Annotated in this window: 57 protein-coding genes (1 of these 57 running past the window's edge); 24 read left to right on the top strand and 33 right to left on the bottom strand. The window is 64.7% G+C overall.

Going from position 1 to position 55519, the window contains the following annotated elements; genetic code table 11:
• Together CBI38_RS25405 and CBI38_RS25400 are read left to right on the top strand one after the other, a co-directional pair.
• Nucleotides 1–924, top strand: partial view of a beta-ketoacyl-ACP synthase III gene (locus CBI38_RS25405; protein WP_109333248.1) — the 3' portion only. 96 nt of this gene lie to the left of the window's left edge; 924 of the gene's 1020 nt are visible here — the last part of the coding sequence; its start codon lies off the left edge, out of view; the stop codon is at nt 922–924.
• 139 nt (nt 925–1063) lie between these two features.
• Nucleotides 1064–1711, top strand: coding sequence for a DUF3060 domain-containing protein (locus tag CBI38_RS25400; RefSeq protein WP_109333246.1), 648 nt, complete (start codon nt 1064–1066; stop codon nt 1709–1711).
• On the opposite strand, the gene CBI38_RS25395 is transcribed toward CBI38_RS25400, so the two are convergent.
• From CBI38_RS25395 to CBI38_RS25385, 3 genes are all read right to left on the bottom strand, one after another.
• Nucleotides 1712–2473 (bottom strand): HNH endonuclease family protein, encoded by a 762-nt coding sequence (locus CBI38_RS25395; protein WP_109333244.1) that lies wholly within the window; start codon nt 2471–2473, stop codon nt 1712–1714.
• A gap of 74 nt (nt 2474–2547) precedes the next feature.
• Nucleotides 2548–3705 carry an alkaline phosphatase family protein gene (locus CBI38_RS25390; protein WP_109333242.1) on the bottom strand — a complete coding sequence of 386 codons (1158 nt, stop codon included), beginning with the start codon at nt 3703–3705 and terminating at the stop codon, nt 2548–2550.
• A 36-nt stretch (nt 3706–3741) separates the two neighbouring features.
• Nucleotides 3742–5097 (bottom strand): cytochrome P450, encoded by a 1356-nt coding sequence (locus CBI38_RS25385; RefSeq protein ID WP_109333240.1) that lies wholly within the window; start codon nt 5095–5097, stop codon nt 3742–3744.
• 86 nt (nt 5098–5183) lie between these two features.
• Between CBI38_RS25385 and CBI38_RS25380 the strand changes: the two genes are divergently transcribed.
• Nucleotides 5184–5798, top strand: coding sequence for a TetR/AcrR family transcriptional regulator (locus CBI38_RS25380; RefSeq protein WP_109333238.1), 615 nt, complete (start codon nt 5184–5186; stop codon nt 5796–5798).
• 49 nt (nt 5799–5847) lie between these two features.
• Nucleotides 5848–6771 carry an alpha/beta fold hydrolase gene (locus CBI38_RS25375; protein WP_109335349.1) on the top strand — a complete coding sequence of 308 codons (924 nt, stop codon included), beginning with the start codon at nt 5848–5850 and terminating at the stop codon, nt 6769–6771.
• Between the two features lie 3 nt (nt 6772–6774).
• Here the strand turns inward: CBI38_RS25375 and CBI38_RS25370 are convergent, their stop codons facing one another.
• On the bottom strand, nt 6775–7548 hold the full coding sequence (locus tag CBI38_RS25370; protein ID WP_109333237.1) for a VOC family protein: 774 nt from the start codon (nt 7546–7548) through the stop codon (nt 6775–6777).
• Nucleotides 7549–7683: 135 nt separating this feature from the next.
• Between CBI38_RS25370 and CBI38_RS25365 the strand changes: the two genes are divergently transcribed.
• Nucleotides 7684–8970, top strand: coding sequence for a lactate 2-monooxygenase (locus tag CBI38_RS25365; RefSeq protein ID WP_109333235.1), 1287 nt, complete (start codon nt 7684–7686; stop codon nt 8968–8970).
• A 3-nt stretch (nt 8971–8973) separates the two neighbouring features.
• Here CBI38_RS25365 and CBI38_RS25360 read toward each other — a convergent pair whose 3' ends face one another.
• Complete coding sequence (locus tag CBI38_RS25360; RefSeq protein ID WP_201453408.1) at nt 8974–9261, bottom strand: LuxR C-terminal-related transcriptional regulator; 288 nt, start codon at nt 9259–9261, stop codon at nt 8974–8976.
• 126 nt (nt 9262–9387) lie between these two features.
• Nucleotides 9388–10452, bottom strand: a complete 1065-nt coding sequence (locus CBI38_RS25355; RefSeq protein ID WP_109333233.1) for a GmrSD restriction endonuclease domain-containing protein — start codon at nt 10450–10452, stop codon at nt 9388–9390.
• Nucleotides 10453–10589: 137 nt separating this feature from the next.
• On the opposite strand from CBI38_RS25355, the gene arfB reads away from it, so the two are divergent.
• Together arfB and CBI38_RS25345 are read left to right on the top strand one after the other, a co-directional pair.
• Nucleotides 10590–11051, top strand: coding sequence for an alternative ribosome rescue aminoacyl-tRNA hydrolase ArfB (gene arfB / locus CBI38_RS25350; protein WP_109335347.1), 462 nt, complete (start codon nt 10590–10592; stop codon nt 11049–11051).
• Between the two features lie 71 nt (nt 11052–11122).
• Nucleotides 11123–11602, top strand: a complete 480-nt coding sequence (locus CBI38_RS25345; protein ID WP_109333231.1) for a sigma factor-like helix-turn-helix DNA-binding protein — start codon at nt 11123–11125, stop codon at nt 11600–11602.
• 7 nt (nt 11603–11609) lie between these two features.
• Here CBI38_RS25345 and CBI38_RS25340 read toward each other — a convergent pair whose 3' ends face one another.
• The 7 genes from CBI38_RS25340 to CBI38_RS25310 form a co-directional block, all read right to left on the bottom strand.
• Nucleotides 11610–11957 carry a VOC family protein gene (locus CBI38_RS25340; RefSeq protein ID WP_109335346.1) on the bottom strand — a complete coding sequence of 116 codons (348 nt, stop codon included), beginning with the start codon at nt 11955–11957 and terminating at the stop codon, nt 11610–11612.
• Nucleotides 11958–11997: 40 nt separating this feature from the next.
• Entirely contained in the window at nt 11998–12561 is a 564-nt protein-coding gene (locus CBI38_RS25335; RefSeq protein WP_109333229.1) for an SRPBCC family protein, read from the bottom strand.
• Nucleotides 12558–12875 carry an ArsR/SmtB family transcription factor gene (locus CBI38_RS25330; protein ID WP_109333227.1) on the bottom strand — a complete coding sequence of 106 codons (318 nt, stop codon included), beginning with the start codon at nt 12873–12875 and terminating at the stop codon, nt 12558–12560. The genes CBI38_RS25335 and CBI38_RS25330 overlap by 4 nt, the downstream gene beginning before the upstream one ends.
• Nucleotides 12876–12965: 90 nt before the next feature.
• Entirely contained in the window at nt 12966–13937 is a 972-nt protein-coding gene (gene ligD, locus CBI38_RS25325; protein ID WP_109333225.1) for a non-homologous end-joining DNA ligase, read from the bottom strand.
• Nucleotides 13938–13983: 46 nt separating this feature from the next.
• Complete coding sequence (locus tag CBI38_RS25320) at nt 13984–14379, bottom strand: DUF1801 domain-containing protein (protein WP_109335345.1); 396 nt, start codon at nt 14377–14379, stop codon at nt 13984–13986.
• Nucleotides 14380–14438: 59 nt separating this feature from the next.
• Nucleotides 14439–15863 (bottom strand): amidohydrolase family protein, encoded by a 1425-nt coding sequence (locus tag CBI38_RS25315; RefSeq protein ID WP_109333223.1) that lies wholly within the window; start codon nt 15861–15863, stop codon nt 14439–14441.
• Nucleotides 15860–17110, bottom strand: coding sequence for a CoA transferase (locus CBI38_RS25310; RefSeq protein ID WP_230989958.1), 1251 nt, complete (start codon nt 17108–17110; stop codon nt 15860–15862). The genes CBI38_RS25315 and CBI38_RS25310 overlap by 4 nt, the downstream gene beginning before the upstream one ends.
• 69 nt (nt 17111–17179) lie before the next feature.
• Between CBI38_RS25310 and CBI38_RS25305 the strand changes: the two genes are divergently transcribed.
• Nucleotides 17180–18244 carry an enoyl-CoA hydratase/isomerase family protein gene (locus CBI38_RS25305; protein WP_109333219.1) on the top strand — a complete coding sequence of 355 codons (1065 nt, stop codon included), beginning with the start codon at nt 17180–17182 and terminating at the stop codon, nt 18242–18244.
• Nucleotides 18245–18259: 15 nt separating this feature from the next.
• On the opposite strand, the gene CBI38_RS25300 is transcribed toward CBI38_RS25305, so the two are convergent.
• Both CBI38_RS25300 and CBI38_RS25295 read right to left on the bottom strand, forming a co-directional pair.
• Nucleotides 18260–19117 carry an ABC transporter permease gene (locus tag CBI38_RS25300; RefSeq protein WP_109333217.1) on the bottom strand — a complete coding sequence of 286 codons (858 nt, stop codon included), beginning with the start codon at nt 19115–19117 and terminating at the stop codon, nt 18260–18262.
• The gene (locus CBI38_RS25295) at nt 19114–20100 is read right to left on the bottom strand and encodes an ATP-binding cassette domain-containing protein (RefSeq protein ID WP_109333215.1); all 987 of its coding nucleotides are present in this window, start codon (nt 20098–20100) and stop codon (nt 19114–19116) included. The genes CBI38_RS25300 and CBI38_RS25295 overlap by 4 nt, the downstream gene beginning before the upstream one ends.
• 376 nt (nt 20101–20476) lie before the next feature.
• Here CBI38_RS25295 and CBI38_RS25290 point away from each other — a divergent pair, with 376 nt between their 5' ends.
• Nucleotides 20477–21154 (top strand): formylglycine-generating enzyme family protein, encoded by a 678-nt coding sequence (locus CBI38_RS25290; RefSeq protein ID WP_109333213.1) that lies wholly within the window; start codon nt 20477–20479, stop codon nt 21152–21154.
• A gap of 165 nt (nt 21155–21319) precedes the next feature.
• Nucleotides 21320–22480 (top strand): glycerate kinase, encoded by a 1161-nt coding sequence (locus tag CBI38_RS25285; protein ID WP_109333211.1) that lies wholly within the window; start codon nt 21320–21322, stop codon nt 22478–22480.
• 25 nt (nt 22481–22505) lie between these two features.
• Here CBI38_RS25285 and CBI38_RS25280 read toward each other — a convergent pair whose 3' ends face one another.
• From CBI38_RS25280 to CBI38_RS25270, 3 genes are all read right to left on the bottom strand, one after another.
• The gene (locus CBI38_RS25280; protein WP_109333209.1) at nt 22506–23285 is read right to left on the bottom strand and encodes an enoyl-CoA hydratase/isomerase family protein; all 780 of its coding nucleotides are present in this window, start codon (nt 23283–23285) and stop codon (nt 22506–22508) included.
• Between the two features lie 63 nt (nt 23286–23348).
• A complete protein-coding gene (locus CBI38_RS25275) occupies nt 23349–24377 on the bottom strand; it encodes an acyl-CoA dehydrogenase family protein (protein ID WP_109333207.1) in 1029 nt (342 codons plus the stop codon).
• Nucleotides 24377–25528 (bottom strand): acyl-CoA dehydrogenase family protein, encoded by a 1152-nt coding sequence (locus tag CBI38_RS25270; RefSeq protein ID WP_109333205.1) that lies wholly within the window; start codon nt 25526–25528, stop codon nt 24377–24379. The genes CBI38_RS25275 and CBI38_RS25270 overlap by 1 nt, the downstream gene beginning before the upstream one ends.
• A gap of 163 nt (nt 25529–25691) precedes the next feature.
• Between CBI38_RS25270 and CBI38_RS25265 the strand changes: the two genes are divergently transcribed.
• Entirely contained in the window at nt 25692–26450 is a 759-nt protein-coding gene (locus tag CBI38_RS25265) for an IclR family transcriptional regulator (RefSeq protein ID WP_230989957.1), read from the top strand.
• A gap of 122 nt (nt 26451–26572) precedes the next feature.
• Here the strand turns inward: CBI38_RS25265 and CBI38_RS25260 are convergent, their stop codons facing one another.
• The 8 genes from CBI38_RS25260 to CBI38_RS25230 all read right to left on the bottom strand — a co-directional run bounded on the left by CBI38_RS25260 (nt 26573) and on the right by CBI38_RS25230 (nt 34675).
• A complete protein-coding gene (locus CBI38_RS25260; RefSeq protein WP_109333203.1) occupies nt 26573–27676 on the bottom strand; it encodes an SDR family NAD(P)-dependent oxidoreductase in 1104 nt (367 codons plus the stop codon).
• Between the two features lie 51 nt (nt 27677–27727).
• The gene (locus CBI38_RS25255) at nt 27728–28996 is read right to left on the bottom strand and encodes an FAD-binding oxidoreductase (protein WP_204164818.1); all 1269 of its coding nucleotides are present in this window, start codon (nt 28994–28996) and stop codon (nt 27728–27730) included.
• On the bottom strand, nt 28996–29136 hold the full coding sequence (locus tag CBI38_RS38525) for a hypothetical protein (protein ID WP_204164817.1): 141 nt from the start codon (nt 29134–29136) through the stop codon (nt 28996–28998). The genes CBI38_RS25255 and CBI38_RS38525 overlap by 1 nt, the downstream gene beginning before the upstream one ends.
• A 464-nt stretch (nt 29137–29600) precedes the next feature.
• A complete protein-coding gene (locus CBI38_RS25250) occupies nt 29601–30701 on the bottom strand; it encodes a cupin domain-containing protein (RefSeq protein WP_109333201.1) in 1101 nt (366 codons plus the stop codon).
• Nucleotides 30698–32068 carry an MFS transporter gene (locus CBI38_RS25245; RefSeq protein ID WP_162603286.1) on the bottom strand — a complete coding sequence of 457 codons (1371 nt, stop codon included), beginning with the start codon at nt 32066–32068 and terminating at the stop codon, nt 30698–30700. The genes CBI38_RS25250 and CBI38_RS25245 overlap by 4 nt, the downstream gene beginning before the upstream one ends.
• A gap of 13 nt (nt 32069–32081) precedes the next feature.
• Nucleotides 32082–33281 (bottom strand): NAD(P)/FAD-dependent oxidoreductase, encoded by a 1200-nt coding sequence (locus CBI38_RS25240; RefSeq protein ID WP_109333197.1) that lies wholly within the window; start codon nt 33279–33281, stop codon nt 32082–32084.
• A 2-nt stretch (nt 33282–33283) separates the two neighbouring features.
• Nucleotides 33284–33487, bottom strand: coding sequence for a ferredoxin (locus CBI38_RS25235; RefSeq protein WP_109333195.1), 204 nt, complete (start codon nt 33485–33487; stop codon nt 33284–33286).
• Between the two features lie 6 nt (nt 33488–33493).
• Nucleotides 33494–34675 (bottom strand): cytochrome P450, encoded by a 1182-nt coding sequence (locus CBI38_RS25230; protein ID WP_109333193.1) that lies wholly within the window; start codon nt 34673–34675, stop codon nt 33494–33496.
• Nucleotides 34676–34951: 276 nt separating this feature from the next.
• Between CBI38_RS25230 and CBI38_RS25225 the strand changes: the two genes are divergently transcribed.
• Nucleotides 34952–36097 carry an LLM class flavin-dependent oxidoreductase gene (locus CBI38_RS25225; protein WP_109333191.1) on the top strand — a complete coding sequence of 382 codons (1146 nt, stop codon included), beginning with the start codon at nt 34952–34954 and terminating at the stop codon, nt 36095–36097.
• A gap of 16 nt (nt 36098–36113) precedes the next feature.
• Here CBI38_RS25225 and CBI38_RS25220 read toward each other — a convergent pair whose 3' ends face one another.
• A complete protein-coding gene (locus tag CBI38_RS25220; RefSeq protein ID WP_109333189.1) occupies nt 36114–37025 on the bottom strand; it encodes a LysR family transcriptional regulator in 912 nt (303 codons plus the stop codon).
• 201 nt (nt 37026–37226) lie between these two features.
• Between CBI38_RS25220 and CBI38_RS25215 the strand changes: the two genes are divergently transcribed.
• The 7 genes from CBI38_RS25215 to CBI38_RS25185 all read left to right on the top strand — a co-directional run bounded on the left by CBI38_RS25215 (nt 37227) and on the right by CBI38_RS25185 (nt 44240).
• Complete coding sequence (locus CBI38_RS25215) at nt 37227–38162, top strand: ornithine cyclodeaminase family protein (RefSeq protein ID WP_109333187.1); 936 nt, start codon at nt 37227–37229, stop codon at nt 38160–38162.
• On the top strand, nt 38159–39118 hold the full coding sequence (gene dapA, locus CBI38_RS25210; protein WP_109333185.1) for a 4-hydroxy-tetrahydrodipicolinate synthase: 960 nt from the start codon (nt 38159–38161) through the stop codon (nt 39116–39118). Before CBI38_RS25215 ends, dapA begins: the two co-directional genes overlap by 4 nt.
• Complete coding sequence (locus tag CBI38_RS25205) at nt 39118–39954, top strand: fumarylacetoacetate hydrolase family protein (protein WP_109333183.1); 837 nt, start codon at nt 39118–39120, stop codon at nt 39952–39954. The genes dapA and CBI38_RS25205 overlap by 1 nt, the downstream gene beginning before the upstream one ends.
• A 19-nt stretch (nt 39955–39973) precedes the next feature.
• Entirely contained in the window at nt 39974–40486 is a 513-nt protein-coding gene (locus tag CBI38_RS25200) for a flavin reductase family protein (RefSeq protein WP_109333181.1), read from the top strand.
• Nucleotides 40483–41742, top strand: coding sequence for a bifunctional 3,4-dihydroxy-2-butanone-4-phosphate synthase/GTP cyclohydrolase II (locus CBI38_RS25195; protein ID WP_230989956.1), 1260 nt, complete (start codon nt 40483–40485; stop codon nt 41740–41742). Before CBI38_RS25200 ends, CBI38_RS25195 begins: the two co-directional genes overlap by 4 nt.
• Nucleotides 41739–43313 (top strand): AMP-binding protein, encoded by a 1575-nt coding sequence (locus tag CBI38_RS25190; RefSeq protein ID WP_109333179.1) that lies wholly within the window; start codon nt 41739–41741, stop codon nt 43311–43313. The genes CBI38_RS25195 and CBI38_RS25190 overlap by 4 nt, the downstream gene beginning before the upstream one ends.
• A 228-nt stretch (nt 43314–43541) precedes the next feature.
• Nucleotides 43542–44240, top strand: a complete 699-nt coding sequence (locus CBI38_RS25185) for a type 1 glutamine amidotransferase domain-containing protein (protein ID WP_109333177.1) — start codon at nt 43542–43544, stop codon at nt 44238–44240.
• A 114-nt stretch (nt 44241–44354) separates the two neighbouring features.
• On the opposite strand, the gene CBI38_RS25180 is transcribed toward CBI38_RS25185, so the two are convergent.
• Complete coding sequence (locus CBI38_RS25180) at nt 44355–45194, bottom strand: alpha/beta fold hydrolase (protein ID WP_109333175.1); 840 nt, start codon at nt 45192–45194, stop codon at nt 44355–44357.
• A gap of 102 nt (nt 45195–45296) precedes the next feature.
• Between CBI38_RS25180 and CBI38_RS25175 the strand changes: the two genes are divergently transcribed.
• Nucleotides 45297–45854 carry a TetR/AcrR family transcriptional regulator gene (locus tag CBI38_RS25175; protein WP_109333174.1) on the top strand — a complete coding sequence of 186 codons (558 nt, stop codon included), beginning with the start codon at nt 45297–45299 and terminating at the stop codon, nt 45852–45854.
• A 42-nt stretch (nt 45855–45896) separates the two neighbouring features.
• On the opposite strand, the gene CBI38_RS25170 is transcribed toward CBI38_RS25175, so the two are convergent.
• From CBI38_RS25170 to CBI38_RS25150, 4 genes are all read right to left on the bottom strand, one after another.
• Nucleotides 45897–47087, bottom strand: coding sequence for a lipase family protein (locus CBI38_RS25170; RefSeq protein ID WP_418328287.1), 1191 nt, complete (start codon nt 47085–47087; stop codon nt 45897–45899).
• 211 nt (nt 47088–47298) lie between these two features.
• Nucleotides 47299–47805 (bottom strand): hypothetical protein, encoded by a 507-nt coding sequence (locus tag CBI38_RS25165; RefSeq protein WP_109333170.1) that lies wholly within the window; start codon nt 47803–47805, stop codon nt 47299–47301.
• A 550-nt stretch (nt 47806–48355) separates the two neighbouring features.
• On the bottom strand, nt 48356–49330 hold the full coding sequence (locus tag CBI38_RS25155; protein WP_109333168.1) for a PDR/VanB family oxidoreductase: 975 nt from the start codon (nt 49328–49330) through the stop codon (nt 48356–48358).
• A gap of 1 nt (nt 49331) precedes the next feature.
• Nucleotides 49332–50453, bottom strand: coding sequence for an aromatic ring-hydroxylating dioxygenase subunit alpha (locus tag CBI38_RS25150; RefSeq protein ID WP_109333167.1), 1122 nt, complete (start codon nt 50451–50453; stop codon nt 49332–49334).
• A 127-nt stretch (nt 50454–50580) separates the two neighbouring features.
• On the opposite strand from CBI38_RS25150, the gene CBI38_RS25145 reads away from it, so the two are divergent.
• A complete protein-coding gene (locus CBI38_RS25145; RefSeq protein ID WP_109333165.1) occupies nt 50581–51228 on the top strand; it encodes a PadR family transcriptional regulator in 648 nt (215 codons plus the stop codon).
• 47 nt (nt 51229–51275) lie between these two features.
• Here the strand turns inward: CBI38_RS25145 and CBI38_RS25140 are convergent, their stop codons facing one another.
• Nucleotides 51276–52094, bottom strand: a complete 819-nt coding sequence (locus CBI38_RS25140) for an SDR family NAD(P)-dependent oxidoreductase (RefSeq protein ID WP_109333163.1) — start codon at nt 52092–52094, stop codon at nt 51276–51278.
• Nucleotides 52095–52365: 271 nt separating this feature from the next.
• Here CBI38_RS25140 and CBI38_RS25135 point away from each other — a divergent pair, with 271 nt between their 5' ends.
• From CBI38_RS25135 to CBI38_RS25125, 3 genes are all read left to right on the top strand, one after another.
• Nucleotides 52366–53709, top strand: a complete 1344-nt coding sequence (locus CBI38_RS25135; RefSeq protein WP_109333161.1) for an MFS transporter — start codon at nt 52366–52368, stop codon at nt 53707–53709.
• Nucleotides 53710–53922: 213 nt separating this feature from the next.
• A complete protein-coding gene (locus tag CBI38_RS25130; RefSeq protein WP_109333159.1) occupies nt 53923–54837 on the top strand; it encodes an NAD-dependent epimerase/dehydratase family protein in 915 nt (304 codons plus the stop codon).
• Nucleotides 54838–55164: 327 nt separating this feature from the next.
• Nucleotides 55165–55416, top strand: a complete 252-nt coding sequence (locus CBI38_RS25125; RefSeq protein ID WP_230989955.1) for a hypothetical protein — start codon at nt 55165–55167, stop codon at nt 55414–55416.
• Nucleotides 55417–55519 lie beyond the last annotated feature (103 nt).

The following is a 55519-nucleotide window of genomic DNA, read 5'->3' as shown; positions in this document are numbered from 1 at the left end:
ATCTGTGAGCTGATCGACTCGAATGACGAGTGGATCCAGTCCCGCTCCGGCATCCGCAATCGCCGCTTCGCCGCGGAGGACGAGAACGTGGTCACGATGTCGATCGCCGCGGGCCGCGAGGCGATCGCGGCGAGCGGTATCGCTCCCGAGCAGATCGGGTGTGTCATAGTCGCCACGTCGACGTACCTCCTGCTGACACCGCCCGCCGCCGCGGTGGTCGCCGACGCGCTGGGGACCAACGGCCCGGGCGCTTTCGACCTCGGGGGCGGTTGCGCGGGGTTCTGCACCGCCCTGGCCGTGGCGTCGGACATGGTCCGTGGCGGTTCCATCGACTACGCCCTGGTGGTGGGCGTCGAGAAGATGAGCATCACCACCGACCCCACCGACCGCTCGACCCGATTCATCTTCGGCGACGGCGCGGGCGCCGTCGTGGTCGGCAAGAGTGACGTCGCCGGTATCGGACCGGTGGAGTGGGGGTCGGACGGCTCGCAGGCCGACGCCATCGTGCAGGACCTGGATTGGTACGAATACATCACGACGCCGGGCGCCACTCGCCCGTACATCAAGATGGCCGGAACCGCGGTATTCCGCTGGGCCGCCTTCGAGATGGGCAAGGTGGCACTGCGTGCGGTCGAGAAGGCCGGCATGACCGTGGACGACCTCGACGCATTCGTCCCGCACCAGGCCAATTCGCGGATTACCGAGGTCATCGCTCGCAGCATGAAGCTGCCGGAGAGTGTTCCCGTCTCCGACGACATCGCCGAGAGCGGCAATACGTCCGCTGCCTCGGTACCCCTGGCGATGGAGGCCATGCTGAAGTCCGGCGACACGAAGCCGGGCGACACTGCCCTGCTTCTCGCGTTCGGGGCCGGGCTGTCGTATGCCGCTCAGGTCGTGACGATGCCGGCCCTCCCGAAGAGCTGATCCTGTACCCGACCTCGGGGCCGCGGTGTACTCGTGGCTCCGAGGTTTCGGGCGAGGTCACTGCCGGCTAGTTCTGCGAGTGTGACACCCCCTGTCCGGGAGAAGAAGGCAGGGGTCCGGGACGAGGAGGCAGGGATCGATGAACGTGACACGGCAGGGCGGTGGCATCCGTGTGCCGGTTCTGACCGCTTCCGTCTTTCTGACGGTCGGCGCCGTGTGCCTCACCGGTTGCGGAAACGTGGCGTCGGACGACCGCGCGGCGTCGTCGTCCGGAGATTCGGCTGTCGAGCTGAACGCCGGTGGTGACTGTGCCGGCCGGGATGTCGTCGTCAACCGGGACGGGGCGGGCATCGTGCTCGACGGAGAATGCGGCACGGTCACGATCGAGGCCAACGGCGTGTCGGCCGACATCGGCAGCTCGGACGCCGTGCTGATCCGTGGCCAGGACACCAACGTGATCGGCGGCCGCACCGGCACTCTCACCGTCGCCGGGCGCACCAACAGTGCGAACATCGAGACGGTGGAGGCCATCGAGGTGCAGGGCAACGGTGTGACAGTGGTGGGTAAGCAGGCGGGGCGGATCTCGGTCGCCGGCAGCGGTAACTCGATCACCGTGGACGACTCGGGTGTGACGACGGTGAGTGGCAACGACAACTTCGTGCGCGCACAGGAGATGGACAGTGTGGAGCTGACCGGGTCGAACAACTCGGTGGACTGGGAGTCCGGTGCCGCCGCTCCGGTGTCCGACTCGGGCTCGGAGAACCGGCTCACCGCACCGGGGCAGTAGTCACCGCGCGCCGCACTCGGTGAGCACACCGGCCATGGCGTCGCGCTCGGCTGGGGTGACCCAGAGGCGGTATGCCGCTTTTACTTCCACCTGCCGGGCCACATAGGTGCATCGGTAGTTCTTCAGTGGCGGCAGCCAGGTGGAGGCGTCCGCATCGCTCTTGCGTTGGTTCGTGGGACCGTCCACCGCCTGGAGGTTGCGCGGATCGTTCGCGAGGTCGGCCCGTGTCTGGGCGTCGAGGAGCTGGGCGCCCTTCTGCCACGCGTCGGACAGCGCGACCACGTGGTCGATCTGCACCGCGTCCGACGTCTTCGGGCCACGGGTGAAGGCAATGACGCTGCCGGTGTACAGGTCTCGCAGCGTCCCGGACTGCACCACGCAGTTTCGGGTGCGATCCCGAGAGGTGATGTCGACGAGGTCGCGTCGCAGGATGTCGTTGCGGGTGTCGCAGCCGTTGCGGCCGAGTTCGACGGAGACGTTGTCGGTCCAGCTGCTGCCGAAGAGTTCCCGGTCGTATCCGGTCTTGGGGGCGCGGCCCTTGACTTCGAGTGTTGCCAACTGTGCGAACGCCGTTTGTATCTGCTGTGCGTCAGTGGCTTCCGGCAGGATGGGCGGGCCGGTGCCTGCGGCGAGGGTGTCGTCGGACTGCGGGGCCAGCATTGCTGCAAACACGATGACGGCGATGGCGGCGAGGATCCAGGGCCACCTGCTTCTGACGGTCGAGATGATGGTGCGATGATTCGGTACCGCAGTGCGGGGCATGAATGTCTCCTGGATTCAACAGCGTTCGCTATTTCTACCAGGAGTGGCCCGCAGTGCCGGTGGCCGACCCGGGACTAACCAGCGGTGTGCAGCAGGGGAATCAGCAACTCGTCGTCGGTGAGTGCGCCGTGTTGACCGGGAAGGGCGGACAATCGCGACTCCTTCTTCCGCCGCACCACCGCGACACCGTCCAGTGCGATTGCCACGACGTCACCGATACGCCCGGCGATGTCGGATCGAACGGCGGGGCCGAACAGCCCGGCAGTGATCGCCTCGTCTCTCGTGCCGATCCACATACGAGGGCCGAGTGCTTGCCGCCAACGTGCTGCCACGTCGCCGGCGGCTCCGCTCCGGGTGTGCACGTGCCGGCACCGGGGCTCGCCGGCGAGTGCGATGACGTCGTCCGACAACCTCGAATCCGCATCGAAGTCCAATTTGTCGACGTCGTCCACGGTGACCATGCCGTGATCGGCGGTGATGTACAGAGTGGGATTCCCGGGCACGGTCGCGAGGGCGCGGGCAAGATTCTCGACGAGTGCGTCGACGATGGCCACTTGCTGTGTCCACGACTCCGATCCCGGACCGTACACGTGTCCGAGGGTGTCGATTTCGCTGAGATAGCAGTAAGTGAGGGTGCGGTCGCCGGTACGGGAGGCGGTGATCACCTGCGCGATCAGATCACCGTACGCATGTATGCCGGTGAAGGTTCCACCGCGCAGCACCGCTCGGGTGAGACCGGACCCGTCGAATTTTGCCGGTAGCACGTTGGCGCACCGAACTCCTTCTGCCGCAGCGCGTTCGAACACAGTGGGTGTCGGCAGGGCGACCTCGGGGACGAGGCGTGCGAGTTCGTCGCCTCGGCGCCCCGCCCGCCACGACAACCAATTCAGCGTGCCCGAAACCTCACGGACGTATGACTGGTACCCGGTGATGCCGTGACTGCCCGACGGTAATCCGGTGCCGAGGGAAGCGATGCTGGTTGCCGTCGTGGTGGGAAACCCGGCTCGAATCGGCCGGCCCGCGAGACTGCACAGAAATGGCGCGTGGTCTCGATGCTGATTCAGTGCGTTCCAGCCCAACCCGTCGAGAAGCAGCACGACGGTGTGCCGGCTGTCCGGCAGCTCGAGGGGGTTCGCTTCACCCGCCACCCCGAGCGAGGCCAGGACGGACGGCATCAGGGTGGACAGAGTGGGCTGCGAGTACACGTCGAGCGCAGGCGCCGTAGTGGTCATGGGTCCACTATGCGGGATGGACGGCGCCCGCCGTGATCACAGCCGGTGACGAAGGTCGACGGGTTGCCCGTCGGAGGGGTACGGCAGGGAGGTGTAGTTGAGCGGCGCGCGGTATCCGCGATCGACCTGCCAATCGAAGCGCTGGAGCAGGTGATGCATGACCGTCTTGATCTCGGCGCCGGCGAAATGCATACCGAGGCATTTGTGCACACCCCCGCCGAAAGGCTCCCAGGCGTATCGGTGAATCTTGTCTTCCCGTCGCTCGGGTGCGAAACGTTCGGGATCGAACTTCTCCGGATCGGGCCAGTATTCGGCCATGTGGTGGGTGAAGTGCACGACCACCGACACGTACGAGCCCCGTGGAATGTAGCGACCCAGCACCTCCGTGTCCTTGACCGCCCGCCGGGACACCACCGGGACGGGCGGCACCAGCCGCATGCACTCCTTCATGACGAGGTCGAGGTCGGTGAGCTCGTCGAGCTGGTCGTAACTCGGCGTGGACGTTCCCAGCGCCGCCGACTGCCGACGGCATCGCTCCTGCCATTCCGGATACTGACCCAGGTACTGCATCATCGTCGACAGCGTGATGGTGGACGTGTCGTGCGCAGCCATCAGCAGAAAGATCATGTGGTTGATGACGTCGTCGTCGCTGAACCGTTCTCCGTCTTCGGATTCGATGTGGCACAGCGTGGTGAACAGGTCGTCGCCCGTGCCGGCCCTGCGGGCCGGCAGGTATCGGCGGAAGAACTTCTCGAGGCGTGCTCGCCCGTCGATTCCACGCTTCCAGCGAGTGCCCGGCAACGGGAAGCGAACCACGGAGGTGGCAGCCTGGACGCAATCGATGAAGGCCTTGTTGACCTCGACCATCTCCTGGTGCGACGACCCCTCGGCGCCGCCCATGAAGATGCTCGTGGCCAGATCCAGCGTCAGTTCCTTCAACGCCGGGTACGCGGCGAAGCCTGCCCGCGGGTGCCAACCGTCCAGCGCACCCTCGACGGCGGGGTGCAGTGCCTCGGTGTAGCGGGACAGTCGTTCGCGAGTGAATGCCTGCTGCAGTATTCGCCGGTGGGCGAGGTGTTCGTCGCCGTCGAGAAGCATGAGGCCGCGGTGGAAGAACGGGCCGATGAGCACGCTCCAGCCGTCACCGTTGGCGAACGCGCGGTCCTTGTTCTGCAGCACCGTCTGGCAGCCGTCCGGCCCCATGACGGTGACCCACCGCTTGCCCGCCATGCTCAGCCACGACACGGGCCCGTACCGCTCCCAGCGGCTTTCGAGCAGTCCCATGGGGTCGCGGATGTAGTCGAGTCCCAGTCCGATGATGGGAAGTCCGGCGTTACCGGCGATGGGACTCAGGGTGCTGTCGGGAGGTGGGGGAGCAAGAAGCTTGGGCATCGGCTCTCCTCGTCGAGGATGTGACAGGACGCTCTGTCAGTTGTGTGTAGTGTGCGTCACACCGGACGGTCTGTCAACATCGAGGAATGACTCAGCCGGCGCGGCAGTACCGCGGCAGAAGTTCGCAGGAGCGGGCTGCAGATCGCCGTGCACGGCTGCTGGAAGCCGGGTTGCAGGTCTTCGGGACGGTCGGTGACAAGGCGACCATGACCGCGATCTGTGCAGAGGCAAAACTGACCGAACGATATTTCTACGAGAGCTTCCGCAGTCGCGACGATCTGCTGGTACAGGTCATCGAGGGGATCGCCGAGGAGGTGCGGGTGGCGGCGCACGCCACCCTGCAGACCGTCACCGGAGATCCCGAAGTGCGCGCGCGAGCGGCGATCGCGACGTTCGTGGAGATTCTCACGGAGGATCCGCGGAAGGGGAGGGTGTCGATCATCGAATCGGCGGGTGCCGAACCGCTGCGCACACGACGCCGTCAGTTGCTGCGCGCGTTCGCGTCGATGGTTGCAGAAGAGTCCAAGGCGCTCTACGGGGACCGCGCGTGGTCGTCGCCGCAGGACGAGATCACCGCCCTGCTGTTCGTCGGTGGGTTATCGGAGTTGATCACCGCGTGGTTGAACGGCGAGATCGAGGTGTCGCCGGAACAGATCGTCGACGCGGCGACCTACCAGTTCACATCCACCGCCCACCGCTGACCGGGACCTGGTCGAAATCGTGACCGGGGTCACGTGCGAAGCTGTGCGCATGGTCGATATCGCACGCCCACAGTTGGAGGGCACAGTAGCCGTACGCGAGGGACGACGGATCGGTTTCGCCGAGTTCGGAGCCGCCCAGGGTCGTGCGGTCATCTGGCTGCACGGCACCCCGGGCGCGCGCCGTCAGGTCCCGACCGAGGCTCGGGCGTTCGCGGAGAAGCACCATCTGCGGCTGATCGGCATCGACCGGCCGGGTGTCGGTTCGTCGACGTCCTTCCGGTACGAATCGGTACTCGACTTCTCCGAGGACCTGGGTATCGTCGCCGACACCCTGGGAATCGACCAGATGGCCATCGTGGGGCTGTCGGGCGGTGGCCCTTACACGCTGGGCGCGGCATACGCGATGCCCGACCGCGTGGTTGCCGTCGGCATTCTCGGTGGAGTCGCGCCCACGCAGGGGCCGGACGCCATCCGCAGCGGGCTCATGGACCTCGCGGTGCTGGCAGCGCCGGCGTTGGCGGCCGGCGGCATCCCCATCGGGCTGGTGGCCAGTTCCGTCATCCGCTTGGCCAGGCCGTTCGCATCCCCGATCATCGACCTGTACGGGCGGCTGTCGCCCGAGGGGGACCGGCGCCTCCTGGCCCGCCCAGAGTTCAAGGCGATGTTCCTCGACGACCTGCTCAACGGTGGCCGCAAGCAGCTCAGTGCACCCTTCGCCGACCTGGTGCTGTTCGCGCGGGACTGGGGGTTCCGGGTGAACGAGGTGAAGACTCCGGTCCGCTGGTGGCACGGCGACTGCGACCACATCATCCCGCACCGGCACGGGGAGCACATGGTGTCGATGTTGCCGGATGCCGAGTTTCACACGATGCGCGGCGAGAGTCACCTCGGCGGGCTAGGCATGGCCGAGGAAATCCTCACGTCGCTGCTCGACATCTGGGACGCGCGCGAGGCGAACTCGTCCGCGCCGTAGCGGTTACGACCGCATTCCCATGATCTGGAAGGAAGCACCCAACGGATCGGCCACCGACGCCAGCCTGCCGAACGGGCTGTCCTCCGGTTCGCGCTGAACGCTTCCGCCCAGCTCGGTCACCCGGGCCACCGCGGCGTCCGCGTCGTCGACACCGAGGTAGAACTGCCAGAACGACGGCACGCCCTCGGGAAGGAACGCGTCGGCATCCATGATGCCCGCCACCATCCGGTCGCCGATCTTCGCCTGGGAGTAGCGGAATTCGGTTGAGTCGCCCATGGATTCGTAGGACCAGCCGAACACGTCCGCATAGAACGGGAGCACGGCCGCATAGTTGCGGGAGAGCGTCTCGTGCCAGACGGGGGCTCCCGGTTCGTCGACGAGTCCGAAGCCGCTGTGCTGATCTGCCTGCCATACCCCGATGACCGCGCCGGCGGGATCGGCGAGGATGGCCATGGAGCCCTGGTCGCCGACGACCATGGGCGGCATCATCACCCGGCCGCCCGCGTCTGCCGCTTTCGCGGCCGTGGCCTGGGCGTCCTCGGACGAGATGTAGTTGGTCCAGATGTTGCCGTAGGGATTGCCGGGCTGCTGCGGACCCAGGCCGGCTATCGGTGAGCCGTTCTTACCGAAGATCGTGTAACCACCGTATTCAGGATCTTCATCGGTGTCGGCGGTCCACCCGAACAGGTCGGTGTAGAACGGAATGACTTGTGCGGGGTCGGAACTGGTGAGGTCGATCCAACAGGGTGCGCCGGTGAGGGACTGGCGATCGGGCATCTCGGACTCCTGGAACGTCGGCGGTGGTGGACGCGGCAGTGCTGTGGTGAGACAGGTCTGCAGGAAGTGGTGCCGGTACCGAACATACGCGTCCGATCGACTCTGCGCCTTCGTGCTCTGTGCAAGACTCGGCGCATGGCTGTGAGCGAGAACCAGGACAACCCGGGCCGGGCCCGCCAGAACGTGATCTACCGTGACGGTGTTCTGGGACGCACACCCACTGTCCCGACGGACTTCGCGACGCTCGAACGCCGCGCCCGCAGGAAGATGAGTCCCAAGGCCTGGGCGTACGTTCACGGCGGCGCCGGGCTGGGCCGGACCATGCAGGCCAACCGTGAGGCGTTCGACTCATGGCAGATCGTTCCGCGCGTGCTGCGTGACGTCTCCCGCCGCGACATCGGCGTCGAATTGTTCGGACGACGGCTACCCGCACCTGTCCTGCTGGCACCGGTGGGCGCCGCGGAACTGGCGCACCCCGAGGGTGACGTCGCGATCGCGGCGGCGGCCGCAGAACTGAGAGTCCCGTACATCTTCTCGAACCAGGGCTGCGCGCCCATGGAGGACAGCGCCGCGGTGATGGGTGATGCGCCCCGCTGGTTCCAGTTGTACTGGAGCACCGACGACGAGCTGGTCGACAGTCTTCTGCACCGTGCCGAGAAGATCGGGGCGGATGCTGTGGTGGTCACCCTCGACACGACGATGCTCGGCTGGCGGCCGGAGGACCTCAACCTCGGTTCGCTTCCGTTCGCGCAGGGGCAGGGCATCGCGCAGTACACCTCGGACCCGGTATTCCGCCGCATCGTGCGCGATCGAATCGCGGCGGCAGTGGCCAAGCCCGATGTCAAGGTGACACTCGGCGCGATCCGATCCCTCGTGTCGATGACCCGGCGATTCCCGGGCCGGTTCCTCGACAATCTCCGGTCACCGGAGCCCCGCGCGGCCGTCGAGACCTTCCTCGACATCTACTCTCGGCCGTCGTTGAGCTGGAGCGACATCGAGACGCTGCGCGAGCGGACCAGCCTTCCCGTCCTCCTCAAGGGTGTGCTTCATCCCGACGACGCCCGGCGCGCTCTCGACACGGGTGTCGACGGCATCGTGGTGTCCAATCACGGTGGGCGGCAGGTGGACGGCAGCGTCTCGGCACTCGACGCTCTCGCAGACATCGCGCCTGTTGTGGACGGCAGGATGACGGTGCTCCTCGACAGCGGTATCCGTACGGGGGCCGACGTCTTCAAGTCGCTGGCTCTGGGGGCGGACGCGGTCACTCTGGGCCGGCCACACCTCTATGGTCTGGCACTCGCCGGCCGCGAAGGCGTCCGCGACGCCACCGCGAATGTGATCGCCGAATTCGACCTCACGATGGGGCTGAGCGGCCTCACCTCGGTCGGTGAGATCAATCGGGACGCCCTGCGGAGGGCGTAGGCCTCAGAGTTCGGCGATGGTGATGATGTCGTCCTGAAGCGCCCGGACCAGCAACGCCGTCTTGGTGGTCGCGTCACGCCCCACCAGCGCGTACTTCTCGCGGATGCGGCTCAGGTGGGTGTTGACGGTGCCGAGAGCGATGTGCAGGTCACCGGCGACGGCGAGCTTGGAATCGCTGCGCAACCAGTGTCGCAGGACTTCCACCTCACGTGCTGACAGAGCAGGCCTGGTCAGCGCGGCGGGGGCCGTCGGGGGAGAGGGGGTGCCGACTTCGTCGGGTGCAGCGGTCATGCCGATCTCATCTTTCTGACATGTACAACAGATCTACAGGTACCCGACGTCCCTGCAGGCCACTTCACGATAACGGGTGCTCTGGACGCGTGCCTCGTCAGGCTCGGGTCGCAGGCGTATTTCGGGTCAGTTCTCGCAGCCGACGCCGTCCCCGTCACGATCGAGGTGTGACGCATAGCCGGGGTCACCCGCGCGCACCGGCGCAGCGCCCGCGGCCCGGGCCGCCGAGCAGTTCTTGTAATACACCGCGCTGGGGGGTGCGGGTTCGGCGAAGGGGACGGGCGCTGGAGCCGGCACAGGGGCAGGGGCTGGGGCTGGCACAGGCGCTGGAGTCGGCGCGACCACGGGAGAGGTGCCGCCGCAATCCTGGAGGACCCGCGCTATCGCGTCGCGCTCCGCCTGGGTGACCCACAGCCCGTAGGCAGCTTTGACTTCCACCTGGTCGGCCACGTACGTGCAGCGGAAACCTCGGTTCGGCGGCAGCCACGTCGCGGCGTCACCATCGGACTTCTGCTGGTTGGTGGGGCCGTCGACCGCCTTGAGGTTCCGGGGATCGTTCGCGAAGTCGCGACGCGTCGCGGTGTCGAGCTGCTGGGCGCCCTTCTGCCACGCGTCGGACAGCGCGACGACGTGGTCGATCTGCACGGCGCTCGAGGTGGTCTCGCCGCGCACGAAGAAGAGGGTGTTCCCGGTGTACGGGTCGTGCAAGGTCCCGCTCTGCACCGCACAGTCGCGGGATCCGGGTTTGAACACGATGTTCCGAAGGTCGCGCCGGAGGATGTCGTTGCGTGTGTCGCAACCGTTGTGGCCGCCCTCCACCGTCACGTCGTCCGTCCACGACTGTCCGAAGAGTTCGCGGTCGTAACCCGTTTTCGGGGCGCGGCCCTTGATCGCCAGGGTATCGAGCAGGCGAAGCGCATCGCTCGCTCGAGTCCCGTCGACCATCCGGGGTTCGACGGCGGACAGATCAGGATCCGACGGCAGCACCGCATGTGGGGAGGCCGGTGCCGGTGCAGTCGTGGTCGGCGACCCTACCGAAGTTTCGGAGGCGGATACTGCCGCGGCGCCAGCCGAGTGGTCGTCCTCGGTGGGGCTGAGGAAAGTGATTGCGGCAATCACCGCGACGATCGCGCCGGTGATCCAAGGCCACTTCGGCCGGGTGGCGGATACGGGTGGCGGAACGTGAGTCATGCGGTCCTTCGGAGATATTGGAAGTCCGCGGGATATCGTGGCTCGGGGCTTCTCTGTTACGCCGGCATGCCGCTTCCGACACTCGTGCGCGGGTTCTGGGATGTGTGCGTTGTCGTCCCCTCGGGCACACTGTGATCATGAGCGACGGGCCCCGGGCACTTCCAGGGAGTGACGTCACCGACGACCTCGAGATCACTCGATCGCTGATCGTTCCTGCCGCAGAGTTGCAGTGGCGGTTCTCTCGCTCGGGCGGTCCCGGTGGGCAGGGCGTCAATACGACGGATTCGCGGGTGGAGCTGTCGATCGACGTGCGCGCGTTGTCGATTCTCACGGCGGGGCAGTACGAGCGATTGCAGGTCGGTCTGGGACACCGACTCGTCGACGGGGTGGTGACGGTGACAGCTTCCGATACCCGGTCTCAGTTGCGAAACCGCCGAGCGGCACGGGCTCGGATGTCGGCCCTGTTGCGGGCGGCGCTCTTGTCCGAACCCCGTCGGCGACGCCCGACAACCGCGACCAAGGGCTCCCATCGGCGCAGGCTCGAGGCGAAGAAGCAACGCGGACATGTGAAGAACCTGCGACGCAAGCCCGAATTATAGGGACTTCTACGCATCTCGAGATGGGGACAATCCCTGATGTGTCCTCGTCGGACGTGTCGGAGGATGGACGTATGTTCGGTGACGATGTGCGTTCCGCGGCAACTGCCGCTAGATCAGGGGATCGTGCCGGCGTCGAACGGTTGACCACGCTGCTGTGGCCGTACGTGGTGCGGTACTGCCGTGCCAGGTTGGGGAACGGTCGTGAGGCATCGCGTCGGGTCGGCGAGGTGGCGCAGGAGGCGTTGCTCGTCGTCGCCCGCGACGTATCTTCGCTTGCTTCTCACGAGTTTCCGGTGCGCGAGGTGTATCGACGGATAGCCGGAACGGTGAACCGTGCCCGCGCCGACGCCGAATTCGGCATTGTCGACGCACCTCGGGAGGTATCGCTGCTCCTGCAGCGCCTACACCCCGTTGCTCGGGAAATCATGCTGCTGAGAGTGATCGACGGACTGTCCGTTCACGACACGGCGGGGGTCGTCGGCGTCCCGGTGGGCCGGGTACTCGTCGTTCAACACGAGGCTCTCCGGGATCTGCGCGGGGCGACTGTGTGAGTGAGCGTTACCGACTTCGGAGAACACAGAATTCGTTGCCCTCCGGATCGGCGAGCACGACCCAACTCTCCTGTCCCTGACCGACGTCGGCGTGTCTGGCGCCCAGGGCGAGGAGTCGCTCGACCTCGGCCTGTTGATCGTCGGGCCGAAAGTCGAGATGCAGCCTGTTCTGTATCTGCTTGGGTTCCGGAACGGCGACGAACAGGATTTCCGGATGACTCTCCGGTGTCGGCCGGATGTGCACATCCCCTTCGATGTCGGTAACCAGCCCCCAGCCCAGGGCGGCCGCCCACCACTGTCCGAGAGCGGCCGGATTCACCGCGTTGACGACAACAGATTCCCATTGCAGTCTCATGGTTTCGACCGTACTGGCGCAGTCGAACACTGTCAGCGGTTCACCCGAGTGTCGGGTCGATCGGCTCGACTCCGAGCAGCGCGGAGTACTGCTCGTTGAGTTCGCGCCAGCCGTAGTTCATCGCGTCACCGCCGACAATGGGCCCGATCGGGCTGCCACCCAAGAGTGCTTCGGCCACGTCGAAGCACATGTGCCAGCCGGCGGCCGTCATCGCAGTGGTGCGTTTGTCGTCGAGCGTGTGGCGCAGTGTCAGTCGCGTTCCCGACTCGGTTTCGTCGATCTGCCAATGCAGGACGTCGTCGCCCCATGCGTGTTCGAGAATGTGCGGGGCGTCCGCGCGTGTGACGTTGCCGTCGAGTTCGGTTCGCTCTTCCCCGTCGACCATGACGAGCGTGGCGGGGCCGAGTGTTCCGAGGTTGCGGCTCGCCGTGTACGGCGCCCATTGCGGAAGTTCCGCCGGATCGGTCAGTGCTGTCCACAGCGCTGACGGGGAGTGCGGGAACTCGCGAACGAACGTCAGCGTCCACCGGTCGCCGTCCGGTGTGGTCTCGGCTCGACCGAGTGGTCCGGGGCGGTACGCGCTCCGGCGATTGGTCTCTGTCATGTCCTGTTCTCCTTCGAATCGAGGTGATGTCCGAGTGCGTCGAGGTGGCGATCCCACTGTTGGCGGTACGGCCGGAGCCACGCCTCGAGTTCGTCGAACGGGTCACGGTGCAAGCTGTAGATACGGTGCTGCGCCGCCGTGCGGCACGTGACGAACCCCGCCTGGCGCAGTATCCGTAGATGCTTCGACACCGTGGGCTGCGAGAGGTCGAGGACGTCGACCAGCTCTCCGACGCTCGCCTGGCCGCGGCGCAACTGTTCCAGAATCCGGCGGCGCTGCGGCTCGGCCACCACGGTGAACACATCGAGCGCCATGGTTCGAGTATGCGCCTTCGGGTATATACGCGTCAAGGCATATGAGCGCGGCTCGCGACCATCACGCCGGATGGGTGGTGGCGTCGGTGATCAGTCCTCGGCGCCACCGGGATCGGGTTGGCCGGCGGCTTCGTCCCGCTCCGCCCATTCCAGCAGGGGCGCCAGCGAAAACACCGCATCGTCGATTCCGGCGTGCAGGTCACCGAGTTTCTCGAAGCGGGCGGGAACCGTGGCGATGGTGAATTCCCGCGGGTCGACGTCGTCGATCTCGTCCCAGGACACCGGCGTCGAAACCGTTGCCTCGGCCACACCCCGCACCGAATACGCACTGGCGATGGTGTGGTCGCGGGCGTTCTGGTTGTAGTCCACGAAAACCTTCTCGGGGTCGCGGTCCTTACGCCACCACGTCGTGGTCACATCTTTCGGCGCCCTCCGCTCGACTTCACGGGCGAAGGCCAGCGCCGCACGGCGCACGTCGTCGAATCCGTAGTCAGGCTGAATGCGCACGTAGACATGGACGCCGGATCCGCCGGAGGTTTTCGGCCAGCCCGTCGCCCCCAGTTCGTCGAGCACCTCGTGCACGACACCGGCGACGCGCTGCACCCTGTCGAAACCGCAGTCGGGCATGGGATCGAGATCGATACGCCACTCGTCGGGTTTCTCCACGTCCGCTCGGCGGGAGTTCCACGGGTGGAACTCCACTGCGGACATCTGCACCGACCAGATCACGTCGGCCAGATGCGTCACGCACAACTCGTCGGCGTGACGCCCATAGCGGGGGAACGTCACCCGCACCGTCTGGACCCAATCCGGTGCGCCGCGCGGCAACCGTTTCTGATGAACTTTCTCCCCGCTCAGTCCGTCCGGGAAGCGGTGGGTCATGCAGGGTCGCTCCCGGAGCGCACGCACGATGCCGTCGCCGACGCTCAGGTAATAGTTCGCGAGATCGAGTTTCGTCGCCCCCGTGGCCGGAAAATACACGCGTTCCGGATGAGAAATCCGCACGGTGCGATCACCGACCGCCAGCTCGACAGCGGGAGACTTGCTCTTGCCGGTCGCCATGCAGCCAACCTAACCCCCGGAAGGCACCACTCGCGCACTTTCCGAGCTACATCTCCTTCTCCAACTTCCGCCACCCGCCCGCACGGTTATTGGCGATGATCTGCTGAAACATCGCCAGCAGCGGCGGTGCATCGATCTTCTCGCCTTCCCGGAACGCCACCGTGCGCGCGGTCTTGTTGTCGTGGCCGGCGGTGATGATTCCGTCCGGATCGGGGACGATACCGCCGTCGTACAGAAACACGTTGACATGATCTTTCGCCGCCAGCAGTGCGCACACATTGCCCTGCAGCACGAAGTACGGCTGGACGGTGCGCTTGATAGTTTCGGTGACCTCCGGATCCGCCTCGTGTACGAGCTCCCGGACTTCCCTGCAGATCGTCTGCTGCCACTCCGGCAAGGCATCGATGTAGGCGTCGACACGCGGATCGGGTGTGTACGTCATCGAAAACACGATAGCGCCGAAATGCCCGGTCGGCGGCGAATCCGGATCGACTCCTCGGCTCAATGGGAATTGTCCACGGACGCAGCGTAAGTGACGATTCCGTCCAGTACGGTGCTCCGAACGACTTCGGAGCCGAGTATCCGCAACGCTTCGTCGAGCGGAACGTGCAACAGCACCACGTCGGCGGGTCCTCCCACGGTGACTCCGCGGGGCCGGCCACCCGGGTCCCCGGCGGGTGCGAGGTAGCGGTCCAGGGCTTCGGCAGCGGTGATGCGCTCGTCGATGCCCACGATATCGCCGGTGGGTGCGCGGCGGTCGACGGCTGTTGCGATCACCTGCCACGGATCGAGCGGCCCGTAGGGGGCATCACTCGACAGTGCGAGGGGGACGCCGGCGTCGATCAGCGAGCGACAGCGGTAGAGATCCGGGAGGTCCCGCGGGTCGACGTCGCGCAGGTAGTCGTCGCCGCGGTGCGCGAGGAAACCCGGCTGCGTCACCACCCGCAATCCCCGTCGGCGAACGTCGTCGAGGCTCTCGCGGGGGATGAGTGCGCCGTGTTCGATACGGTCACCCGGAACTGTGCCGACCTCGTCGAACACGCTGAGAAGAATGAGCAGCGCTTCCCGGCTCACGCAGTGGACGGCGACGGCGCGGCCGAGCGCGTGAACGTCGCGGATGAGGTCGGCCAACTCCGTGAGGTCCGGAAAACCCGAATCTGCCAGCACGATCTTGTACGGGCCCACGCTGACGCGTCCCGCCACGGTGTCCGGGTCGCCTCGAAGCGGAGCGCCGAGCAGATGCACCCGCTGGGGAAGTTCGCGAGAGCGGACGGCAGAACCGATGGCCTGCTGCGACCCGGCGGAAAGGTCGGGGGTGGCGTCGGTGACGGTCGTGATCCCGAAACGGGCCAGCGCCGCACCGATGGTTGCCAACCGGGGTGGTTGTGAGCGTGGCAGGCGTTCACGCAGCCAGGTGTCGGCGCGCCAGACCCGCCCGGTCGGGGTCCCGGCGTGGTCGCGCTCGACTCCTGGGTGGTCGGCCTCTGCGAGGCGCACGGCCGCCGCAGCGGCGCCGTTGAGCACCCACATTGCCCCGCTCCGATGTTGAATCCGCACCGGCCGTTGCCCGTGCAGGGTGTCGAGAACAGATGAATCCAGCTCGCCGGCAACAGTTTCAGCGTATCCGACACCGCGCACCCACCCGTTGTCGTCGGCCTGGGCACGTTCGAGTGCGCGAGTGAGATCTCCGCGATCGCGAACGTGGGGAGGCCCGCACCGAACCGAGACGGCGTCGGCGGCCATGGCGTGCAGGTGCAGGTGATGGTCGGTGAGTCCGGGCAGCACAGCCCCACCGTCGGCGTCGATCACCTCGGCGCCTGCCGGGGTGATTCCGCGCCCGATCTGGGTGACCGTTCCGTCGGAGATACGTATGTCGACACCGGACACGCCGCCCAATTCCGCGTTGCGAATGACGAGGTCGCTCATGGCACCGGAATTCCGAGGCTGCGGAGAGTGTCGACGGTGTTCTCTCCGACATCCGCGACCCGCCCTCGCGGTGTCCGGCGGTGCGGATGCGCGACATCGGCCACACCCGAGTCCGTCACGAGGACCCAATGACCGCTTCGCCGTTCGGACTGCACCTCGGACTCGCCGGTCAACGTGGCCGCCACGACCGCGGACATCGAGATGTCCCACAGGTACCCCGATCCGTCGGCGGGAGCCGACATCGCCAGTGCTGCGGCCGTGAGACCGGTGAGGGGGTCGGCGATCGCGTCACCGACGAACAACGGGGAACCGTCCGTATCGTGCGAGACCAGGCCGGCGGACGCGGCGAGGTCGTCACCGAAGCCGATCCGATCCGACCCGCGCCCGGCGGCGGTGATCGACACCCACGTGGTTCCCCGCGCCACCGCTTCGTCGGCATCGAGGCCGAAGCGCCGGAGCGCGCGCGGCCGGGATGCCTCGATGACGATGTCGGCCGCCTCGACCAACAGAGCCAGCGACCGCCTGCCCTCGGCGGTATCCGGGTCGAGAACCACCGCCTCGTGGCCGCCGTGCAAGAGAGCGTAGAAGTCGGCGTTGCCACGGCGGGCGCCGTCCGCGCGGGTCGGTGTCTCGACCTTCACGACGCGGGCGCCGGCCAACCCGAGGAGATGAGCACACAGCGGTCCCGCCCACAGGGCGCTGAAATCCACGACCAGCAATCCCTGCACCGAGCGAGGTACCAGCGGCACGAGAGGACCAGGGATCGTGTCCGTGGACCGGAGCGAACCCGCCGCGACGCCCAGCAGTTCCGCCCGCTCGTCCAACTCCGATCCGGTGTGGGTCTTCAGCCACTCGGCAACGGCGGGCCAGGGATCGGACTCGTCGACGGCGCGGCTGATCAGCGCCCCCAACAGGCTGGGATCATCGGGTCGCGCACACGACACCGCCGCCCACCCGTCGGACGTGGGCAGGAGGCGACAACTGCCGCCGACCGAGATGTCCCCACGCCGGCTGTGCCCGGTGAAGGCGGCCCGTTCGGACAGGAGTCGCGGACCGTCGACAAGCACGGGATCCGAGCTGAGTTCCGTGACCTCGGCGATCCACGAGGCCCTTTCCCGCGCCACGGTCGCGGCTCGCCCCGGCGGCACGATCGGGGGACCGCCGTGGCGGCCGGTGAGTGCGACGACGCCACTGTCGGCCCAGTCCCGCACCGGGTCCGAGGGATCCGTCGTCGAGGGGGAGGGCACGGCGTCGATGCTACGCGGTGGACGAAACCCGGCTGCACGCAACCGATATGGAGCTGGCAGGCTGTATCCATGGGTAACGACGTCCGAACGATCACGCTCGAGCAGTTGGCCGACGGTGCTGCGGACCGCCCGCTGCTGTCCGAGGGCGCCGAGATCGACAGCCCGATGCTCACGGTGAACCTCGACGGCGCCGCCGATCCGGTCACCTGCGTGCGCGCCGCGGACAGGGCACGCGTCAGTGACCGGATACTTGTGGGACTGCACCACGGTGGCCGTGAGTTGTCACCGGATGTGCAGAAGGTGGCGTCCGCCCTCGACACGACGCTCGTCGCCGAGTCGGCGCCGGGCAACCGCGTCGCGGTGTCCGTGCCGGACCCGGATGTGGCAGTCGGAGAATTGCACCGCAAGGTCGCCGAAAACCCGCACTCGACGCTGGTACTGGCCCAGGTGCTGAAGCTTTCCGAGCACCTGACGGCGCCTGCCGCGATCGACGTCGAATCGCTGGCGTATTCTACTCTGCTCGGGGGCCCGGAGTTTCGTCGATGGCTCGAGCAGCGAGGGCCGCGCCCGTTGCCGCCGCCCTCGCCGCAGGAACCGGTGCTGGTCCGGCGGGAGGACGACGAGCTTCTTGTCACTGTGAATCGGCCCGAACGCCGCAACGCTTACGGCGCCGAGGTCCGTGACGGTCTGGTCGAGGCGCTGCGGCTCGCACTCGTGGACACCACCATCACGAAAATCGTTCTCGACGGCTCCGGACCTTCCTTCTCCGCGGGGGGTGACCTCGACGAATTCGGCACGACACCCGACCTGGCCACCGCCCATCTGATCCGCACCCGGGCGGGCGCCGGCCGGCTCGTCGCGCAGCTCGCGGACCGGATCGAGGTCCGCGTGCACGGTAGCTGCGTGGGAGCAGGAATCGAAGTTCCCGCGTTCGCAGACCGAATCGTCGCCCGCCCGGACTCCCTTTTCCGGCTTCCCGAGGTGGCGATGGGGCTGATCCCCGGTGCCGGCGGCACCGTCAGCGTGCCGCGGCGGATCGGACGCTGGCGTGCCTTCTGGCTGTGCGTGACCGGCGTTGCCCTCGACGCGCAGACTGCGATGGTGTGGGGGCTGGTGGACGAGGTGTCGGGCTAGCTCCGTCCGTATCGGTCAGTCGCGGGTCCGGTTCAGAAAGGCTCGCACCGCGAGGGGCGCGAAGATCGCGATCAGCAGCAGTGACCAGCCGATCGTGACCGGAACCGCGTGATGGAGCGGCCACGCCGCGCCGGCGGGTGCTGCGGGAGCGTTGCCCCACAGCTGGCGCATGGCCTGCACGAGCGCGGAGATCGGGTTCCATTCCGCGATGGTCCGCAGCCAGGTCGGCATCTGTTCGGTGGGTGCGAAGGTGTTGGCCAGGAACGTGATGGGGAACATCGAGGTGAACATGAACCCCTGGACCGCCTCGACCGAGCGCATCAACGATCCGACGAGGATGCCGAACCAGATCATCGCGAAGCCGAACAGCAACAGCAGCGCGAACGCGAGTACCGCCTCACCGAAGCCGTTGTGAATGCGCCAGCCGATGAGGAGGCCGGTCAGCGACATGACGACGACGCCGATGCTGGAGTGGATGATGCTGGACACGCTCCGGCCGATGAGGATCGACGACCGTGAGATCGGTAGTGACCGGAAGCGATCGACGATGCCCTTGTCGAGGTCCGAGTTCAACCCCACGGCGACCACGAAGCAGGAGAACACCATGGTCTGAGCCATGATGCCGGGGAGCAACCATTCGCGGTAGTTCGCGCCCGACGTCATGATCGACCCACCGAAAACGTAGGCGAACAGCAGAACGAACATCACCGGCTGGATGGTGACATCCAGCAGCATCTCCGGCATCCGCTTGATGTGGGTGAGGTTCCGCCGCACCACGATCCACGATTGACGTGCCAGTCCCGCAGGCTTGATGTCGGGACGAGTCAGCCGGGTACCGATCGCGGTGGGGTTCAGTGTGGATGTGGTGGTCATCTGGCTGTCTCCAGGTCATCTGAGGTACGTGCGGTTTCGGCCGTCTCGGCGCGGTGACCGGTCAGGCTCAGGAAGACATCGTCGAGGCTCGGACGTTTGAGACCGATGTCATCGAGAAGGATGGTGCTGTCGTCGAAAAGATTCGCGATACGCGTCATGTCGCGTAGACCGTCGGTCGGCGCCGACAGTTGCCGGGCCGACCTGTCGACCCGCACGTCCGAGACGTGCTGGCGGAGCATGCGCTCGGCCTCGTCGAGATCGGCCACGTGCGACACCGTCAGAACGAGACTGGCCTTGCCGGATTGGTCCTTCAGTTGCACCGGGGTGCCGGAGGCGATGACCTTGCCCTTGTCGATGACGACGATCTTGTCGGCAAGTTGGTCGGCTTCCTCGAGATACTGCGTCGTCAGCAGCAGTGTCGTTCCGTCCTCGACCAGTTCCCGGAGTACATCCCACAATTCGATCCGACTGGCCGGGTCGAGTCCGGTTGTGGGTTCGTCGAGGAACAGCACCGGTGGTGTGGCAACGAGACTCACGGCGAGGTCGAGACGCCTGCGCATTCCACCCGAATAGGTTCGAGCGATCCGGTCACCGGCGGAGGTGAGGGAGAACCGTTCGAGGAGTTCGTCGCTGGCACGGCGAGCTGCCTTGCCCGACAGCCCGTAGAGCTCGCCGATCATCCGGATGTTCTCACGTCCGGTCAGCAGTTCGTCGATGGTCGCGGCCTGGCCGGTCAGTCCCATGCTGAGCCGCACCGCCCCGGGGTCGGTGACGACGTCGTGACCGGCCACCCGTGCAGTTCCACTGGTGGGGACACTCAGGGTGGTCATCATCCGCACTGTCGTGGTCTTGCCCGCGCCGTTGGGGCCGAGCAATCCGAGAACGGATCCCTGCGGAACCGTGAAGCTCACCCCATCGACGGCCACGTTGTCGCCGAATCGTTTGACCAGGTCTATGGCCTCGATTGCCGCTTCGGATGTCATGAAGATCTCCCTGCCTGAAGTGACGGCGAACCGTCACAGTGGTGTGCGCCTGAGTGTGTGTGCCGCAGCGTGGCGGCGCACGGTGAAGCCCGCACGCTTCGATGTTTGTTACGAATCACGTCGTCCCCCGTTGATCGCAGACCAACTTACAGGTTGCCCGGACGATGTCGCTTGTATATTTCGGACGGCTGAACACCTGATGATCATGATCGGACGCTATTACCTCGAGTTCACTCGAGGTCAAGCAGACGGCGGCCTTCCTGTACCGGTGACGGACAGGTCGGCTGAGTGAAAGCCTTGACCGCGTGATGCCCGCTGGGTCTAATGCCTTGAAGAATGATGCACGGTAATCCAGCTGATTGCGAAGGGTCGTTACATGTGGAATCCGGGGGTCGGCCTCGATGTCGCGATGGCCCGAATCCCTGCCGGCGAAGTTGCGTTGAGAGACGACCGAAGGAAGACGGCGTGGACGGTGGAACTCGAGAGCTTCCTCCTCGCGGGTAGTCCCGTCACCGCTTCGCTGTATTCCCGCATCATGAACGATTCCGCGAAGTCTTCCTCCAATGGTGCCGCGCCGGTGGTCGACGTCTCGTGGCACGACGCCGTCGATTTCTGCAATGTGCTGTCGCGGGAATCGGGGCTGACGGAGTACTACTCGGTGACGGAAGGCGGCCGGCAGGTTTCGTGTACTCGCGAGTCCGACGGATACCGCCTGCCCACGGAAGCGGAGTGGCAGTACGCCTGCAAAGCAGGAACATCCGGATACCGATACGGCGAACTCGACGACATCGCTTGGTACAGCGGCAATTCCGGCGGACACGTCCATGGGGTGGGCGGAAAAGCGCCCAACGCGTGGGGCCTCCATGACATGTTGGGGAACGTGTGGGAGTGGTGCTGGGATGTGTACGACGCCGAGGTGTACGGCTCGTACCGAACCTTCCGCGGCGGGAGCTGGGCCGAGGAAGCCCGAGGATGTGGGGCGACGTGCCGTCGTCGCAGTCACCCGTCGTTCTCCATCGACGATCTCGGATTTCGAGTGGCACGGTCGCTCTGACCTGCGCGGAACGAGCGTCATCGGATCTCCTTTCATTCGGTTGGCATCAGGCTAGAAGCCATTCAGGACAGCTGCTGTCCTCGATACCTCGAGCCTCGTCCGGCCGGATGAAATCTGGTTCCTCTGCCCCTGCGAAGGGCCCGATAGTGACCTAGGCTCCGTCGCATGCTTCGTCGTCACCCCACGGTCGTCATCGCGCCCGACTCCTTCAAGGGGAGTCTGACGGCTGCCGAGGTCGCCGCAGCGATGGCCGAAGGTGTGCGAAGTGCGCTCGGTCCGGACACGGTCATCATCGAGTGCCCCCTTGCCGACGGCGGCGAGGGCACCCTGGATGCACTACTCGCCAACTGGCACGCCGTTCCAAGATTTCTCGATACGACCGACGCGGTGGGGCGGGCACGGACGGCTCGATACGGAATTTCGAATGACGGAGTGGTCGGCATCATCGAAGCCGCCGAAGCGAACGGTCTTCCGCAGGTGTCCGATATCCCCCTGCAGCCCATGCGCGCAGACAGCTACGGCGTCGGTGTCATCGCGCATACTCTGCTGGACCAGGGCGTCGGCGAAATCGTGCTGTGCATCGGCGGATCGGCGAGCACGGACGGCGGGACGGGGTTTCTCCGAGCACTCGGGATGCGGTTCCTCGATTCCGACGGTCGTGAGGTGGAACCCGGTGGAGCCGGCCTTGCGAGTATCGCGTCTGTCGATGATTCCCAGCTTCATCCGCGCGCCCGTCACGTCCGGTGGCGCGTCGCCACAGACGTCGACAACCCATTGTGTGGATCATCCGGCGCGGCAGCGGTGTTCGGTCCGCAGAAGGGGGCGACACCACAGAACGTGATCGACCTCGACGCCGGGCTTGAGCACCTTGCGCGGATCATTAGAGCTGCGACCGGTATCGACATCGCCCAGCATCCAGGAGCGGGCGCTGCCGGTGGAATGCCGGCCTGCCTGGTGCCACTTCTGGGAGCCGAACTCACACCCGGAGCCCGTTTGGTCTCGGACGTCGTCGGACTGCGCGACCTCTGCGCTCATGCAGACGTGGTTCTGACGGGCGAGGGTTCGTTCGACTCGCAGTCGCTGCGAGGGAAGGTCGTCCGCGGCGTCCTCGACGTCACCCCACCGAGTTGCCCGGTCGTCGTGATCGCGGGAACGGTTCAGCTGTCGGCTGCCGAAATTGCTTCTTCTGGAGTCGTTTCGGCGTTCTCCATCGCCAAGGGTCCTTCGAGCCTCACGGACATGGTCGCGAACAGCGCCTACCTCGTTCGCGAAGTTTCGGCGCAGATCGGTGGTCTTCTCGGTGCCGCTCTGGGCGCTCGTGAGTGACTGCCGATGCGTTCGGTGACTTCTGTTACTCGCCGACGAAGGCGGGTGCGCGCTTCTCACGGAAGGCCGCGACGGCCTCTGCGGAGTCCTGGGTCGACTGCACGACGGCTTGCTCGGCGGCCACCATCGACAGCGACGTTCTGAAGTCGACGTTCTCGCCATTCCGCACAAGACGCTTGATGGCGCGGATCGCGACCGGGGGACCGTCGGCAAGGCGTCGGCACAAATCCTGGGCGGCTTCAGGCAGTTCCTCCGGGGAGTGTACTGACAGGACGATGCCCAGGTCGAGGGCTTCTTGGGCTTCGACGAAGCGTCCGGTCCACAGCAGTTCGAGAGCGCGTGCCTGACCGACGATGCGGGGCAGCAGGTGGGCACCGCCGTCACCGGGGATCAGCCCGACCCGTACATACGCCTCCGAGAAGCGCGCCCGAGTCGAGGCGAGACGGATGTCGCAGGCCAGGGCCATGTCCATGCCTGCGCCGACCGCGACACCGTCGACGGCGGCGATCAGTGGTTTGTCGAGGTCGAGGGCAGCCGCGGCTACGCGGTGAACGCGGTCCTGCAGTACTTGCTGACGGCCGAGTGTGGAGGTGATCTCCGAGAAGTCGTCGAGATCCACGCCGGCGCAGAACGATCCTCCGGCACCCGTGACGAGCACGACGCGCACGTCCGGGTCGGTGCGTGCCGACCGCAGCGCTTCGGCCCAGGCGTCCAGCATGTCGAAGGTGAAGGCGTTCTTACGGTGTGGGCGATTGAGCAGGATGGTGCCGACGCCGCCGGTGACGGTGTATTCCAGGTCAGCCATGTTGTATTCCTTGTCAGAGTCGAGCGTCGACGCGCAGGGTGTCGGCGAGGCGGAGCTAGGTGTTCAGGCGGTGACGAGGGCCCAGAGGCCCTCGCGCCCTGCTTCGAGGGCGGCCGCGGTCAATTTTTCGTCCCAGTAGTGGACCGAGCCGAACTCCGAACGCCAGGCGAGAGCGGGTGTGGTGAATTCGTGCAGCCGGTGCTCGCGAGTGGTGCCGATCGCGCCATGCACCTGGTGGGCGTTGCGCACCACCACGGAGGTGGCGTGGCCTGCGCAAGATCGGGCAGCGGCGACGAGGAACTCGAGGTTGGGTCCGGACCAGTCGGTGCGGACAGCTTCGATGAGGGCGGCGTCGGTAGCGGCGCGGGCAAGGGCGACTTCGGCGGCGATGTCGGCGACCAGGTTCTGGACGGCCTGGAACTTGGCGAGTGGACGCCCGAACTGGGTGCGTTCGGTCGTGTGGGTGATCGAGAGGTCCAGGATGCGTGCGAGTGCGGCGCACGTTTGCAGTCCGCGTGCCAATGCGCCGCGCAGCAGTAACTGGTCGACGACGGCATCCGCGATCGGGGTGCCCGACAGAACGGTGGTGTCGGCGGTGACGGTGTCGCGCGGTTCGCCGGCAACGTTGGTGCCGGGAGCGATGTCCAGCGTCGAGGTTTCGACGTCGGCGACGTGGTAGGTGTCGCCGTTCCGCCAGACGAGAACGACTTTGTCGGACTGGGCTGCCCAGGGCACGCCGAAGGCCATTCCTTCGTTGTCGAGCACGCATACCGTGCGGCGCGCTGCATCGACAGGAGAGCCGGTGACCTCGAGAAGCCACCCGGCCAGCAAGTCGTGTTCGACCAATGGAATTCGGACGCCGTGAGAGGCGGACGCGCGGATCAGCTCGGCGGCCTCGAACCAGCCCGCGCCGCTGCCCCCGTTTTCTTCCGGGCCGGTGAGCCGGACCAAACCCAGCTCGTCGAGCCGGCTCCACAAGCCCGTATCCCAGGGGGCGGTGCCGCTCTCCGGCTCGTTCTGTTCGCGGTGGTGCGCGAAGACCGCGGACATCATCTCGACGAGGTCGTGGTCGACCGTGAACGGTGCAGTCATCAGCGCATCCCCAATCCTCGCGCGATCACGCCGCGCAGCACTTCGTTGGTACCGCCGCGGAGAGTGAATCCGGGGCGTTGCACGACGGCGTCGTCGAGCATGTCGTGGTACTCGGCCCGATCCGGCGAGTAGTCACCGGTGAGCAGGTCGGCGAAATCGGCGATGTCGCCCTCGGTGGACGTGCCCAGGACCTTGACGACGGCGGCAGCTGTATCGGCCGGTTCCCGGCGTTCGAGCGCGCCGGCGACGGCGGTCGACATCTGATGCAGACCGGCGATGCGGGCGACATAACGGCCGAGGTCGGTATGCCGAGGGATCGCATTGCTGCGCATCTGCTCGGCGGTTTCTGCCAGCAAGGTGAACGTGGACAGGAATCGCTCGGGACCGCTGCGTTCGAAGCTCAGTTCGGAGGTGACCTGTTGCCAGCCGTCGCCGATGGTGCCGAACACCATGTCATCGGCGACGAAGACGTCGTCGAGTATGACCTCGTTGAAGTGGTGCTCGCCGTTCATCGACACGATGGGCCGAATGTCGACACCCGGGGAATGCAGATCGACGATGAACTGGCTCAGTCCGTCGTGCCGGTGCGCGGGATCGACCGCGGTGGTGCGGGCAAGGCAAAAGAATGCGTGAGCACGGTGTGCGCCCGAGGTCCATACCTTGGTGCCGGTGATCGACCAGCCGCCGTCGACCCGGGTGGCCTTGGTGCGAACGCTCGCCAGATCGGAACCGGAATCCGGTTCGCTCATACCGATACCGAAATAGCACGCACCACTCGCAATGGCCGGCAGGTATTGCTGCTTCTGATTTTCGGTGCCGTACTTCAGGAGCGACGGAACGATCTGCCGATCGGCGATCCAGTGCGCTGCGACGGGTGCCCCGGCAGCCAGCAATTCCTCGGTGACGACGAACCGCTCGAGGTGGCTACGGCCGTGGCCGCCGTACTCGACGGGCACAGTCATGCCGAGCCAGCCGCGGGCGGCCAGGGCGCGGGAGAAGTCCTCGTCCCATCCGGTGAGCCAGCAGTCGACGTCCCGGCCGATCTTGCCCTCGGCGCGTTGGCCGGCGAGAAATTCGCGAACCTCGGCGCGCAGGGCGTCCGCGGCGTGGGGATCGGCGGAGACCGGGGGAACCAGTCTGAGGGTGGTCATGGTGGTGGTCTTTCCGTTCGAGCCGACGTGGGTTCGTTCGAGGTGGCTTCAACGACTATGGCACTTCCAGCCACGTCTACGCAATACTGGAGTTGATTACGTATATACGTAGCTGGTAGGGTGGGTCGCAGTCGCGCCGGGCGACTACCGAGGAGGAATTGTCGTGGTGCAACCGGAGGGCGCAACAGGGGCGCGGGCCCGCGCTCGTCATCGCACCGTGGATCGCATCGCCTCGATCCTCGAATGCGTTGCGCGGGCTCGTGGCGGAATCACCCTCAGCGAGATAGCAAAAGAGCTTTCGGCCCCGATCAGTTCGGTTCAGGGCTTGGTCAACGGTCTCGTCGCCACCGGATATCTGGGCGAACACGACCGGCGCTACTCCCTGGGCAGTGCGCCGTATCTGCTCAACCGATTGGCAGGGCGGCAGCCCGTCTCGACGGTGACGCATGCCGACCTCGAAGAGGTGCACCAACGGGCCGGCCTGACGACCGTACTGTCCATTGCAGTCGGACCGGACATCTTCTACGTCGACTACTGCTCGTCCGACCCCCGGTTCGCCTACCTCGCCGAGAACTACGTGCGGCGTTCCCTCATCCGCACCTCCGGCGGTTGGGTATTGCTCGCGGGCATGGAAAAGCGGGATCTCTGGGCGTACCTGAAAAATGTCGGCGAGGATGAGCAACCCCTCGTCGACAAATTCTTCGCGGCATTGCCTGAGATCGAACAGACTGGGATATGCGCTTCCCCCAATGCCTCCGAGCAAGGTGACGGTGTCTCCATCGCAGTACGGGACAATGGGAAAACCGTTGCTGCCGTGGGCGTCATCGCGTCATACGAAGTGATCACTCAGCAGCGCGACACGCTGGTGGACGTTCTCACCGAGTGCTCCCGGAGCTGGGATCAACGCAGCGTTCAGTGGTGAACCTTGCATCGGACTGAGCCGGTCATTGCGTGACGCTCCGGGAGCCGATGCGTCACACGATGAGGGACCGCGCTCGTTTCGAACCTCGACGGATCACGGGCCGTCGCGCAGCGGACTGAGCGTCAGCCCGGGAGAGAAACTTCCTGGCTCGACGCCACCCGATGAAGGCGCAGCGACAGCTCCCTCACCCCCAGTGAGGGGAGCTCCCCGACGAATGCTGTGCCATGTTTCGAGGCAGCGTGCTGATCGAGCGCTGATTGCGACTCCCATTCCTCGTAGACATGGAAGACCCCCCGTTCCGCTAGGTCAGCGCTGATAGTGAACGAGATGTTGCCCTTATCGTGGACCGACTTTGCCACTAGTTCCGTGATGGCGGCGCTGGCCTGGTCATGGAGGTCCTCGTCGATCACGAGGCGTCCGCTTTGTACGATCACTGCACCGTCCCACTCCTGCCCGGTTTCCGTCATCTGGTCGATGTCGTTGTGCATTTTCTGTCGCACATCCGGGGTGAGTGAGACCAGGAACGTGTCATCGCGCAGACCGGCGAGCAACGCGTCCGCGACGTCGTCCGGGCTCTGGAGAGCTTCCAGCGCGAGTCCCGCCTCGAAGACCTCGGTCGGTATACCGACCAGGGGAATTTCGAGTGTGTGCCGAGTGTCGGTGATGTCCGGGCAGAGCAGCGTGACACCGACGCCTCGGGGTGAAAGGTAGGCGTTCAGCGTGCGGGCGAGACCGATGAGACCGGACTTCGACAACGTGTAGGCACCCCCCAACGGCACCTGCTCCGGAAACAGTCCAAGGCTCGATGACGTGATGATGAGGTGGCCGTGGCCCCGCGCAATCATGTCGGGACCGAACTCGAGAAAGGCGCGGACGACGCCGATGGCATTGACGTCCAACACGTGCTCCCACCGTTCGAGAGGGATCTGCTCGAGCGGGCCGGCTACCGACGTGCCCGCATGGCTCCACACGATGTCCGCTTGGCCGATCAGTTCGGATGTTTGACGATGCAGATCAGCAAGATCCTCTGTTCGGGTGGTGTCGCAGGCGACGGCGAGGGAGCGGCGCCCGAGGATCGCGACCTCGGACGCCACCTCCTTGGCTGCGGACTCGTCGATATCCGCAACGACGACATCACAACCGGCGCGCGCGAGCGCCAGCACACCGGCTCTGCCTATGCCGGCTCCTCCTCCGATGACCACTGCTGTCTTGTCTCGAAGATTCATCAATCATGCCTTTCAGGAGGGGTGTTCGTGGTGTCAGCCTGATGTGCGCCCTCAGGCGATCTCCCATTCGTTGACGTTCTCGAAGCCGCCGGCCCCGGCAAGGTAGTCAACGAAGACGCCTTCCGGATCCCGTTCGGCGCGGATCACCTTCAGGCGTTCCCACGCGTCATCGGTCAGGCATTTCACCCTGCGGTGTTGCTGGTCGGAGTCGCCCCAGTATTGCCCTTTCGTGTAGGGCTCCAAATGCTTCATCGCACCCAGCGACCACTGACGGTATTTCTCGTCGTCCGCCTCGTCGCTGTAGATGATGTACACCCCGACCATCACTTCGGTGATCAACGACATGGCCTGGTCGGGACCTTCGTGGGGAAGGGTGTACTGGAAAAAGGTGTGCCCGGGCTCGTTACTGGGCCGGTCGGTTATCAGTGTCTTTGCTGCCGAGGCAATTTCGTTGTACGGGCCTTCGACCCACGCCGACTCGACCCGATATCGGAAGCCCGGGGGATGGGTGACATCGACGAACTCGTATTCGGCTTTCATTGTCGTGGGTAGGGCATTGTTCGTTATAAGTGCGTGCTCGCAGTAGGGCGCATTCCCTAGGGGATCCAGGGCCTCCTCCGCCTCTTCGCGGGTGTCGCAGAATGCGAGTCCCCACACCGCGAAGACATAGCCGCCCGTATGGCCAGGAATGTCGAACTGTGGATTCATCGAGACCGCGACCAGGTGGACGCTGGGTGAGATGTTCTTCTGAGCTTCGGACAGCCACTCGAGAATCTCGGCATATCTCTCGACGGGATAGATCTGCATCGTCCCGGTGAGAGCCTTGGGTAGCGGCCGGGTCCGAAGGTGGAACCGCGTGATCACCCCGCAGAAACCGGGGCCCGCGCCCCGAGCCGCCCAGAAGAGGTCCGAGTTCTGATGCGCATCTGCGCGAACGAGGTTGCCGTCGGCCGTTACGACATCGATGGCGATGACTTGCTCCGATGCCCAGCCCCAGCCGCGATGATTCCACCCCATGCCGCCCTGAAGCAGGAAGCCGCCGATGCCGACCGTCGGGCACGGCCCACCGGGGAAGAACCGTCCGAACTGCTCTAGGTAAACGCCGAGCTCGCTGCCGCCCTGGACGGACGGGGTCACGCTGGCGATTCCGGTGTCCTCGTCGAGAGACATCTCCTTGAAGCCCCCCAAGTCGATCAAAAGGGCGTCGTCGCGCACACCCCACACCGGAAAGCTGTGGCCGCCGGATCGTATTCCGACCTTCCAGCCACGTTCCTTCGCCAACCGAACGCCTTCGACGATGTCGTTCTCGGTCTCGGCCATCAGAACTGCTGGGGAAATCGGTCGGGATATCGACTGTGGAACACCCTGCCGATTCGAGCATTCTCGTAACCCTCGTCTCCGTGCGCGAATAGGGTACCGTCGAATCGGGCAGTGCCCGTGATGGTCTCGTTGTCGGTCATGACTGATATTTCTCCTGAATCGAGTTGTGCGGTATCACCTGACCATCTCGGCCTACCGAATGTGTTCTCGCGGGGCGCGCAGCGCTGTTGTGGCTCGCTCTGACAGAGCGCGAACTGTGGGTGCATCGAGCAACCATGCCCATCGCCGGTAGCCGAGCAAACTCGAGATGCGCTCCCAGAACTGTGTTCCATCCATGCCGAATCGAACCCAGATGTCCTCTGACGAGGGTCCGTTGAACGGCAACCATTCGATGGCGAGTTCGAGGATCAGTTGATCCTCGCAAGGGCGAGCGGCAGCCTTCGAACCTCTGCCACTTCTGCCCTTGTGTTGATGTCTACTGCTCATACGGATGTTCAATCTGTGAGGCGTCCACGGGGATCGACGACCACGAAGTCGAAGGCCTTGCGCGGCTACTGCGAGCGGGTCGCGTCGGAATGACTTTTGCGGTGCTGCGAACTCGGGCCTATTGCTGTGTGGCGTACTCGGCGAGGTTGGTCTCGAAGCCGGTTTGTGTTCCGAGTGCCAAGACTTCGCCGTTGTCGATGTCTTCTTGCCAGACGAGCGATCCCGTCGAGGCGTGTAAGGGATGGTCTTGAACGGTGAGGATGCGGGCTCCTTCCCCGCTGATGGTGTGTGCATGCGCCGCCCATCCGGGTGCGGACAGCATCAGGTCGCCTGCGGCCCAGTCGAAGCGCTGGCCTTCGACGATGCTGTATCCGCTGCCGGCGAAGTGGTAGTTGATGGCGGAGCTCATGTGCCGGTGGGTTCCGCCGGCGAAGTCGCCGCCGATCGCGGTGATGGTGGCGAAGAATGACGGTGTGGTGCCGTTGAGGCGTCCGGTCGCCGGGTTGTAGAGGCAATACAGTGGCCGACCCGTGTATCCGGTCTCGAGGCCGAGGACCCCGCTGAGGTGTTGGCTGACCTCCGACCAGGCGAAGAGGAGGGGTGAGTCCGTGATCGGGTCCGGGTCGATGATGTGTTCGTAGGGGAGAAGTTGGCTGCCGTCATCGCCTAGTGCGATGGCGGGTGCCAGGTCTTTCGCGCGGCGCCCCGATGCAGGAACGGCTTCGTGGTCATGAGTGTCGACCGCGCTGCCGAAGTCTTCGTAGTAAGCAGAAATCGATTCCAGCAGGGCGGCATTGGTGTAACGCAGATACCGGAAGGCGGTTGTGCCATTGTTGGTCAACGCCTCGAGATTCATCGACGGCTTGGTCCACACGTCTTGCTGGACCACGTGCATCGTGCGGGCTCCGATGTGAACCGTGCCGCTGCCCGCCAGGCACATCGTCAGACCGGTGGTATTGGCGCGGACAGGGACGGTGGATTCTCCGGGCAGGAGCACACCGAGGCTGACCTGTGTAGCGGGGGCAAGGCCACGGGCGCCTTTCGGGGCCTGCGGATGCACGATCAGCATTTCGCGGCGGCCGCGGTCATCGGGTTCGCCTGCCTCGAGTGCGGCGAAGGCGGTGTCGATCTCGGTGGCGCTGATCATCAGCGGAGACCACTGTTCCCGTTGGTATCTGGGTGCCTGGCGACTGTCGAGCAGGTGGGCGTGCGGGCTCATTTCTTCTCCTGGGTCTGATCGGTGGTGTCGGGTGTGGTGGGTTCGAGCGATATGCCGGCGGTCTCGGGGGTGAACCGCATGACGAGGGCGCCGAGGAGAGCGGCCGACGCGAGGTAGCCGACGAACAAGAAGGCAACGTTGTGCTGTGCGGTCCATTGCTGCAAATAAGGGGCGGTGCCGCCGAACACGACGGCGGAGAGCGCATAGGGCATGGCGATGCCTGAGGCGCGTACACCGGTGGGGAACAGTTCGGACAGGACCGCGGGCAGGATCGAGGCGACGAAGGCGAACAGCACGAGTGCGATCGTCATGGCGAGAGCGAATTGCCATGCGCCTTGTCGGGCGAGGTGGTCGAGGGGGAATGCAGTGACAGCGACGCCGATTCCGTAGATGTAGAAACTTCGGCGTCGACCGATACGGTCCGACAGGGAACCGAGCAGCGGCAGGACTGACGCACTGACTCCGAGCGCGATCACGCCGGCCCACAACGCTGCGGTCGGGTCGATGTGGGCGACGGAGATTGCCCAGGTCGGTCCGCTCACTGCCCAGGCGTAGAACATCGCGGTGACCGACGCCATGAGGAGGAACACGCGTGTGCCGGCGGCGCGGTAGGTCCACAGATTCGCAAAGACAGAGGGTGACGAGACAGCCTTCGCAGCAGATGTGAAGGCGTGGGTCTCGTCCATGCCGCGGCGGAGATAGAGGGTGATCAGGCCGAGGGCGGCGCCGATGAGGAAGGGCAGGCGCCAACCCCACGTGGCCATCTGGTGGTCGCTGAGTGCGGTGGTCAGAAGGGCGCCCATGATGGTGGCGGCCATGATCGCGAGGAAACCGGATACGTAAATCGAGGAGGACCAGAGGCCTCGCCGGGCGGGAGGCGCTTCTTCGGCGATGTAGGTGTAGGCAGCGGCGACTTCCCCGGTGTGTGCGAGGCCCTGCAGCAGTCGAGCGGCGAGAAGGATTGCGCCGGAGAGCACACCGACGGAGGCGTAGGTCGGGGTCAGACCGATGAGAAGCATCCCGGTCGAGGCACAAGCAATGGCTACGAGCAGTGAGTGCTTGCGGCCGAATCGATCAGCCAGCCAACCGAAAAGGAGTCCACCGAAGGGGCGGATCGCGAATCCGACGCCGAATACCACCAGGGTGGACAGCAACGCCGAGGTGGCGTCCTCTGGGTTGAACAATGCCTTGGCGAAGAAGGGCGCGAACACGGCATAGCAGGTCCAGTCGAATACCTCGAGACCGTTCCCGAGTGTGACGCCGATCAGGCTGCGCCGTCGCCGCAGCGCACTGACAGGCGCCTCGGTAGAGTGTCCGGGCACCTGAGTCGTGTTCGGGTCAGGACGATCGGTGGGCGGTGCAGTCATGGCACGTCCTCGTTCAGTGGTGGGTGTTGGCGCGGTCCAGGGAAGGTGCGCGCTGGTCGACAAGTTGTTTGCGAATCTTCGCCAGGGCGCCTTGTGCATTGAAGCCGGTGGCTCCCACTGTGGTTCCGCCGCGCGAGTAGGTGAACACACGAGTGGAGTGGGAAAGCTCGACTGCGTCGATGTCCACGGCGGTCAGGTCTGGGTCGCCAACGTGCTGAATTCGGGTGCCGTGCTGATCGGACCAGACGAACGGCACCGTCGACGCGTGGCGTGGCGCGTGCGGATGCACGATGTTGTGCGCGGCGACGGCGGCGTGCTCGCGGGCGTTGGTCCAATGCTCCACCCGCATCTCGTCGCCGTAACGGGGGTTGAACCAGCGCGCGACGTCACCGATGGCGTAGACGTTCGATGTGCCGTTAACCCGTAGGTCCGGGCCGCACGCGAAGCCGTTCCGAATGGGGAGAACGGAATCGGCTGCCCAGTCGGTGCAGGGCGTGGTCCCGATCCCCACCACCACTACGTCGCCGACGATGGTGTCACCGTCGGCGAGCGCCAACTCGAGTTCACGTCGACCGGGATCATACGTCGCGCCGAGCACGGTGGTTCCGCATCGGACGGTCACCCCGTGTCGTACGTGTAGTGATGCAAGCGCGTGGGACACCGGTTCCGGCAGCACCCGGGCAGCCATCCGCGGTCCGGCTTCGATGATGATGACGTCGAGGCCACGCTCGCGCGCACTGGAGGCGACTTCGGCGCCGATGAAACCGCCACCGACGACGATGACGCGAGGACGGTGAAGCAGGGTGTTGCGGAGCGCAGCTGCGTCGGCGAAGGTTCGCAGATAGTGCACACCGGGTATGCCGTCGAGTACGGACAGATGGCGTGGTGCGGAGCCGGTGGCGAGGATGGCGTTGTCGTAGCGGATGACGCTCCCGTCACCGAGGGACAGTGTCGACGCCGCGGTGTCCACGGCGACGGCTGGTGTTCCCTTGCGGTAGTCGATGTTCTGTCCGATGTGGTCGGTCAGATGGGGTGACGGGAGGTCGGTGTGCGACAACACTGCCTTCGACAGTGGCGGCTTGTCATATGGCTCTTCGTTTTCACCGTCGACGAGGATGATGCGGTGGTGAGGGTCGTTGTGTCGTAACGCCGCCGCCGCTCGAACTCCGGCAACGGAGGCACCGACGATGACGGTGGTGGCTGCGGCGTGCATGGTCAGGACTCGGAGATCCGGATCGCGCGCACGGGGCAGTCGGCTTCGGCTTCCCGAAGGGTGTTTTGGTCTGCGTCCGTGGGGTGGCCGGGCCGGGTGAAGGCGATGTTCGTGGCGGGGTCGAGGTCGAAGACATCGGGTGCGGCGACCAAGCAGTTCCCGTAACCATTGCAGGCCGCAGTGTCGATGTGGATGCGCGGTGTCATTGTGTTTCAGCTCCTGGGTGCAGAGTCGGCGAAAGACAGCGGGAGCTTTCGTAATCCGAAATGTGTCCCGGCCTCGATGGCCGTGAAGGTGGGGTCGGCCGCCAGCGTGATCGGCGGATACTGGCAGAGGGTTTCGAGGAGGATGCGCAGTTCGGATCGGGCAAGTGCAGATCCGACACATTGATGAATGCCCCACCCGAACGCCAAGTGGCCTCTTGCGGAACGGTGGATATCGAACTCGTTCGGGTGCTCGAATTGCCGGAAATCACGATTGGCTGCGGCATTGAGAAGCAGCACCCATGAGCCTTCCGGGATGGTGATACCGCCGACATCGACCTCACGAGTGGTGCGGCGAGCAAACATCTGTGCAGGAGTGCGGAGTCGCAACATCTCCTCGACGTACAGTGGCGCCACACCGGGGTCCGTGCGAAGGCGCTCCTGCAACGATGAATTCGAAGCCAGCAAATACAGCAGTGTGCCCACCGAATTCAACGTCGTCTCATGGCCGGCGACGGCAAGAGTCAACAGCACCGAGTGTATTTCTCCGATGTCGATCGGGCGTCCGTCGACTTCGGCATCGAGTAGCCAGGTGAGGTAGTCGTCGGGCCGACGGGCGCGGTGCTCGTCGATGTCGCGGTCGACGGCCTCGACAAGCGCTGCGCGGCCTCGAAGCTGGGATTCGGCCGTCCCGTGCCTCCAAATATCCTCGGTCAGTTCACGAAAGCGTGCCACGGTCGCAGGGGAGAAACCGACGATCTTGGTGAGCACGCGTAGCGGAATCGACAGCGCAACGTCGGCCACCGCGTCGCCTCCACCGGACTGGTGGAACGAGGCGAGCACCTCGGAGATCATCGAGGTGAGCCACGGCTGTAAATCCCGTATCGAGTCGGGAGTCAACGCCCGCGTCAGCAACGACCGGTAATGGGAGTGTAGCGGGGGGTCATAGTCGATCGGTATCGATGACATGCCGTCCACCATCGGGATCCGGTGTCCGGAGGCCGAGGAGAAGGTCTCATGATCGCGAAGCGCCGCCTTGACGTCCGAATAGCGACTGATGATCCAGTATCCGCCGTGGAGTGGCGAGTAGATCGCAGGGCCGGCCGACAACATGCGCTCGTACGCGTCCCAGAGCGTCGAGTCATTCCAGCTCGGGCTCAGGTGATCGAATCCTTCGATCGTCGAGGCCATCTGCTCGCCTTCGGTGGTGTTTGTTGTAATGACGACCCCTCCTCGAAATCAGTGCTTCACGTCACAGTAAGAGGGCACCGTTATATAAACAATTACCGAATTGGAGATAGGAACATAAGTCTCTCCTTATTCCGCGGCAACGCCTTAAATAACCGCTCGCTTATGCGCACATCAGGAACATTGTCTTTGCCTTATGGCGACGGAGCGATAGTGTGATTGCTATCACTGCCAATCTCTGTGCGGGGAGTTCCGTGCAGCACTCTCGAAGAGGACCCCATGAAGCCGAGAACCGAAGACCCATCGCAGCTGAGCCTCGGGTACTTCTTTCCCAGCGGGAAGACTAATTTCCTGTACTCGGACGAAGCTGCTCGGCGAACACCGGCGATGACGAAAGCGAACCTGGTCGCCCTCGCGCAGGCAGCCGAACGAGTTGGCTTCGATTCCGTGTTCATCGCCGACAACTGGTCCGGGCACCAGCGGGTCGCCGAGGAGTTCGGGCACCAGTCGCCGGCATTCCATGCGCCACTACTGGCCATGGCACTGCTGGCCACGACAGAGCACATCGGCGTGATTTCGACGTTCCACACCACCCACCACAAGCCCGCCCACGTCGCCCGGATGGGCGCCACGCTCGATGCGTTCAGCGACGGACGGTGGGGCTGGAACGTGGTGACGGGATTCAGTGCCGACGAGGCGGCACTGTTCGGTGAGCCGTTCATCGACCACGACGAGCGTTACGTCATGGCTGCTGAATTCGTCGACATCGTCAAGAGATTGTGGACCGAGCAGGAACCTATAGACGTCGACGGGAAGTACTACCGGGTGACCGGACGGATCAAGACTCCTCGGCCCGTGCAGGACCCGCACCCCTTGCTGGTCAGCGCGGGTGCATCCCCGGCAGGCGCCGAGTTCGCGGCACGGTTCTGCGATCAGTTGGTGACGTTGGCCAACACCGAGGAGAAGGTGCGTGAAGTCGATCGTCGATTGGCTGCGCTGACCGAAAAGAGTAAACGAGTGGTGGGAACGTGCCCGTTCTCGATGGCTATCGTGCGCCCCAACGAGGGCGAGGCCGAGGAGGAATATGCGCGACTGTTGCAGTCTCTCAACGTCGAGGCCACCAAGGAGATCGCCGCCGATGTGCTCGGATCGATCGAATCCTCCCGGTCGATGTACGAGAAGATGGGGGAGGACGAAGCAACCCGCGCGTTCGGCGGCGCCGGATCGGTCTTGCAGCTGATCGGAACCCCCGAACAGGTTGCGGAGAAAATCGTCTCCCTAAAGAGCACCACGGCGACAACGAATGTGCTGATCAACTTCCCGATGTGGAGCCCGCAGGAGCTGGAATCATTCTCCTCCGTGCTGCCGTATCTGCGTGAAGCGGGGGTCTGGTCGCCACCGCAGGACCGCAACTGGTCGTGGTGAAGTGCGTTCGGTGGCCTCACCGGGAGCGAAGTGCGGCACGAATTTCGTCGACGGCCGCTTGCTGGAGTGGGGAGAAATACTTGTCTCGCCGCCACAGCAACGCAATACGCTCGGAAAGTTCGAGGCCGGGAACGGTCAGCTCCTGTAGTCGACCTGTAACAAGGTCGGATTCGACGACGTAACGCGGAGCGAAAATTGCCCAGGCATTGTCGGCGGCTGCCTGCTTCATCGGCTCGGCATGCCCGAAGCGGATGACGAAATTCGGTTCGATGTCACTCAGCCGGGTGAGCTGTTCCATCAGGTTTCGTTGGTAGATCACTTCGCGCGGCGCACCGACGAAAGGCAATGCCAAGGCCTCGTCGAGGGACAGTGTCGTCGAGGGCGCGACGAGACCCGGGCCGGCGCAGAGGGTGATCGGCTCGGCGCGAATGACTTCGGAGGACATGGTGTCCGGTAGGTGGCGCTGATCCCAGGTCACCACGGCGAAGTCCGCCTCACCGGTTTCGACCGCGCGCAACGCTTCGTTGGGTTGCGAGCTGGACAGGGTGAGGTCCGCACCGGGTCGGCCACGCTGGAACCTGCTCAGAATCGGGGGTAAAAGGTAACTGCCCACCGCCATGCTCGATGCGATGGACGCGGCGCCACCGCGCCCCGAGCCGAGTTCGTCGACGTCGCGCCTGATTTGCGCCGCCGAGGCCAGCAGCATTTCCTTGGCCCATTGATTCGCGCGTTCCCCCGCTTCTGTCAGCAGCATGCGGTTACCGCGGCGGACGAAGAGCTTGGCGCCGAGCCATGATTCGAGAGCTCGCAACTGCCCCGAGACGGCTGGCTGGGCAACCATCAGCACTTCTGCGGCCCGAGTGACACTGCCCTCTTCGACGACGAGGCGAAAGACTTCCAGACGTTTGAGTGAAAGCTGTGCTTCCATAACTCCTCATATAAGCAATAGGTGATGCGTATATCGAAATCTTGATATTTGCTTTATACCACGTGATCTCTATCGTTAACTGCATCACAGCCGCAGTGGTTTGGATCGCGATCCGTTCCGCGGGAACGAGGACCCGGCGCCGTGAGTGAACAAGCGCGCATCGGTGCAGCCCCCTCGAACACACAACTGGCAAGGACGACGATGAAGGTACCGTGGATAACGGAACAGCAAGTGCGAGAGAAGGTCTCGATTGTCGATGCGATCGAAGCGATCGCCGGATCGATTACCCGTGAGGTGGACGGGACCGCCCGAAACATCCCCAAGACGATGACGACCTGGGAGCCGGCCAGCAGCGCCCACGCGCTCGGCGCATATGACGAGGGAGCCGGTCTCGTCGCTTTCAAAACCTGGGTCAATACCCCTGAGGGTGCCTCGGCAATGCTAACGCTGTTCGACGCCACTACCGGTACCCCCCGTGCGGTACTGGAGGCCGGTGCGCTCGGCGCACTGCGCACCGCGGCTGTCTCCGGGTTGGCGACACGTCTGATGAGTGCTCCCGATTCCGCCGAGCTCGCTGTGATTGGCAGCGGTCGTCAGGCGTTGGGGCAGGTTGCCGCGGTATGCGCAGTGCGTCCGATCGCCCGGGTTCGCGTGTGGAGTCGGTCCGAGAACAGCCGGATCGGATTCGCCGCCACTGTGCGCGACACACTGGGCGTCGATGCCGTAACGGCCCCGACACTCGCGGAGGCGGTCGACGGTGCGCCGATCGTCACCCTTGTCACGCGGGCGACGGAACCGTTCCTCAGCCCAGGAGTGTTGACTGCGGGAACACACCTCAATGCGGTCGGAGCGATTCTGCCGCACACAGCCGAGTTCGATCCCGCGCTGCTGGCCGATTCCGATCTGACGGTCGTCGACAGCCTCGCCAACGCGCGTCGATCGTCTCGCGAATTGACCGAGTACTACGGCGAAGACTGGGCTCCGGTGAAGACGCTCGGTGATCTTCTCACCGGTGCGGTGGTACGGCCGCTGAACCCTGCTTTGACGATCTTCAAAGGACTCGGGATGGGGCTGGCCGATCTGGCTGTGGCTGCAACGGTGCTCGAGTCGACCCACCGCGAAGGAGCACTGGCATGAGATTCCGTACCGACACCGCACTGATCACCGGATCGATCGCACCCTTGATCACCCCATTCACCGATAGCGGAGCCTTGGACACAGCAAGCCTACGTCGGCTGGTCCGGTGGCAGATCGCCGCCGGATCGCACGGCCTGTCGATCGGTGGCTCCACCGGAGAGCCCAGCGCTCAGACGATCGCCGAGCGGATCGAGGCGATCGAGACCGTTGCCGACGAGAACAATGATCGAGTCCCGTTCATCCCCGGAACCGGCTCGGCCAAGCTGGACGAAACCCTCGAGATCACCGCGGCCGCGCGGGCCGCCGGCGCCGACGCGGCGCTGATCATCACCCCCTACTACGCGCGCCCCACCCAAGAGGCGCTCTACCGGTGGTACGGCACCATCGCAGGGGAGTTCCCGGACCTGCCGATCATCATGTACAACGTCCCGTCGCGGACCGCTGTCGACCTGGATCCGTCCACGGTCGCCCGCCTCCACCGGGACTTCGACAACATCGTCGGTATCAAGGAAACGACGAAGGACTTCGAACACTTCTCCCGGGTGATTTTCGAAGCGGGAGAAAGTATCTCGGTGTGGTCCGGCATCGAACTGCTTTGTCTGCCGCTGCTGGCACTCGGCGGTGTCGGGTTCGTCAGTGCCGTCAGCAACATCGCACCCCACACGGTCGCTCGGATGTACGAGCTGTGGACAGCAGGTGATCACGACGGGGCCCGCGCACTGCATTATGCGCTGCATCCACTGGTCGACCTGCTGTTCGTCGAGACCAACCCGGCGCCGGTCAAGTGGGTCCTGCACCAGCAGGGGCGGATCGCCTCACCGCACGTGCGGTCTCCGCTGATCACGCCCACACCGGCGGGCATCGACAAGATCGAGACCCTGCTCGGTCAAGCCTCGACCATCCTGACCGAAGAGAAGGCGTTCTCGACCATCCTGACCGAAGAGAAGGCTCTCTGATGCGCGTGGCAACGGTCGAACACGGCGGCGATCGGCGGACCGTCGTCCTCGACGCAGACGGCCGTCCGCGGGACGTCACCGGGCGCACCGGTATGGTGGCCGCGGACGTCGACATCGAGAAATTCGCTGCTCTGACCGAGCAGGATCTCCGTCGATGCCCGTTGATCGATCTCGACGAGATCACCCGTTGGTTACCACCGGTCACCGATCCGCGGCGGATACTCTGCGTCGGCTTCAATTACCACAACCACGCCGTCGAGATGGACAAGGAACCCCCCTTATACCCCACGTTCTTCGTCCGTTTCCCCTCCTCGCTCGTCGGGCACGGAGAGCCGATCGAACGATCCCCGATGTCCGACAGTTTGGATTGGGAAGGGGAGATCGCGATCGTCATCGGCCGCGGTGGCCGCAACATCCGCGCCGAGGATGCGGCGCATCACATTTGGGGTTACACGGCCTTCGCGGACAACAGTGTCCGGGAATACCAACTCCATGGGACCCAGGCCACGGCGGGGAAAAACTTCGACCGGTCCGGGTCGATCGGCCCGTGGCTGGTCACTTCGGATGAGATCGCCGACCCGAAAGCCCTGGAAGTGCGCACCTATCTCGGTGAGAGCCGAGTGCAGTCCGGGGTACTCGCGGATCTGATTTTCGACGTTCCCACCGTCGTCGAGTACGTGAGCACATGGACGACACTGACCCCCGGAGACATCATTGCCACCGGCACCCCCGCGGGGATCGGTTTCCGACAGGACCCACCCCGGTACCTACAGCCCGGGGAAGTGTTGACCATCGACATCCCCGGCGTCACTCGACTCGTCAACCACGTCAAATGACGTAGCGAGGAGGAAGAAAATGGCAATAAGCTCGGTCGCTCAGCACGAGGACATCGCCGCATCGCTGAAGGAGGTCATGGCTGCTGTCTGTACCCCGGTCTCGGTCGTGACGGCCATGGACGGAGAACGACCCCACGGGACCACTGTCAGTGCTTTCACGTCTCTGTCGATGACGCCTCCCATGGTCCTGGTTTCTCTCGATCGCTCCTCGGCGCTTCTCGGAATCATCCAGCGCAGCGGACGATTCGGCGTCAACATCCTCGGAAGCGCCCAGTCGGCGGCGGCCACGGCCTTCGCCTGCAAAGGGGCGGACAAATTCGCAGATACCCCGTGGACACGGGTCAGTGGTGTTCCCCGCTTGGACGGGGCTCCGGGATGGGTGGTGTGTGACGCGTCCGCCTTCGTCGAGGGCGGAGACCACATTCTCATACTGGGTGACGTTCGTGAGGCGGTGGCTCACGACGGACCACCACTCACCTATTTCCGCCGCGATTTCGGCACGCACATGCTTCTCGCCCAGGAGCACCGGTGACTCCCTCACGCTCCGGTGATCACGCGGTGACCCGGGCCGTCACGACCTTGCGGGCCGGCGGCATGGTCGTCGTGGTCGATAGCGAGGACCGCGAGAACGAGGGCGACCTCGTCGCCGGTGCCGACACCGTCAGCGCCGACCAGATGGCCTTCATGGTCCGCCACACCACCGGCATCATCTGTGTCCCGATGACGACCGAACGAGCTGATCAGCTAGGGCTTGCACCGATGGTGCCGATGAACACCGACCCCCACCGGACCGCCTTCACCGTCACAGTCGACCACACAGGTGCCGGAACCGGTGTGTCGGCCGGCGACCGCGCGATGACCGTACGGGCCCTCGCCTGCTCGACCAGTGTGCCCGGTGATTTCCGTCGCCCCGGACACGTTTTCCCGCTTCGCTCGCGACCGGGAGGGGTCCGCGAGCGGCCTGGGCACACCGAGGCCACCATCGACTTACTCACACTCGCTGACCGTGCTCCTGTCGGTGTGATCGGGGAAATCGTGGCAGAGGACGGTTCGATGCGCCGGGGGTCGGATCTGCGCAAATTCGCGGACAGCCACGGATTGCCCTTGGTCGCGATCGCCGATCTCGCAGAGTTCCTGCGACCGAAAGCAGCACCCGTGGAGAGACTCGCCACCTCGCGAATGCCTACCGCCTTCGGCGAATTCCAAGCAATCGCCTACCGTGCGAGCGACGACGGAGTCGAACATCTGGCGTTGGTTATGGGCGACGTGGCCGCGGCCGCCGATAGCGAACCCGGTGCCCTCGTTCGCCTACACAGTGAATGCCTGACAGGGGACATTCTCGCCTCCACCAGGTGTGACTGCGGTAGCCAACTCGAGCAGGCGCTGGTGGCGGTCAGTCAGGAGCACTGTGGCGCGGTGATCTACCTACGGGGGCACGAGGGTCGCGGCATCGGGTTGGCACACAAGATCAACGCCTACGCGCTCCAAGACAGTGGTCTGGACACCGTCGACGCCAACCTGGCGCAAGGGCTCTCCGCCGATGCCCGCTCGTACGCGGTCGGAGCCCATATTCTCGAAGACCTCGGCATAGGCAGAGTTCGCGTCTTGACCAACAATCCGGCCAAATGCGCGGCTTTGACCAGCTATGGGCTCGAGGTCGTCGACCGCGTCGGACTCTCGAGTAACGCAACCACCGACAACGTGCGTTATCTCCGCACCAAACGCGACCGCATGGGCCATCTCCTCGACATCCCCGATGTCATCGACTCTGAAAGAAGCGTGCTGTGACCGCAGATCTCGGCGATCAGGTTCTGACGCCCCTGAACTTTCTCGAACGTGCGGAGGCCATCCACGCCGATCGCACCGCCATGACCTACCACTCCCGGTCGTGGTCGTACGGTGAGTTCGCGGTCACTGCCCGCCGCATGGCCGGCACCCTCGCAGGCCACGGAGTCACACCCGGTGACCGCGTCGCCGTCCTGGCATCGAATACCCCACTGATGCTGCTCGCACACTTCGCCGTTCCCTTGGCAGGCGGTGTGCTCGTCACCCTCAACCACCGCCTGGCTGCACCGGAACTCGCGTACATCGTTCAGCACTCCGGCGCATCTCTCGTCCTGTTCGACAACGAATTCCATTCTGCTGCACACTCCTTCGGAATCCGAACCCTTGCGGTGGGCGAGGTGCTGGAAGCTGGCGGACCCGAATACGCACGCTCGGTTGATGACGAGCGCAGCCTCATCTCGCTGAACTACACCAGCGGCACGACCGGCCGGCCCAAGGGCGTCATGTATCACCACCGCGGCGCCTACCTGCAGGCGCTTGCCATGATCCACCACGCCCGGCTCGGTCTCGACACCGTCTATCTGTGGACGCTGCCGATGTTCCACTGCAACGGCTGGTGTTTTCCTTGGGCGATCACCGCCGCCGCAGGAACGCAGGTCTGTCTCGATCGACCCGACCCCGACACGGTATGGCGCCACCTCCGCAGTGGCGGCATCACCCACTTCAACGCCGCTCCCACCGTCCTCACCAACCTCACTCAACATCGTGAGGCGGCAAACGGACCGGTGGGGAGAACCGTCGAGGTAGGAACCGGGGGAGCGCCGCCGTCGCCCACCCTCCTGTCGGAACTGACCGCACTCGGCATCCACACCACCCACCTGTACGGACTCACCGAAACCTTCGGCCCTGCCGTGGTGAACGAACCACGCCCCGAATGGAACAGTCTCGGCCACACCGATCTGTCCAGAGCGATGGCTGTGCAGGGCAACTCCAATATCGTCGGCACAGGAATCCGGGTATTGGACACCGTCGGCAAGACCGACGACGCCCCGGTCGTCGACGTCACCGCCGACGGCACAATCCTCGGGGAGATCGCTGTTCGCGGAAACACCGTAATGCTGGGCTATTACCACGGCGACGCTGCGACCGAGGCTGCCCGCATGGGAGAGTGGTTCAAGACTGGCGATCTGGGCGTCATGCATCCCGACGGATCGGTGGAAATTCGGGACCGGGCGAAAGACATCGTGATCTCGGGCGGAGAGAATATCGCCACGGTCGAAGTCGAGCACGTACTCACCTCCCATCCGGCGGTCGCCGAGGCGGCCGTCATCGGAATCGCAGACCCGAAGTGGGGTGAAGTCCCGGTGGCTGTCGTCACGCTCCGGCCGGGCGCGGAGGTATCGATCGAGGAACTCATCGCCTTCACCCGCACCCAACTGGCGGGTTTCAAGACGCCTAAGCACGTCTACTTCCGCGAATTGCCCAAGTCTGGGACCGGAAAGATCCTGAAGCACCGGCTCCGCGAGCTCATTTCGCCGGAAGCTCCGCAGGCGCTGTCAGCGATCGTCGAATAGCGCGGCTTGCTGCTCCCCGCGGTAAAGCGCCACCGACCCCTACACGAAACAAGTCTTGTGACGACTACCGGGTCGTGTACGAACACAGGCTCATCCGCCGAAGTCTTGGTAACGTGCAGTTGAAGGCGGCGACACTTTCCCTGAGGGGAGAAGCACCGTGGTACCGAATGTGGGTGAGGCCGCAGTGCCCGACACCGCTGAAACCTCGTACCCGATCAGGAGACCACCATGGCCACCAAGAACCGCATCCTCATCGTCGTGACGAACGTCGCCGAATATCAGAAGGTCGGCTATCGGACAGGTCTGTGGCTGGGCGAACTGACGCACTTCTACGACTACGTCACCGATAACGGCTACGAAGTCGACATTGTCAGCCCTGCAGGTGGTTACGTACCGATCGACCCGGAGAGCCTCGCTCACGACGTGCTCGGTGACCTCGGCACCGACAAGCGCTACCGCGACCGCGAGTTCATGGATCTTCTCCGTGACACGAAGAAAGTTACTGACGTCGCCGTCGAGGAATACGACGCCATCTACTTCACCGGCGGCCACGGTGTGATGTTCGACTTCGGCGGTGACGACCTCGGTGCAGTGACGGCGAAATTCTACGAATCCGACCGGATCGTGTCGGCGGTATGCCACGGACCGGCCGGCCTGCTCAACGTTCCCCTCAGCGACGGCACTCCGCTTGTCAAAAACAAGAATGTCACCGGCTTCTCCTGGCCGGAAGAGGAGGCGGCACAACGGGCCGACGCCGTCCCGTTCAGTCTTCAGGACGAGCTGAAAAAGCTGGGAGCGAACTACAGCATCGCCGACGAACCGTTCGCAACCTATGTGGTCGAGGAGGGGACGCTGATCACGGGGCAGAACCCGGGGAGCGCCCGCGCTGTGGCGGAAGCAGTGGTGAAGAGTCTGCACACCCGATAGAGCTGCCCTTTCCTGCGATGGTTCCCCTTCACCGGCCCGCCGAGACCGTGAAGCGGCTGTCGGCCTCTTCACGGATCTGCGACGGCGCCGGGTGCGGAAGAACGCCCGATTCGACTACTTCACGAAGTCGAGCAGGGCGTCGTTGACCTCCTGGAAGTGGGTCCAGAGCAGTCCGTGCGGAGCGCCCTCGACCTCGACGTACTGCGCTTCGGGAAACGCTTCGTGGAACGGACGCCCGGCGGCATCGATCGGGAGAATGTTGTCCTTCGTCCCGTGCAGGATCAAGGCAGGTTTGCCCGACTCGCGCACCTTCTGGATGTCGGCACGGAAGTCTTCGATCCAGCTGGACACGACTGCATACGCGGCAACGGGTGCGCTTCCGGCCGCAACATTCCAGCTGTTGCGTACGGCGGCTTCGCTGATCCGGCTGCCGAGGTTCTCGTCGAGGTTGTAGAAGTCCTTGTAGAAGTTGTCGAACCAGGCGAACCGGTCTTCGCGGGCGGCGGCCTCGATGCCGTCGAATACCGACTGTGGCACACCGGTCGGGTTGTCGTCGGTCTGTAGGAGGAAGGGCTCGAGGGAGGCGAGGAAGGCGAACTTGGCGACGCGATCGGTGCCGTAGATGCCGGCGTACCGGGCGAGCTCGCCGGTGCCCATCGAGAATCCGACCAGGATGACGTCGTTCAGGTCCAGTGTGGTCAGCACGGTGTTCAGATCCGAGGCGAACGTGTCGTAGTCGTAGCCGGTGGTCGGCTTGCTGGACTGCCCGAACCCGCGTCGGTCGTACGTGATCACCCGGTATCCGGCTGTCAGTAATGCTGCCGACTGGCGCTCCCAGGAGTTGCCGTCGAGCGGGTAGCCGTGGATGAGGACGACGGGTTGTCCTGTGCCGTGATCCTCGTAGTACACCTCGATGGGGGTGCTGTTCTCGGTGCCGACCTCGATATATGCCATGGTGACGCCTTTCCTTGGTCCTCGACTCACCGGAGAACGTGCGTTCTCCGGCGCGTGGACTACTCTAGAGAACGCTGGTTCTCTGGGCAAGGGGTAAGTGACGTGGATGTAGACGCAGCGAAAGCGGCGGTGCTCGAATCGGCCGATGCGCTCTTCTATGCGCGCGGCATCCAGTCGGTCGGCATGGACGAGTTACGCACCGCCGCCGGGATCTCCCTCAAGCGGATGTACGCACTGTTTCCGTCCAAGGCTGCCATCGTTACCGGTGTCCTCGAAGGGCGTACCGCGATGTGGAACGACGGCATTCGCGCGGAGGCGAGCCGACACGACACTCCGCGCGAGAAACTGTTGTCGATATTCGACTTTCTCGACGCCTGGTTCCACGAGGACGAGTTCCGCGGTTGCGCCTTCATCAATTCGTTCGGTGAGCTCGGCAGCACCATGCCCGCGGTCGCGGAGTCAGCACACAGTCACAAGAAGCAGTTCATCGACTATGTCACCGACCTGGCGGTGCAGGCCGGCTGCGCGCCGATCGTCGGGCTCCAGATCGCTTTGCTCGCGGAGGGCGCACAGACGACCGCCGCCATCTCCGAGTCGCCCGAACCTGCCACTGCAGCAAGATCGGCCGCGGCGATACTCCTCGACAACTGTGGGCCGTGACGACGCTGAGGGCGCCGGTCATTCGCGTGACGAATCCCCGCTTCAGCAGCGCGTGGGCGCAGGCTCACCTCGGAATCGCGCTGCGATGAACTCGTACGCATCGGGGAAACCCACCACAGCAGTGGTCATGTGCTCCGAGATCTCGTACGGCACGAACGTCAGGTTTGCTCCGGCGGAGCAGTATCGACGGGCCACCTCTGCCACCGAATCGAAGGGCGTGAGTCCGTCGAGCGTGCCGTGCCACATGTAGACCGGCGCGGTCGGCACACCTTCGAAGTAGCGGAGACTGTTCTCCCGTAACACCTGGCGTGCGGTCGAACTCGCCATAAGACTGGTCGACGCGGCCAGCTGGCCAGCGTTCCGGAAAGCGCCGTGGAACAGAAGGAATCGCCGGCACTCGTTGCTCATCCATTCGCGCAGCCACAGACCTGTTTCGTTGAGCTGCGACGACACCGGCAGCCGTTCCGGGTACTCACGCTCGAGGCCGACGGCCGCCGCGAAAGCGAGCCCGAACCCGGGGTGCGGGTTGAACCCGAGCCCCTCGGCCATCTGTTCGAGATCAGCCGGAATTCCGCCCTGTACCACTGCGGCAAGCTTCAGCTCGGGAGCATAGGTCGGTGCGAGCGCCGCCGCCCAGGCGCTTGCCATTCCGCCGCCGGAGTAGCCCGCCAAGGCTACGGGGCTGTTCGTGAGGCCCAATTCGGATACTCGCTGAACCGCGCGAATGCTGTCCAACGTGATCATGCCGCCGAGTTTGGCGGCACCGTACGCACCGGTGGGGCCGAGGTGGTCCGGCACCGAAACGGCCCATCCCCGCTGCAGGCCCAGATACATCCCCGGCGATTCCTGCATCTCCAGGTTGAACAGAGCCCGTGAGGGCGCGCACTTGGTGCCCAGCGAATTGACGATCGCCTGATACGACACCAGCGGTGGATTCGCGACGCCCCGGGGGAGCAGCACCGTCGTGACCGCCAGAATGGGATTCCCGGCGGAATTCGTCGAACGGAACGCGATCTGCCAGCCGTCCGAGTTGGCGTACATCCACGTGTCGATCCGTCGAGTGCGAACCACGTCGCCCGGCTGAATTGCCGCGAGATCGGCGGGAGCGAGGTAGAACGGATCCGGGTCGGGCCAGGGATAGAGTGGTTCGGCGCTTGCCGGTACCGGAACTGTCATTGCAAGGAAGATGGCACCGAGCATCGCCGCCATCAATGCCCTGAAGGCTCGCCGCATGAATTTGCTCCCTCTGCGCCGTATCGTCAAGACGCTGTGACTGTATACGAGCTGGGAGAGGCTCCGTTACAAATGTGATCGCCGCAAGGACGATCCGACGGGCATGTGGACGAACGCCCGACAATGCGCTGTCACCCGGGCAGATGACTGTCGCTCGACGCAGCGGGTGGCGGTGGCCAGGTCCGAGACGTGGCCACCGCCGCTCCAGCTGTTAGCTACCGAATCCGCTGAACAGCTCGAGGAGACCGTCGAGACCGAAGTCCAGGCCGCCACCGCCCGGGGTGGTCGAGCTCACAGTGACCCGCACGGGGGCGATGGGGTCCTGGTAGTCGACGTCGCCCTCCTCCTTGCACTTCGTGCGCACCTGGTACTCGCCGTCGGGGAAAACAGCCGAGGTGCCGACTCCGGACGCATTGGTCAGCACCTGACCGGCCACCATGGTCGGACCGGTCACGAGGAAGCTCTGACCGACTTTCGTCGTGGAGTCGAGGACCGTTGCGTCGGCGCTGTAGACGGTGCCCTCGCACTTGACGAACGGCTTGGTGGTGTTCAGTCCGGTGATCGAGGTGGTGATCGTGCCTGCACCGGCGTCCGCGGTCACGGTCGCCGCCCCGGTGATCGCTGCGGAACCGATGGCGGGGTTTGCGATCAGTGTGAGCGCGGAGAGTCCGGCGATGACGCCGGCGCCGGCCAGGCGCCGCTTGGTGGAAGAAGCCACGAGAGTATGTCCTTGTCGTTAGTCGCCGGGCCCCCGCACGCGGCGCATGTGATCCTTGCGTGCCAGCTCCGGATCACCCGGGGGTGAGCCTCGGCTGAAGCGCGAGAACGGTTAGCCTGCCCTCTGTGAGGGCCGCCTAAGTAGATGGTCTGAAGGCCCCGCAAGTCAACAGATGTGACTGGCGTCACCATGAGACCTGTGAGTACTTATTACCCGCCCACGGTTAATAAGTACTCACAGGGCAGTGAACTAGATGACGAACGTCCACGGGGTGCCCCTCGACATCCGGCCAGGGGCGCGTCACCCACATCGGCACCGGGCCGTCGCAGAAGTGAGCGGCATTCGGATAAGACGCGCGCGCGGCGGGCAGGTGCGGATTCCTGCATCTCGGGCGCTTCTCCGTGCAGTACCGAGAGAAGTTCGGCGAGACGCCATCGGCAACGCTCCGGCGATGAGGATCGGTCTACCCGTCACTCGCCGACCGGCCAGAGGGTGCGGGGCGCGTCCGGTGTGGAAACCGGAGGAATCACGCACGGTCCGACGTCGGCGGTCATGGCACCTCGAGGGTCAAGGTCGCACCGCGGCCGCCTTCGGCGCACACTACTCGGGACACGCAGGCGCACAGCTTCTTCGAGTTGGCCTTCTGTTTTTCGCTGAAGAACACGTCCCGGTGGTCGACGGTGCCCTCGACGTCGACGATATCGACCTGGCACAGACCGCACTCGCCCTTGCGGCAGTCGAACATCATGTCCGCGCCGGCTCGTTCGAGAGCGTCGAGCAGTGAGTCGCCCGACCGGACGGTGGTCTCGATGCCGAGCCGCGGGATGTTTACGACGAATTCCTCGGCCTGGAACCACCCGCTGTTTCCGAAGGTTTCGTAACGAAGATTGGGCAGCGGCAAATCTCGCTCGACCCAGGTGCGGCGGACGGCATCCATCAATCGGATCGGCCCGCACATGTACAACTCCGTCACCTCGTCGATGGCGGTGACGAGTGCCCTGACGTCCAGTCCGGTGCCCTCGTCGTCGATGTGAACCTCCAGGCGGTCGCCGTGCAAGGCGAGCAGTTCCGGCAGGAACGCCATCGCGGTCCGGCTGCGCGCGACGTAGACGAAACGGTAGTCGGCCCCGACCCGCCGCAGCACCGCCGCCATGGCCGCGATCGCGGTGATGCCGATGCCTCCGGCGAGTAGGACATACCGCGGTGCGCCGACACGCAGCGGGAAGTTCTGCAGTGGTGCGGTGAGCTCGATCCGGTCACCGGCCTGCAGGGTGTGCATGTACCGGGACCCACCGCGGGAGGTGGGGGACAGGTGGACCCCGAGCGTCACGCTGTGGCCGTCGGCGGCGCCGGAGACGATCGAGTACGAGCGGACGTCGCCGCTGTCGATGCGGACGTCCACGTGCGAGCCGGGGGCTGCGCGATGGGAGTGTTCGGTGGCGATCACGATCTTGGCGATGCCGTCGGCGGCGGGCTCGATGGACGTGACCTGGCCGTGCTGCCAAAGAATCTTGTTGTCGGTCATGTCAGTTCACCGTTTCGGCGGCGAGAGCATCGATATTCGCGGTGTGCAGGCGCTCGCTCTCGATCATGCGCTGAATGATGCGGCGGACCCACATCCCGCCCGCGTCGATGTTGAGGTTGTAGAACTCGTGGTCCGGGTTGGCGTCGATGGCGGCCTGCTGAGCGGTGAGCATGGCCTCGTCCTCGCCGAAGACGCCGTGCACTCCGTCGCGCAGCTGGGTGGTGATCAGTTGGCTCTCGAGGCGGTAGTTGCGCTGGAAGGCCCAGAAGTACAGCGCCGTCTTCTCGTCGACCGGGGTGATCGTGTTCATCACGAAGCCGTTGACACCCTGGCTGCGATCACCCTCGGGGGCACCGGTGCCGGCCTTGGCCACACCGACATCGATGCGAATGGTGCCCGGAGCCTGGAATTCGATGATCTGCCAGCGGTCGACCTTGCCCTCGAACCCGGGGTACTTGTCACGCATGTTCTTCAGCCAGAACGGTGGCGCGTCGATATTGTGCATCCAACGGGTGACCGTGACCGTTCGCTCGTCGTGGGTGACAACGAAATCGGACTCGCTGAGTTCTTCCTGTCCGATGGACGAGGAGTGGACGAACTCTTCATGGGTGAGGTCCATGAGATTGTCGAGCACCAACTGGTAGTTGGCCTGAACGTCGATGGTCCGGCCGTCTCCTGCCCACTCAGGCGAGTCCATTTGGAACATGTCGGGGATCGTGGCGGGGTCGGCGAGCGTCGGATCTCCCGGCCACACCCACAGGAACCGGTGACGCTGTTCGACGGGGTAGGACGCCACCATCGCCGACGGGTTGATCGTCTCCTGCGCCGGCATCTTGGTACAACGGCCAGCGGAGTTGAAACGCAAGCCGTGGTAGGGGCATTGCACCTCGTCGGCACCGATGCGGGCGCCGAGCGACAACGGGGCGAGCCGATGCCAGCAGGCGTCGGCGAGGGCGACCGGGCGGCCGTCCGTGGTGCGGTAGAGCGTCATCGGCTTGTCGGCAATCCTGCGGGCAAGCAGCTTCGCGGAGGTCACTTCGTAGTCCCACGCCGCGACGTACCAAGCGTTGAGGGGGAAGGCCATGTTCTTGGCGGTCGCGCCGCCCGGGCCGAGATCGGTCATGCGATGTCCTTGGGGATCGTCACCTACAGAGATCCACAATAACTACATGCATAGCTATTGGGTGATGTGACGCACACACTATCTATCGATATAGTGATTGGCAAGACAGCCCGGCCGATGAGGAGACATGAGCCTTCGCTACGCATTGCTGGCCCTGCTCACGGCGGGCCCGCTCACCGGATATGACGCCGCCAAACGGTTCGGGGGTTCCGTCGGGCACGTCTGGCACGCACCCGACTCGCAGATCTATCCCGAACTGCGCCGCATGGAGAAAGACGGACTAATCCAGGGTGAACAGGTCAGGTGGGGACCCCGGAGCACCAAAACGCAATACAGCATCACCGACGACGGCATCGCCGCCTTCCGAGCGTGGATGAACACTCCGCTCGACCACGCCCCCGAACGCGATGCCCACCACATGCAGGCCGCCTACTTCGAATGGGCGGACCCTGATCGTGCGCGGGAGATCCTGCACAAGCACATCGAGTACTACAGCACTCAAGTCGAGTTACTCACCGCCGTCCGGGACGGGATCAAGGCCGGTACGGATCCAGCAATCGTCCGGCGGCTCGATCACTACCCGGCGCATGAACACGCACGGATCATCGCGTACAAGGCTTACACCTACGACGGCATGATCGCCCGGAGCCGGTCCGAGATCGACTGGGCGCACAAAGGACTTGCTCTCCTTGACGAGCTTGCGGGCACCGAGTCGTCACCGCCGGACCACGACGATGACAGCGCTACCGAACACCCGGTCGCACCGCGCTCGTAATCCGGCTCGGGTAGGGCGACTGCGGCCGGCGGCTATTCCATTTCTGGTCAGGGATTTCGGGGGCGGTTTGTCCAGCCACCGGTCGGGCGCGGCACCCAGCCCCCGGCACCGTGCGTGCCGCCGTCGACGTGGATAGTGCTGCCTGTGACGAACCGGGACAGGTCGGACGCCAGAAACAGCGCGGCACCCGCGACGTCCTCGGGTTTACCGGGGCCGCCGAGCGGTGACCACAACGGCCACAGTGCGCGGTCCTGCTCGGGCACCAAGTCTCCGTAGGGAACTTGTGCCGTCTCGATCAGGTCCGGGGCAACCGCGTTGACCCGGATTCCCGCCGGACCCACCTCGGCCGCGAGCGAGCGGGTGAATTGCATCAGCGCCGCCTTGTATGCGGAGTAGACGGTGTGCCCCGGAATTGCTCGGTGCGCCTCGACGGTGGTGAGGTTTACCACCGCTCCACGGCCGCGCTCGGTCATCCCCGGAAGTAGTGCATGCGTCAGCCGCAGCGCATGGGCGAAGTTCACCTCATGTAACCCGGCCCACTGCTCGGCGGTGTCGGCGGTGAACTCTTGGGGCGCGCGTACGAAGTGTCCGACGTTGTTGACCAGGATGTCCGGTCGGTGCTCGACCAGTGCCGGTTCTACCTGCGAAGAGCAGACGTCGGCCACGATCGCGTCCAGCCGCCCACCGGCGGCACCGTCGAAGTCGACGTCTCCGATGGGGTTCACGTCAGCGATGAGGACATGCGCGCCGTGGGCCGCGAAGCTGCGCGCGATTGCGGCTCCGATGCCGGCCACACCGCCGGTGACGACGGCACGCCGGCCGCGCAACAGTGCGCCTGGTGTGAAAGTGAGGTTCATGCTTGTCATCTCATGACATGTCGGTGCCACGATGCCCCTTTGCTCCCGGTCACCGGGAGGTTCACACCGCTCCACACGATCTTTCGGATTTCATCGAGCCCGTGGGCAATGCAAAAGCACGCCGCCGGACTCCGTGCAACGTGAACTACGTTGACCGATGATGGTGAATCGGTGAAATGACGTTTGTCTCAACCCTACTGGCGAAATGACCCTGCCGATCCGATCGGTTCGGATGCCCATCGCCAGTCAGCTTCCGTGTAAATCTGCAAAGGAGCACCTGATGACGAATCCGCCCCAAGTGCCGCCCGCACGCCAAGCGACACCCACCGAGGACCGTCTTTCCTCGCACGACGGATCCCTGCTCCGCAAGGTCGCATTGTCGAGTCTCCTAGGGACGACAATTGAGTACTATGACTTTCTCCTCTACAGCACCATGGCTGCCCTCGTATTCGGGCAACTGTTCTTTCCCGCCTCGAATCCGGCTGTCGGTACAGTTGCCGCATTCGGAACCCTCGCGGCCGGTTACGCCGCGCGACCGCTCGGCGGTGTGATATTCGGGCACTTCGGTGACAAGCTCGGCCGAAAGTCGATGCTGGTAATCACCATGACCACGATGGGTATCGCCAGTGTGCTGATCGGAATGCTGCCCACCTACCAGGGGATAGGCATCCTCGCGCCGATCCTGCTCATCGTCCTGCGCGTCATTCAAGGCATCGCAGTGGGTGGGGAATGGGGAGGTGCGGCGCTCATGGTCGTCGAACACTCGGACGCGGACCACCGCGGGCGGTGGGCCGGGATTATGCAACTCGGAACACCGTTCGGCTTTCTTCTGTCGACGGCAGCGATTGCGGCCGTGACCCTCCTCCCGGAATCCGCGCTCTTGACCTGGGGATGGCGAATTCCCTTCCTGTTGAGCGCTATCCTGATGGTGATCGGACTCTACGTCCGACTCCACGTGGTCGAGAGCCCTATCTTCGTGGAGGCGTCAGCCAAACGAAAGGACCGGCGCAGTCCCGCTCTGGAGGTGCTCCGCCGTCCGAAGCAACTCGTCTTGGCGGTGGCCGCCGGCCTGGCTCCGTTTGCCCTGACCTCCCTGACAAGTACGCACGTTGTGGCTTACGCATCCGGAATTGGCTATGCGGTCTCCGATGTCATGGGCGCGCTTCTCGCAGTGGTCGCCATATCGATCGTCTTCATTCCCCTGTTCTCGACCCTCTCAGACCGGCTTGGTCGACGTCGAGTCATGATCTCCGGGGCCATCGGAACGGTTTTGTTCGCATTTCCGCTGTATGCCATGATCAACACAAAATCCATGTTGGTCATGGTCGGCGCCTTGATGTTTGCGCAGCTCCTCCAGAATGCAATGTACGCGCCGCTGACGCCGCTGCTGTCCGAAATATTTGCTACCCGTGTGCGCTACACAGGTGTTTCCATGGCGTACCAGACCGCAGCCCTTCTCGGTGCCGGATTTACTCCCCTGATCGCCAGCGGCCTGGTCGCGGCAACCGGGTCGAGTGTGCCGTTGAGCTTGATTGCCGCGACCACCGCTCTCGCTTCGATTGGAGCACTCGCACTCACTCCCGAGACCAATGGGCGTGACCTGAACCAAAATCTCGTACCGTAGTTTTACTGCACCGTCCATATCTAGGGACCAGCAACACTCCCCACCGATGACCACTGAGTGGGAATTCCGAATAAGAGCACCGTGATCAACGGCTAGGTTGGGCGATGCATCCGGCCATCCACGCCGAGGTCCAGAACACTCACTCGCATATCCCGCTGCTCCCTCAGCCAGCAGCGCTGGGCGCGAGCGCGAACGCGAGAAGGGCGAACACGAATGAAGGTTCTTATCGTCGGCGGCACCGGAATGATCGGCGCCTACACCGCACTACATCTGCGTGAGCAGGGCAACGATGTGACCGTGGCAGCGCGTAACGCGCTCGGCGACGAGTCCCCGGTCCGAGACTTTCCGGTCCTGCTCGGTGACTACACCGAGCAGACCTTCACCGTCGAGCAGCTTTCCCCTTTCGACGCCATTGTCTTCGCCGCCGGCCAAGACGTGCGCCACATGAGCGGAGGCGTCGACCAAGCGGCGTTCTGGGAGAAGACGCAGATCTCCGGCATTCCCCGCTTCGCTGCGCTCGCCAAGCGCGCCGGTGTACCGCGCTTGGTCCAGGTGGGCAGCTACTACCACCACCTGCGTCCAGACCTCGCCGACACCGTCCCCTATATCGCGGCTCGACGTGCTGCCGACGAGGGTGCTCGGGCGCTCGCCGACGAGTCGTTCAACGTCTCCACTCTCAATCCACCATCGATCCTCGGTGCCATCTCCGGAGTCTCCGCGCGGCGGTATGGGCGGATCATCGCGTGGGCAGCCGGTGAGTTGCCCGATATCCCGGACTTCGCGCCGCCCGGGGGATCGAACTATATGTCGGCTACTTCTCTTGCACAGGCGATCTGGGGCGCACTTCAACACGCCGAACCGGGCAAGGCGTACCTCGTCGGCGACGAGAATCTGACCTTTCGCGAATACTTCCAGATGCTCGTCGACGCCGCGGGCGGTACACGCAGCATCGACGAACGGGACGAGGAGCACCCCCTGCTGCCCGACGCGATGATCGTTCAGGGCCGAGGCAACACCATGCACTACGAGTCCGACGCAACCGAGACCGCGCTGCTCGGCTACACCCAAACAGATTGCAGCCGTGCGATCGCGCAGATCGTGCACACCGCCCGTCGGGCTTCCGTATGAGAAGACCGAAAGCAGAATGCGTGTAATGATCACACCCCGGCAGGGACGCGGACCTAGACGTTCGGGGCCGTCTCCTTCGAAGCTCGGCACAACCCCGCCCACTGCACGCTTCTGCCTCGGCCTACCGGGCCAGCAACCCTGGATCGAACCCGGATGGCACGCGCCACCTTCGCCCGACCACGCCGCATAGACCGCCGACACCGCTGAGCGAAACACCTCCGGTCGTCGAGGTCTGCGGCCCTGCAAGCAACGATCCGTCGTGGGGAATTTTGTGGGGCGCGGCGTGTCGGTTAGGTCGTTCGACTTTCTGGTCCCAGAATTGCGGGCATGGCCGAGATTGTTGCTTCCCGCCGCCGAGGGCGGCCCAGCAAGGGAACCCGTGCAGTAGTCAAGGCGCTGGTGCCACCAGAGCTCAAAGAAGCAGCTGCCAGCGCCGCGAAAGCGCACGGCATGACTGCGAACGACTACATCGCGGGGCTGATCGCGGCCGACACCGGCCTGACCGAACTAATGGCATCGATTCACGAGAAACGTTCCGCGACAAGCCAACCCGTGGAACCCCGCAGATCAGGACCGTGACGGACCACCGGTCCGGGCAGTGAGTGTCGACCGGTTGCTCGTCGCGATAGTCACAGTAAATCGTCCTCCGCCAGAGATGGTCTCAGGACTGAAAATCTCAACG

This window comes from Rhodococcus oxybenzonivorans (genome assembly GCF_003130705.1).
GTDB classification, from domain to species: Bacteria; Actinomycetota; Actinomycetes; order Mycobacteriales; family Mycobacteriaceae; genus Rhodococcus_F; species Rhodococcus_F oxybenzonivorans.
The sequence above is the reverse complement of the archived record's forward strand: the minus strand, read 5'-3'. Positions and strand labels throughout refer to the sequence as shown.

Bases quoted from the DNA above. Each gene is read 5' to 3' on its own strand.
- CBI38_RS25400 (WP_109333246.1), top strand. From the start codon at position 1,064: ATGAACGTGACACGGCAGGGCGGTGGCATCCGTGTGCCGGTTCTGACC.
- CBI38_RS25395 (WP_109333244.1), bottom strand. From the start codon at position 2,473: ATGCCCCGCACTGCGGTACCGAATCATCGCACCATCATCTCGACCGTC.
- CBI38_RS25390 (WP_109333242.1), bottom strand. From the start codon at position 3,705: ATGACCACTACGGCGCCTGCGCTCGACGTGTACTCGCAGCCCACTCTG.
- CBI38_RS25385 (WP_109333240.1), bottom strand. From the start codon at position 5,097: ATGCCCAAGCTTCTTGCTCCCCCACCTCCCGACAGCACCCTGAGTCCC.
- CBI38_RS25380 (WP_109333238.1), top strand. From the start codon at position 5,184: ATGACTCAGCCGGCGCGGCAGTACCGCGGCAGAAGTTCGCAGGAGCGG.
- CBI38_RS25375 (WP_109335349.1), top strand. From the start codon at position 5,848: ATGGTCGATATCGCACGCCCACAGTTGGAGGGCACAGTAGCCGTACGC.
- CBI38_RS25370 (WP_109333237.1), bottom strand. From the start codon at position 7,548: ATGCCCGATCGCCAGTCCCTCACCGGCGCACCCTGTTGGATCGACCTC.
- CBI38_RS25365 (WP_109333235.1), top strand. From the start codon at position 7,684: ATGGCTGTGAGCGAGAACCAGGACAACCCGGGCCGGGCCCGCCAGAAC.
- CBI38_RS25360 (WP_201453408.1), bottom strand. From the start codon at position 9,261: ATGACCGCTGCACCCGACGAAGTCGGCACCCCCTCTCCCCCGACGGCC.
- CBI38_RS25355 (WP_109333233.1), bottom strand. From the start codon at position 10,452: ATGACTCACGTTCCGCCACCCGTATCCGCCACCCGGCCGAAGTGGCCT.
- arfB (WP_109335347.1), top strand. From the start codon at position 10,590: ATGAGCGACGGGCCCCGGGCACTTCCAGGGAGTGACGTCACCGACGAC.
- CBI38_RS25345 (WP_109333231.1), top strand. From the start codon at position 11,123: ATGTTCGGTGACGATGTGCGTTCCGCGGCAACTGCCGCTAGATCAGGG.
- CBI38_RS25340 (WP_109335346.1), bottom strand. From the start codon at position 11,957: ATGAGACTGCAATGGGAATCTGTTGTCGTCAACGCGGTGAATCCGGCC.
- CBI38_RS25335 (WP_109333229.1), bottom strand. From the start codon at position 12,561: ATGACAGAGACCAATCGCCGGAGCGCGTACCGCCCCGGACCACTCGGT.
- CBI38_RS25330 (WP_109333227.1), bottom strand. From the start codon at position 12,875: ATGGCGCTCGATGTGTTCACCGTGGTGGCCGAGCCGCAGCGCCGCCGG.
- ligD (WP_109333225.1), bottom strand. From the start codon at position 13,937: ATGGCGACCGGCAAGAGCAAGTCTCCCGCTGTCGAGCTGGCGGTCGGT.
- CBI38_RS25320 (WP_109335345.1), bottom strand. From the start codon at position 14,379: ATGACGTACACACCCGATCCGCGTGTCGACGCCTACATCGATGCCTTG.
- CBI38_RS25315 (WP_109333223.1), bottom strand. From the start codon at position 15,863: ATGAGCGACCTCGTCATTCGCAACGCGGAATTGGGCGGCGTGTCCGGT.
- CBI38_RS25305 (WP_109333219.1), top strand. From the start codon at position 17,180: ATGGGTAACGACGTCCGAACGATCACGCTCGAGCAGTTGGCCGACGGT.
- CBI38_RS25300 (WP_109333217.1), bottom strand. From the start codon at position 19,117: ATGACCACCACATCCACACTGAACCCCACCGCGATCGGTACCCGGCTG.
- CBI38_RS25295 (WP_109333215.1), bottom strand. From the start codon at position 20,100: ATGACATCCGAAGCGGCAATCGAGGCCATAGACCTGGTCAAACGATTC.
- CBI38_RS25290 (WP_109333213.1), top strand. From the start codon at position 20,477: ATGTGGAATCCGGGGGTCGGCCTCGATGTCGCGATGGCCCGAATCCCT.
- CBI38_RS25285 (WP_109333211.1), top strand. From the start codon at position 21,320: ATGCTTCGTCGTCACCCCACGGTCGTCATCGCGCCCGACTCCTTCAAG.
- CBI38_RS25280 (WP_109333209.1), bottom strand. From the start codon at position 23,285: ATGGCTGACCTGGAATACACCGTCACCGGCGGCGTCGGCACCATCCTG.
- CBI38_RS25275 (WP_109333207.1), bottom strand. From the start codon at position 24,377: ATGACTGCACCGTTCACGGTCGACCACGACCTCGTCGAGATGATGTCC.
- CBI38_RS25270 (WP_109333205.1), bottom strand. From the start codon at position 25,528: ATGACCACCCTCAGACTGGTTCCCCCGGTCTCCGCCGATCCCCACGCC.
- CBI38_RS25260 (WP_109333203.1), bottom strand. From the start codon at position 27,676: ATGAATCTTCGAGACAAGACAGCAGTGGTCATCGGAGGAGGAGCCGGC.
- CBI38_RS25255 (WP_204164818.1), bottom strand. From the start codon at position 28,996: ATGGCCGAGACCGAGAACGACATCGTCGAAGGCGTTCGGTTGGCGAAG.
- CBI38_RS38525 (WP_204164817.1), bottom strand. From the start codon at position 29,136: ATGACCGACAACGAGACCATCACGGGCACTGCCCGATTCGACGGTACC.
- CBI38_RS25250 (WP_109333201.1), bottom strand. From the start codon at position 30,701: ATGAGCCCGCACGCCCACCTGCTCGACAGTCGCCAGGCACCCAGATAC.
- CBI38_RS25245 (WP_162603286.1), bottom strand. From the start codon at position 32,068: ATGACTGCACCGCCCACCGATCGTCCTGACCCGAACACGACTCAGGTG.
- CBI38_RS25240 (WP_109333197.1), bottom strand. From the start codon at position 33,281: ATGCACGCCGCAGCCACCACCGTCATCGTCGGTGCCTCCGTTGCCGGA.
- CBI38_RS25235 (WP_109333195.1), bottom strand. From the start codon at position 33,487: ATGACACCGCGCATCCACATCGACACTGCGGCCTGCAATGGTTACGGG.
- CBI38_RS25230 (WP_109333193.1), bottom strand. From the start codon at position 34,675: ATGGCCTCGACGATCGAAGGATTCGATCACCTGAGCCCGAGCTGGAAT.
- CBI38_RS25225 (WP_109333191.1), top strand. From the start codon at position 34,952: ATGAAGCCGAGAACCGAAGACCCATCGCAGCTGAGCCTCGGGTACTTC.
- CBI38_RS25220 (WP_109333189.1), bottom strand. From the start codon at position 37,025: ATGGAAGCACAGCTTTCACTCAAACGTCTGGAAGTCTTTCGCCTCGTC.
- CBI38_RS25215 (WP_109333187.1), top strand. From the start codon at position 37,227: ATGAAGGTACCGTGGATAACGGAACAGCAAGTGCGAGAGAAGGTCTCG.
- dapA (WP_109333185.1), top strand. From the start codon at position 38,159: ATGAGATTCCGTACCGACACCGCACTGATCACCGGATCGATCGCACCC.
- CBI38_RS25205 (WP_109333183.1), top strand. From the start codon at position 39,118: ATGCGCGTGGCAACGGTCGAACACGGCGGCGATCGGCGGACCGTCGTC.
- CBI38_RS25200 (WP_109333181.1), top strand. From the start codon at position 39,974: ATGGCAATAAGCTCGGTCGCTCAGCACGAGGACATCGCCGCATCGCTG.
- CBI38_RS25185 (WP_109333177.1), top strand. From the start codon at position 43,542: ATGGCCACCAAGAACCGCATCCTCATCGTCGTGACGAACGTCGCCGAA.
- CBI38_RS25180 (WP_109333175.1), bottom strand. From the start codon at position 45,194: ATGGCATATATCGAGGTCGGCACCGAGAACAGCACCCCCATCGAGGTG.
- CBI38_RS25170 (WP_418328287.1), bottom strand. From the start codon at position 47,087: ATGCGGCGAGCCTTCAGGGCATTGATGGCGGCGATGCTCGGTGCCATC.
- CBI38_RS25155 (WP_109333168.1), bottom strand. From the start codon at position 49,330: ATGACCGACAACAAGATTCTTTGGCAGCACGGCCAGGTCACGTCCATC.
- CBI38_RS25150 (WP_109333167.1), bottom strand. From the start codon at position 50,453: ATGACCGATCTCGGCCCGGGCGGCGCGACCGCCAAGAACATGGCCTTC.
- CBI38_RS25145 (WP_109333165.1), top strand. From the start codon at position 50,581: ATGAGCCTTCGCTACGCATTGCTGGCCCTGCTCACGGCGGGCCCGCTC.
- CBI38_RS25140 (WP_109333163.1), bottom strand. From the start codon at position 52,094: ATGACAAGCATGAACCTCACTTTCACACCAGGCGCACTGTTGCGCGGC.
- CBI38_RS25135 (WP_109333161.1), top strand. From the start codon at position 52,366: ATGACGAATCCGCCCCAAGTGCCGCCCGCACGCCAAGCGACACCCACC.
- CBI38_RS25130 (WP_109333159.1), top strand. From the start codon at position 53,923: ATGAAGGTTCTTATCGTCGGCGGCACCGGAATGATCGGCGCCTACACC.
- CBI38_RS25125 (WP_230989955.1), top strand. From the start codon at position 55,165: ATGGCCGAGATTGTTGCTTCCCGCCGCCGAGGGCGGCCCAGCAAGGGA.